Raw genomic sequence first — 54634 nt, 5'->3', positions numbered from 1 at the left:
TCGGCCCCGGCCGCCACGGCGCGCTCGTGATGGGCGTCGGCGTCCTCCACGACGACGTACACCGAAACGGCGCCCAGGGCTTCGGCGATCCGGCTGAACGCGGTGCCCGACCGCTCGCCGCCGAGCATCACCATGCCGTTGCCGTACGCCAGTTCCGCGTGCTCGACGGTGCCGTCCTCGCCCTCGTACACCGAGACCTCGGTGAAGCCGAAGGCGTCCGTGAGGAAGGCGATGGCCGCCTTCGCGTCCTTGTAGCGCAGCGTCGGGTAGATGGTGGGCGCGGTTCCGCTGCCGGCCATGGTGATCACTCTCCCCTTCGGGGATCCGGAGTCCTGTGTGACGTGGATCTCAGTCTGGCAGGGGGGTCTGACAATGGCCCCGCGCACGGACATTCGGCACGTACGTCGCACGCCCGACACGCGCTCAACGCACGCCCGAAGCCCGCCCGACGCACGTCCAAAGCGCGAGCGTCGCACCGGCGCCCAGGCGGCTGCCCGGCCCGGTCAGCGCCGGAAGGTGTCGCAGTCCCCGGGGTCGCCGGTGTCCAGCCCGGTGGTGAACCACTGCTGCCGCTGCGCCGAGGAACCGTGCGTCCAGGCGTCCGGGGCCACGCGGCCCTGGGTCCGGGACTGGATCGCGTCGTCGCCGACCGCCGCTGCCGCGTTCAGGCCCCGGCGGATGTCGTCCCGGTCGAGCACGCTGATCATGGGGCTGCCTGTGTCCTCGTCCAGCGTCTGCGTGGCGTTGCGCGCCCACACGCCCGCGTAGCAGTCGGCCTGCAGCTCCACCCGCACCGAGTTGCTGCCCGGTCCGGTGAGCCGGTCCTGTGCCTGGCCCAGCGTCCCCACCAGGTTCTGCACGTGGTGCCCGTACTCGTGCGCGACGACATAGCTCTCGGCGAACGGCCCGCCCTCCGCCCCGAAGCGGCTGCTCAGGGTGGAGAAGAAGTCCAGGTCCAGGTAGACCTTGCGGTCGACCGGGCAGTAGAACGGCCCCGACGACGGGTCGGCGACGCCGCAGCCGGTGCTGATGGGCCGGTCGAAGAAGACGGTGGGCGCCTGCTCGTAGCTCATGCCCCGCTTGCGGAACTCCGACGCCCAGTACGCCTGTACGTTGTTGATCACCGCGACCATCCGGCACTCCTGGGAGGCGTTGGCGTCCGCACCGGTGCGGCAGCCGGCGGCGAGGTCGGAGCCCGAGGTGGTGCCCGGGGCCTGGCCCGGCGGATCGGAGGAGAGTCCCAGCTGGTCGGGGCTGATGCCGAAGATCAGTCCGATCACCAGGACGATCAGCCCGGCGAGACCGCCCCCCACCACCTTGCCCCGCGGCCTGCCGCCGAACCGTCCGCCGCTTCGCCGGTCCTCCACCTGGGACGTGTCGAGCGATGCGTCGTCGTCGAACTGCATACCTCCGATTATCTGCCGCTTCGTCCCCACCGGCCCGTCGCGCCCGCGAGGGGGCGACCGGCGCGGCCCCGGCTCCGCCCGCCCGCCGAAAACCGCTTGCCGGGGACCTCGGCCGCCCCCGGTAGACTGGAGACATGGCAGTAATCCTCACGCATTAGACGGCGTCCGACCGCGACCCCCGCGACCACCTCGTCCGACTGCCGTCCGACACGCCCTGGAGCCTCTTCCCGTGATTACTGCCACCGGCATCGAGCTGCGCGCCGGAGCCCGCGTCCTCATCGAGTCCGCCTCCTTCCGCATCGCCCGCGGCGACCGTGTCGGCCTGGTCGGCCGCAACGGCGCCGGCAAGACCACCCTCACCAAGGTGCTCGCGGGGGAGGGCCTTCCCGCCGGCGGCACCGTGACGCGTTCCGGTGAGGTCGGTTATCTGCCCCAGGATCCGCGTACCGGCGACCTCGACGTCCTGGCCCGCGACCGCATCCTGTCCGCCCGCGGCCTCGACACCGTCCTGCGCAAGATGCGCGAGAACGAGGACCGGATGGCCAACGGCAAGGGCGCCACCCGCGACAACGCGATGAAGAAGTACGCGCGCCTGGAGACCGAGTTCCTCACCAAGGGCGGCTACGCCGCCGAGGCCGAGGCCGCCACCATCGCCGCCGCCCTGGGTCTGCCGGACCGCGTGCTCGCCCAGCCGCTGCACACCCTCTCCGGCGGTCAGCGCCGCCGCGTGGAGCTGGCCCGCATCCTCTTCTCGGACGCCGACACCCTGCTGCTCGACGAGCCGACCAACCACCTCGACGCCGACTCCATCCTGTGGCTGCGGGACTTCCTCAAGACGTACCGCGGCGGCTTCGTCGTCATCTCCCACGACATCAACCTGGTCGAGACGGTCGTCAACAAGGTCTTCTACCTGGACGCCAACCGCTCCCAGATCGACGTCTACAACATGGGCTGGAAGCAGTACCTGGCCCAGCGCGAGGCCGACGAGAAGCGCCGCAAGCGCGAGCGCGCCAACGCCGAGAAGAAGGCCGCGACCCTCAACGCCCAGGCCGACAAGATGCGCGCCAAGGCCACCAAGACCGTCGCCGCCCAGAACATGGCCCGCCGCGCCGACAAGCTGCTGTCCGGCCTGGAGGCGGTGCGGCAGTCCGACAAGGTCGCCAAGCTGCGCTTCCCCGACCCCGCGCCGTGCGGCAAGACGCCGCTGACGGCCGAGGGCCTGTCGAAGTCGTACGGCTCGCTGGAGATCTTCACCGACGTCGACCTGGCCATCGACAGGGGCTCCCGGGTCGTCATCCTGGGCCTCAACGGCGCCGGCAAGACCACCCTGCTGCGGCTGCTGGCGGGTGTGGAGCAGCCCGACACCGGCGAGGTCGTCCCCGGCCACGGCCTCAAGCTCGGCTACTACGCCCAGGAGCACGAGACCCTCGACCCGGACCGCACCGTGCTGGAGAACATGCGCTCGGCGGCGCCCGACATGGACCTGGTCGCCGTCCGCAAGATCCTCGGTTCGTTCCTCTTCTCCGGCGACGACGTCGACAAGCCCGCCGGGGTCCTGTCCGGCGGTGAGAAGACCCGGCTCGCGCTCGCGACCCTGGTCGTCTCCAGCGCCAATGTGCTGCTGCTCGACGAGCCGACCAACAACCTCGACCCGGCCAGCCGCGAGGAGATCCTCGGCGCGCTGCGCACCTTCACGGGCGCGGTCGTCCTCGTCACACACGACGAGGGCGCGGTGGAGGCGCTCCAGCCGGAGCGGATCATCCTGCTGCCCGACGGTGTCGAGGACCTGTGGGGCAAGGACTACGTCGACCTCGTCGCGCTCGCCTGATCCTTCCGGGGCCCGCGGCCGATCATCCGTGTGGATCACTCCACTGGATCATTCGGCCGACGGGTGATCCTTCATCTGTGTGATACCGGCTCGTACTCCGGCGCGGGAGCGTGCGAAATACCGGACGTGCGAATGGATCAGCCGCGTCACATGGGGAAACTCCTTACCGGCCCGGATGACCTGCCTTTTCTCCGCCGTGTTCGGCGGGCGGCCGGGAAGGGCGAGGCGGAATGCCGGATTCCAGGCGTCCGGTGTCCGGTGTCCGCGTCAACAGCGCCGCAAATGTTGTCGCACGGACCTTGCCGAATGGGTGGCCAGGAAGTCTCCTAGGGGTGATCATGAGAGTCACAGAGCGCACTTCCCTAGAGGAGGCACGGGTGGCCGAGACTCTGAAGAAGGGCAGCCGGGTGACCGGCGCCGCGCGCGAGAAGCTCGCGGCAGACCTCAAGAAGAAGTACGACGGTGGAGCAAGCATCCGGGCACTGGCCGAGGAGACCGGCCGCTCGTACGGCTTCGTCCACCGGATGCTCAGTGAGTCCGGCGTGACCCTGCGCGGTCGCGGCGGAGCGACACGGGGCAAGAAGGTTTCCACGGCCTGAGGGCCGGGCGCCTGGCGCAGCGGATCGGAGTCGTGGCACCGCCACCCGGTCGCAGAAACGGCCGACCGGGTGGTTACTCTTCGGTAATCCAGTCTGCGGATCGCCAGGAGGCCCCGATGTCCGACCCCACTGTGCTGCTGGAACGTGACGGCGTACGGCTTGTGACCGAGGAAGCCGTCGCCACGGTCACGCTGTGCAGTCCGGCCAAGCGCAACGCCCAGTCGCCCGCCATGTGGCGGGCGCTGGCCGAGGCGGGCCGGCTGCTCCCGGGCAGCGTACGGGTCGTCGTGCTCCGCGCGGAGGGCGTGTCCTTCTCCGCCGGGCTCGACCGGCAGGCCTTCACGCCCGAGGGATTCGACGGCGAGCCGTCGTTCATCGATCTCGCCCGCGCTCCGGAGGGCGAGCTCGATGCCACGATCGCCGAGTACCAGTCGGCGTTCACCTGGTGGCGGCGGAACGACATCGTGACCATCGCCGCCGTCCAGGGGCACGCCATCGGCGCGGGCTTCCAGCTGGCTCTCGCCTGCGACCTGCGCGTCGTCGCCGACGACGTGCAGTTCGCCATGCGCGAGACCAGCCTCGGGCTGGTTCCCGACCTCGCGGGCACCAAGCCGCTGACCGAACTGGTCGGCTACGCCCGGGCGCTGGAGATCTGCGCCACGGGCCGCTTCGTCGGCGCCGAGGAGGCCTGCGGTACCGGCCTCGCCAACCTCGCCGTCACGGCCGCGGAGCTCGACGCCACGGTGAAGGACCTCGCCGGTGCCCTGCTGACGGCTCCCCGTGACGCGGTGATCGAGACCAAGGCCCTGCTGCGAGAGGCCGCCGGCCGGACCTACGACGAGCAGCGCACCGCCGAACGCGCCGCGCAGGGCCGCCGTCTGCGCGACCTGGCCGGCGTCGGGGAGTAGCGGCCGCCGTCGCCCGGGGAGCGGCGGCCCGGCCGCCTCAACCCCCGGTGATGTCGGTGACCACGACGGTCGTGACGTCCCGCGTCACGGCCGTCACCGCTGTCGCCACCGCCCGGCCGACGTCCAGGGCGCGATGACCCCCGCCCACCGCGATCTGCACCTGCGAGGGGTGGCGACGCCCGCCGAGTCGTGACGTCAACGCGGCGACTCCGGGCACCGCCGCCGCGGCTCGGGCCGCGGGTGTGGCGCTCGGCGCCCCGGCCGGCACGTCCGCGACCTCCGGAGGGGGCGCGGACGCGCCGCTCGCCAGCAGCCCGGTGACCGTCAGGTCGATCACCTCCGGCTCCAGTCCGACGTCCACGGTCGCCGCCGCCCACAGCGCCGCGCGGAGCCGTCCCGCCGAGTCGGGCAGCGGATGCTCGGGGGTGGCCTCGAAAGCGGCCTCGACCCGCAGCGGCCCTCGCGGCAGCGCGCCGGAGGGCGCCGAGTCCGGCAGCGGACCGTGCCCGGGGACCTCGTCGTCCGGGCCGCCCGCGGAGCCGATCCGCAGCGCGCCCAGGCGGACCCCCGGCACCTCGGCGGCGGCCGACCGCAGCACCGCGGCCGCGGCGCTCTCGGTGACCCACACCGTATCCTCGGGCCCGCCCAGGGGCAGTACCCGGCCGAGTCCGAGTTGCCCGCGCACCGCCCAAGCCAGCCGGTCCGCGGTCATCGGCCGTCGCCTCCCTTCGCCACGCGCGTCCGCGCGTCCCGCCATCCTGGCCCTGATCGCCGCATCCTCACGGCGCGACGGGGCATGCCCACATAGTGTGGTGCACGGAGCAGGCCGTACCGCTCCCGCCGTCGGAGAGCCGAAGGGAAGAGGGGCGATGACCGAGACCGCGGAGCAGCCCGAGGGCAGGGGCAGGACTCTGGAGAAGGGGACCAGCCCGGCCGGCAACGGCACGTCAGGGCAGCGGCGGGCGCCCCTGGGCGATCCGGCGACGCGCGGACGCACCACCATCGCGGACGGCGTGGTGGAGAAGATCGCCGGGCTCGCGGCGCGCGACGTGGAGGGCGTGCACGCCCTCGGATCCGGCATCTCCCGCGGCTTCGGCGCGGTTCGCGACCGGGTGCCCGGCGGCAGGTCCGTGACCCGGGGGGTGCGGGCCGAGGTGGGCGAGGTGCAGGCCGCCCTCGACCTGGACATCGTCGTGGACTACGGGGTCTCGATCGTCGCGGTCGCACACGGGGTGCGCGAGAACGTCATCGCCGCCGTGGAGCGGATGACCGGTCTCGAGGTCATCGAGGTCAACATCGCGGTGGGCGACGTCAAACTCCCCGAGGACACGGACGACGACGACCAGGAGCAGCGGGTCCAGTGAGCGACCCCGGGCGGAGGACAGGGAGCGGGACGATGAGCATGGCCGTGCTCGGCTTGATCGTCGGGATGGCGCTCGGATTCGCCGGATACTTCGGCGGGTTCGCGGCCTTCCTGCTGGTGGCGGCGCTCGGCGCCGTCGGGTTCGTCGTCGGCCGGTTCCTCGACGGCGACCTCGAGCCCGGGGAGTTCTTCCGTACGCGCGACCGGAGGCGGTGAGTCACGCAGATGACGGCCTCGGTGCCGGCGCCTCCCGTCCCGCCCTCCGTCCCCGGCGAGCGCGGCTCGCTCCGCCTCGCCGACCGCGTCCTGGCGAAGATCGCGGCCCAGGCGGCCCGCGAGACGCTGGCCGACGCCCCCGGCGGGGAGTACGTGCCGCGCGGCGTCCGTCCCCAGGCCGCCGTCACCGTCCGCCAGGACCAGGTCCACGTGCGACTCTCCGTCGAACTCGGCTATCCCGTCGACATCGGCGCCGTGTGCCGCTCGGTGCGCCGTCATGTCGCCGCCCGTGTGGAGGAGTTGACCGGGACCACGGTCCTCGGGGTGACGGTCGAGGTCGAACGGCTGCACTCGCGTGCCAGCCACATCCTGGAGGAGGCGAGGGTCCGGTGAGCCATCCCGAACCGCCCGCCGGTCCGCGCCCCGGCCTCCGCCCGCGACGCTTCTGGTCGCCGCGCCGCCTCCCGGCGGCGGTCACCGCGGCCGTCCTGGCCGCCGCGTCCGCGCTGCTGCTCTACGACGTGGCCGCGGTGCGCGCCGGGCGGCCGGGGATGGCCTGGCGCCGGATCCTCGCGGACGAACTGGCCGCCCGCCCGCTGGACGACCCCTGGATCCTCACCGGGGCGTCCCTCGCCGTCGTGCTCGGTCTGTGGCTGCTCGTCCTCGCCGCCACCCCCGGGCTGCGCGACGTGCTCGCCATGCACCCCGGAACGGCCCCCGTACGGGCCGGACTCGACCGCCACGCGGCCGAACTCATGCTGCGCGACCGGGCGGTGGAAGTCTCCGGAGTGCGCTCGGCACGCGTCACGGTCACCCGCCGTACCGCCACCGTCCGCGCCGTGATCGCCTTCCGGGAGACGGAGGAGGTCCGCGCCGATCTGGCCGCCGTCCTCGCCGAGGCCATGGACCAACTGGGACTGGCCCGCCCGCTCGGCCTCGCGCTGCACGTCCGCCGCATGGAAGAGGGGTGAGGCGCGGTGCGCGCCGCCGTCAATCGTGTCGTCCTCGCCCTCGTCGGGCTCGCCCTGGTCCTCGCCGGCGGCGTCGTGCTGTGCTCGGCGACGGGTGTGCTGCACCGGCCGTACACCGGGCGGAACGACGTGCTGCTCGGCGACGCGGACCGGACGCGCTACGAGGGCGCCTCCTGGTGGTGGCCGACGGTCGTCGCCGTGCTGGCCCTGATCGTGCTCTGCGCCCTGTGGTGGCTGCTCGCCCAGGTACGCGACCGCAGGCTGCGCCGGCTGGCGGTGGACGCCGACGACGACGGCGTGACGGTACTGCGCGGCCGGGCCCTGGAACAGATCATCGCGGCCGACGCCGGGCAGCTCCACGGCGTCGACCACGCCACCACCGCGCTCGTCGGCACGCCCACCGCCCCCCGGGCCCGGCTCCAGCTCGCCCTGTCCCCGTACGCCGCCCCCGGTGACGTCCTCGCCGAGCTGGATTCCACCGTTCTGGACCGCGCACGCGTCTCCGCGGGCCTGCCCCTGCTTCCCGCCGAGGCGCGGCTGCGGGCCGTCAGCCACCGGGCGGCCCGCGTCACGTGAGCCCGGGGCGTCCTGTCCGCGCCGTAGAGCCTGTCGTCGCATTCCCGCCCCCAACCTTCGGCCGGGGGCACCTGCCGGCGCCGGCTATGGGAGCCAATGTGGCGACAGGCTCCGGCTAGAAGCCGTTCCGCGCCCCGCCGTCCACGGGGAGCATGACCCCGGTCAGATAGGACGCGGCGGGCGACAGGAGGAAGGCGGCGGTACGGCCGAACTCCTCAGGGGTGCCGTAGCGGCGCAGCGGGATGCGTTCGCTGAGCCGGGCGCGGGCGGCGTCCGCGTCCCCGGTGAGCGCGTCGAGCTCGCGGACGCGGTCGGTGTCGATCCGGGCGGGCAGCAGGCCGACGACCCGGATGCCGCGCGGGCCCAGTTCGTTGGAGAGGCTCTTCGCGTAGCCCGCGAGCCCCGGGCGCAGTCCGTTGGAGACCGTGAGCCCGGGGATCGGTTCGTGCACCGAGCCCGACAGCACGAAGCCGATGACACCGCCCTCGCCGAGTTCCTCGGCGGCCGCCCGCGACAGGCGTACGGCGCCCAGGAAGACCGACTCGAACGCGTGCCGCCACTGGTCGTCCCCGATGACGTCGGCGCCGCCCGGGGGCGGACCCCCGACGCTGATGAGGAAGCCGTCGAGTCGTCCGAACGCGTCCCGGGCCGCCGCGACCAGCCGTTCCGGGGCCTGCGGCTCGGCGTTGTCCGCGACGACGCCCGCCGCCCGCTCGGCTCCGCCCAGCTCCGCGACGGCGGTGGCGACCGACTCCTTGGAGCGGCCGCTGACGACCACCCGTGCGCCGTCGGCCACCAGTTCGCGCGCCGCGGCGAAGCCCAGCCCGCGGGTCGCGCCGGTGACCACGTACACCCTGTCCCTCAGCCCCAGATCCATGCCGTCATCGTGCCCCATCGCGGCCGGAGAGCGTGAGCGCGGTGTTGACCAGGCCGATGTGGCTGAACGCCTGCGGGAAGTTGCCCAGCTGCCGCCGGTCGACCGGATCCCACTCCTCGGCCAGCAGGCCGACGTCGTTGCGCAGGCTCAGCAGCCGTTCGAACAGCTCGCGCGCCTCGTCGGTGCGGCCGGTCCGGTGCAGCGCGTCGGCGAGCCAGAACGAGCAGGCGAGGAAGGCCCCTTCGCCGCCGGGGAGCCCGTCCACGCTGCTGTCCTCCAGGGTGTAGCGGCGGACGAAGCCGCCGTGGTCCAGCTCCCTGCGCACCGCCTCCACCGTGCCGACGACCCGGCTGTCGGTGATGGGCAGGAAGCCCACCTGGGGGATGAGCAGGGTCGCCGCGTCCAACTCCTTGGAGCCGTAGTACTGGGTGAAGGTGTTGCGCTCCCGGTCGAAGCCCTTGCGGCACACCTCCCGGTGGACCTCGCTGCGCATCGCGCGCCAGGCGTCCGCGTCACCGGACAGGTGCCGATGGCTCTCCAGGGTGCGCACCGCCCGGTCGGCGGCCACCCAGGCCATCACCTTGGAGTGCACGAAGTGCTGCCGTTCGCCCCGTACCTCCCACAGGCCCTCGTCCGGCTCCCGCCACGTGGACTCGAGGAAGTCCATCAGCGCGCGCTGCACCGCCCAGGCGTGGGGCTCGTCCCGCAACCCGAAGCTGCGGGCGAGGAAGAGCGAGTCGAGGACCTCGCCGTAGACGTCGAGCTGGAGTTGCTTGGCCGCGGCGTTGCCGGTCCGCACCGGCAGGGACGCCTCGTACCCCGCCAGCCAGTCCAGCTCCTCCTCGGGCAGCCGGCGTTCGCCGGCGAGGCCGTACATGATCTGCAGGTCGGCCGGGTCGCCGGCGACCGCGCGCAGCAGCCAGTCACGCCAGTGGTAGGCCTCCTTGAGATAGCCCGTCTCCACCAGGACGTTCAGGGTGAGTGTCGCGTCGCGCAGCCAGCAGAAGCGGTAGTCCCAGTTCCGGACCCCGCGGATCTCCTCGGGCAGGGAGGAGGTGGCCGCGGCGACGATGCCGCCGCTGGGCGCGTACGTGAGCGCCTTGAGCGTGATCAGCGAACGCAGCACCGCGTCCCGCCAGGGACCGTCGTAGCGGCACTTGGCCGACCAGGACTCCCAGTCCGCGCAGCTCTGCTCCAGCGCCTGGAAGGGGTCGATCAGACGCGGGCGGCTCTCGTGCGAGGGGTGCCACGTCAGGGCGAAGGCGATCTGCTCGCCCTCGGCGACGGTGAAGTCGGCGTGGGTGGCGAAGCCCTTGCCGTACATGGGGATCTGGGGCTCGGTGCGCACCCACACCGAGTCGGGCCCGGCGATCGCGACACGGTGGCCGTCGGTGCGGCGCATCCAGGGGACGACCCGCCCGTAGTCGAAGCGCAGCCGCAGCTCGCTGGTCATGGGCACCCGTCCGCGCACGCCCTCGACGATGCGCATGACGTCCGGCGCGCGGTCGCGCTGCGGCATGAAGTCGATCACCTTGGCGATGCCGTCGCCGGTCTCCCACTCGCTCTCCAGCACCAGGGTGCCGTCCCGGTACGAACGGTGTGGGCACGGCTCCTCGCGCCCTGCGGAGGTGGGGGCGATCCGCCAGTTGCCGTTGTCCTCGTCGCCCAGCAGCGCGGCGAAGCAGGCGGAGGAGTCGAAGCGCGGCAGGCACAGCCAGTCGATGGAGCCGCTCCTGGAGACCAGCGCGACGGTCTGCAGGTCGCCGATGATCGCGTAGTCCTCGATGAGTGCCGGCACGATCGGCCTCCGTCTCTCTCCCTCTACGAGAGTGCCCCCGGGGCTATGGGGACGCGACCGCAGCGGCGGCCGGCCGGGCCGCACCGTCCTCCGCCGCCGCGTCGCGGGCGGCGAGCCGTTCCCGGCGCTCCCGGCGGACGAGGATGACCCAGCCGACCGGGACCATGGCGGTGAACAGCCACCACTGGATCGCATACCCCATGTGCATGCCGATGCTGCTGTGGTCGGGTTCCGGGATCAGCTGGGGCTGCCGGCCCGACGGCTTGGGGGTGGTGGCGGCCAGCTCGATGTAGCCGCCGACCGGCCGCTCGGCGGCGGGCAGGTCCTTCGCCATCAGACCGCTGTTGATGAGCATGATCATGCGGTCGGGGAGGCCGCTCCGGTTTCTGATGCCGGTCGCCGCGGTGGTCTCGTCGGGGCGCAGCCGCCCGGTGACGGTGACCTCGCCGGACGGGGCCGCCGGGATCTTCGGGAACTTCGTCAGATCGGTGCCGGCGGCGATCCAGCCCCGGTTGACCAGCACCGAGCGGCCGTCCGCCAGCACCAGCGGGGTGATCACGTGGTAGCCGATGCTGTCCCCGTCGCCGGCGGTGCGCTGGCGGGCGACGACCTCGTGGGCGGTGTCGTAGCGCCCGGTCGCGGTGACCGTGCGGTAGAGCTGCCGCTTCGGCACCACCGCGCCGGGGCGGGTCAGCGACTCGACCGGCACGGCCTTCGCCCGGAGGTTGTCCGAGATCAGGTGGTTGTTGGCCACCCGGCGCTCGTGCCGGTGCAGCTGCCAGTAGCCCAGCTTGACCATGACGGGCATCAGAAGCAGTGCGATGAGGGTGAGGATCACCCACTGCCGGGACAACAGGAAGCGGTACACCCCACGACCGTACAACTCGGTCGCGGGGCGCTCTCCAGAGGGGTGGTACGCCCCGGTGCGGCCGCCCGGCTCAGCCGGTGCCCGGCAGCGAGCCGACGCGGTCGACGATGCCGCTGCGCCCCTCCGCCTTGGAGCAGTGACCGCCGCAGTACCAGTGGCCGTCGACCTCGACCCCGTGGCCGACGATCCGCACCCGGCAGTGCTCGCAGATGGGAGCCATCCGGTGGATGGCGCATTCGAAGCTGTCGAAGACGTGCACGGCCCCCTGGGCATGCACCTCAAAGCTCATCACGTAGTCGTTTCCGCATACTTCGCATCGGGCCATGAGGCCCAGGGTGCGGGCCGGGCCCGGGCGCGGCAATCGGTGGCCGGGTGCGTCGCCGCCGCACCACTCGAACGGCGGCCTCAGCCGTGTACGTCGGGGGCGGGGGCGACGTCCTTCAGCAGTTCGGCGAAGCGGCGCTCGTCGACGACCGGGGTGCCGAGCTGCCGGGCCCGCACGGTCTTCGTGGTGAGCGAGTCCGGGTCGTTGGTCACCAGGAGACTGGTCAGCCGGCTCACCGAGGACGAGACATGGAGTCCGGCCTCGGTGGCGCGGTCCTCCAGCAGTTCGCGGTCGATGCCCGTGTCGCCCGAAAAGGCGACGCGCATTCCCTGGACCAACGGTCCACCGGGCTCCAGCCGTCCCGGGTTGGGGTAGGGGCAGGCGGGGCGCTTCCGCGAGGGCCGCCAGCTCATCGGCCGGTATGTGCTGCGGTAGCCCCCGGCGACCGACTGCGCGGGGACGGCGGTGTCGATCCACTCCGTCAGCGGGCGGCAGGCGTGCAGCGGCAGCCGCAGCCCGTCCGCGGCGGCCTGCCGCAGGCTGGGGCGGAACACCTCCGCCAGGACGCGCGCGTCGTCCAGGGCGTGGTGGGCGCGCTGCTGGACGACGCCGAAGTGCGCGGCCAGCGACTCCAGCTTGTGGTTGGCCAGCGGCAGTTCCAGGGCCTTGGAGAGCACGATGGTGCACAGCCGCTGCTCCACGGGCGCGACGGTGCCGGTGCGCGCGAACTCCCGGGCGAGCATCGACCAGTCGAAGACCGCGTTGTGGGCGACGAGCACCCGGCCGGAGAGGCGCTGCGCCAGCTCGGCCGCGATCTCGCCGAAGAGCGGGGCGTCGGCGAGCATGTCGGAGGTGAGGCCGTGGATCCACACCGGACCCGGGTCACGCTGCGGGTTGACGGGGGAGTACCAGTGGTCCTGCACCTCGCCGCGCGCGTCCAGCCGGTAGACGGCCGCGGACACTATCCGGTCGTCGCGGCCGAGGCCGGTGGTCTCGACGTCCACGACGGCGTATCCGTCGGGGTAGGCCTCTGGCCACGGAGGCTGCGGGAGCTGGGACGCGTGCATGGTGGAACACAATACGGCCGGCCACCGACACTTCCCGCCGCCACCCGTCCTGTCGCACCGTCGGATCGCGCCGCGAACGGGCCGTGAACGCCCCGCGAACCGGACGGGTCCGGCGCCGGATCGCGGCCGGCCGCGGCGCGGGAGGGGAGGACGCCCCAGCCGGCCGCCGCCCAGGGGCCGCTGACCGGTCCTGCGCGGTGTCCGGGGGTGTCCGGGGCGGCGCGCGACGGTCGCCGCGGACGCGGTCGCGCGGCCCGGCCGGGCCCGGCAGCCCATCGGCCCGGCCCATCGGCCCGGCGTACGGCCCCGATTGGGCCCCGGCCGGGCCATGGGCCGATGCCCCGGCGGCCGCCCGCCGGGTCCGGGCCCGTACCGTGCGGTAGAACCGATCGGTAACGACCTCTAGCCGGGGGCGCCGCGCGCCCTTATGGTGCGCGCATGCCGCAACTGCCCGATCCCGTGATGTGGTCGATACCCGCGTTCGTGCTGCTCACCGTCCTGGAGCTGATCAGCTACCGGATCCATCCGGACGACGACGCCGCCGCGTACGCCGCCAAGGACACCGCGACGAGTCTGTCGATGGGACTCGGCAGCCTGTTCTTCGACTTCCTCTGGAAGATCCCGATCGTCGCGGTCTACACCGTTGTGTACGAGTTCACCCCACTGCGGGTGCCGGTGCTGTGGTGGACGATCCCGCTGATGCTGCTCGCGCAGGACTTCTTCTACTACTGGCAGCACCGCGGCCACCATGTGATCCGCATCCTGTGGGCGTCCCACGTGGTGCACCACTCCAGCCGGAAGTTCAACCTCTCCACCGCGCTCCGCCAGCCCTGGACCGGCATGACGTCCTGGGTCTTCTACCTGCCGATGATCGCCTGCGGGGTGCACCCGGCGGCACTGGCGTTCTGCTCCTCGCTCAACCTCGTCTACCAGTTCTGGATCCACACCGAGCGCATCGACAAGCTGCCCCGCGCGGTCGAGTCCGTCCTCAACACCCCCTCGCACCACCGCGTCCACCACGCCTCGCAAGGCGGCTACCTGGACCGCAACTTCGGCGGCATCCTGATCGTCTGGGACCGGCTGTTCGGATCCTTCGCGGCGGAGGCCGAACGCCCGGTCTTCGGCCTCACCAAGAACATCACCACGTTCAACCCGCTGCGCGTGGCCACCCACGAGTACGCCGCGATCGCCCGCGACGTCGCCGCCGCCCGCACCTGGCGCGACCGCGCGGGCCACCTCCTGCGCGGACCCGGGTGGAGCCCGCGGGGCGAGGAGCCGGCCGCGTGACGGGGCGGGAGCGGGCCGCCCGCGCGGCGCTCGCCGCCTTCGCGGTGGCGGCCGTCGTCCACCTGGCCGCGCAGCTCGCGGGGTCCGCGACGGCCGACCACCTCACCAAGCCCGTGCTGGTGCCGCTCCTCGCCGCCTGCGCGGCGCTGCGCGGCGGCCCCCGGCTGCTGATCGCCGCGCTGCTCTGCGGCTGGGCCGGCGATGTGCTGCTGCAACTCGACGGCGACACGTCCTTCCTCGCCGGGATGGCCGCCTTCGCCGCCGGGCACGTCTGCTACCTCACACTCCTCACCACCCGCGGGGCCTTCGTCGACCGGCGGCGCGCGGCACTGACGGCCGCCGGATACGCGGTCGTCTGGCTCGTCGCACTCGTCGTGGTGTGGCCCGGTCTGCCCTCCGGGCTGCGGATCCCGGTCGCCGCGTACAGCCTGCTGCTGACGGCGATGGCGGCCGCCGCGGCCGGACTCGGCCCGCGGGCGACGGCGGTGGGCGGGGCGCTCTTCCTGCTCTCCGACACCCTTCTCGCGACCCGGCTGGCCGACCTGCCGCAGCTCCCCGCGGCCGACTTCTGGATCATGCTGAGCTATCTCGGCGCGCAGTATCTGCTCGCGACGGGCCGGTACGGTAGTACGAAACCATTCGTACAACCAGCGAGGACGAGTTCCGTATGCGCGCCACCGTGATCCACGCCCCCCACGACATCCGGGTGGAGGAGGTGCCGGACCCGGTCGTCCGGCAGCCCACCGACGCGGTGGTACGCGTGGTGCTGGCCTGCATCTGCGGCAGCGACCTGTGGCCGTACCGCGGTGAGTCGGCCCGGCAGCCGGGGCAGCGCATCGGGCACGAGTTCCTGGGCGTGGTCGAGGAGACCGGCTCCGCGGTCTCCGGGCTGAAGGCGGGCGACCTGGTCGTGGCGCCCTTCGTCTGGTCCGACGGCGACTGCGCGTACTGCGCGGAGGGCCTGACGACCTCGTGCCCGGCCGGCGGCTTCTGGGGCCAGGTCGGCTCCGACGGCGGCCAGGGCGAGGCCGTGCGGGTCCCGTTCGCGGACGCCACCCTGGTCCGGCTGCCCGCCGAGGCACTCTCCGACGACCGTCTGCTGGCCGGTCTGCTGACGCTCTCCGACGTGCTCGGCACCGGCCACCACGCGGCCGTCGGCGCGGGTGTACGGCCCGGCGCCACCGTCGCGGTCGTCGGCGACGGCGCCGTCGGCCTGTGCGGCGTGCTGGCCGCCCGGCGGCTTGGCGCGGAGCGGATCATCGCGCTCGGCCGGCACGAGGTCCGCACCGGCATCGCGCGCACCTTCGGCGCCACCGACGTCGTCGCCGAGCGCGGCGAGGCCGCCGTCGCGGCGGTCCGCGAACTCACCGGCGGTCTCGGCGCCCACGCCGTCATCGAGGCCGTCGGCACCGAGCAGTCCATGCGCACCGCGGTCGCCATCACCCGCGACGGCGGCGCCGTCGGCTATGTCGGCGCCCCTCACGGCAGCGACACCGGCCTGGACCTGAGGGAGATGTTCGACCGCAACATCTCGCTGCGCGGCGGCATCGCCCCGGTCCGCACCTACATCCCCGAGCTGCTGCCCGACGTGCTCGACGGCACGCTCGACCCGTCCCCGGTCTTCGACCTCACCGTCGGACTGGACGGCGTCCCCGGCGGCTACAAGGCGATGGACGAGCGCACCGCGCTGAAGGTCCTCGTCAAGATCTGACCGCGCTGTCCGACCGCGCTGTCCGACCGGGGCGTCCGACCGGGCCCGGACAGCGGACCGCCCGGCGGGGCATCCCCGCCGGGCGGTCCTCGTGTCACACGGGGTGCGTCACTTCCTGACGGCGTCCAGGGCGTCGACGAGGCCGTGGCCGTAGAAGCTGGTCACGTGCCGGCCGGTGATGCAGGTGGCGTCCTGCACACCGTTGCCGTCGGGGTCGTACAGACCCGTCGGGCAGCCCGGGTCGTCGGCCTGCGCCTTGAGCATCCACTGCAGCTGCCCGGGGGACGCGCCCGGGTGCCGGCTCTTGATGAGCGCGGCCACGGCCGCCACGTGCGGGCTGGCCATCGAGGTGCCCTGCAGGTACCCGTAGGTGTTGCCGGGCAGGGTGGACAGGATCCGCCCGTTGGCCGACGGGGTGGCGGGGATCTGGTAGCGGTCGCCGCCGGGGCCCGCGACGTCGACGACGCCGAGACCGTAGCTGGAGTAGTACGACTTCAGGTTCTGCACGCCGGTGGCGGAGACGGTGACGACGCCCGGCAGCTGGGTCGGGATGTCCCAGCAGACGTGCGGGTCGATGGTGCGGGTGACCGGCGTGGTGTCGTCCGGGCTCGTCGCGTCGACGATCGCGTCCGAGTCCAGGTCGTGGTTGGAGTTGCCCGCCGAGGCGACGTTCAGTACGCCCTTCTTGTGGGAGTACTGCGCGGCCCGGTTGACGGCGTCGACGATGGCCCGCTGGTCCGGGTCGCCGAAGCAGTTGTAGAGCCACGGGTCGATGTAATAGCTGTTGTTGGTGATCTCGACGCCGTGGTCGGCGGCGAAGACGAAGGCGCAGACCACGCTCTCCGGGAAGAACAGCTGGGTGTCCGGGTCGGCCACCTTGATGGAGGCGACCTTGACGCCCGGGGCGACTCCGGCCACGCCGATCCCGTTGCGCGCGGCGGCGATCTCGCCCGCCACGTGCGTGCCGTGGTAGGCGTCCGGGCTGTACGGACGCCATGCGCCGGGGCTGGTGTCGGCCTTGCCGCCCACGCAGTTGGCGGACTGCGACGAGGAGAAGTTGGCGGTCAGATCCGGGTGGGTGTCGTCGACGCCGGTGTCGATGACGGCGACGGTGACCTTGCGGCTGCCGGGGTTGATCTTGGCGGCCTTGTCGGCCCGGATGGCCGGCAGGTCCCACTGGTCGGGCTCCATCGGCTCCTGGCCGGCGGTGGCGGCGGCCTTGGCCGCGGCGGCCTGGGAGGCGGTGATCTCCTGCACCGCGCCCAGGTCGGTGGTCGACGCCGTGGAGAGCGCGGCCGTGCGGGTGGCCCCGGCGGTCTGCACGCCGCGGACCTTGCGCATCTCGGAGGCGAACGCGGGGTTCGCCGAGTGGACGACGATCACGCCGATCCGGTCGTACGTCGTGACGACGTCACCGCCGTTGCGGGACACGGCCCGCTCCACGGACTTGAGGGTGCCCCTGTCGGTCTTGGTGTTGACCACGTACGACAGCGTCGGGCCGTCGTAGGTGGTGCTGCCGCCCGAGGCGGTTCCGGCAGTGGCGGCCGAGGCGGCGTTCGGCAGGAAGGCGAGAGCACTCGCCACCGCGACACCGATGGGTATCACGAAGGCGCGGCGCCGTCTTGGCAGAGGAGCCATGGGTTCTCCAATCGTCCAACCCCCCGTCCTGGCGGCAGGGTTGCCCTTGGACGGGTACATGACGCTGGAAGCTATCGCCGCCGTCCGCGCCTGATCAATGGCTCCGGGGAGAAAGCTGCGGTTCCGGTTGCCGACGAAGAATCAGTTTTCAACTACCGCCCCCTGTCGAAGGCCGTGGTTGCGCCTTTACCATGCGCGGGTCCGATCTTTACGTGACGTAGCTCACGTCTGCACGCACGTGCCGGCGTCCGTCCACGTCGCTTGCTCGTGCCCGCTCATAGCTCCGCCCCACAGGAGGCATCGTGGACCCCGCACGACCGTCGGCAACCTCAGGTCCGCCGTCTGCCGACTCGTACGCCGAGGTGCAGGCGAGCGCGGAGTTCGCCCAACTACGCCGCTCGTACCGATCGTTCGCGTTCCCCCTCACGGTCGCGTTCATCACCTGGTACCTGCTCTACGTCCTGCTGTCGAACTACGCCGGCGGCTTCATGGACACCAAGGTCGTGGGCCACATCAACGTCGCCCTCGTCTTCGGGCTCGCGCAGTTCGCCACCACCTTCGGCATCGCCGTCTGGTACTCGCGGCACGCGAACGCCAAGCTCGACGCCCGCGCCGACGCCATCAAGGCGCGCATGGAAGGCCCTGGTTCCCAGGGCACCGACGAACCCGAGAGCACGGAGGCCACCGCATGACCGCGCTGCACACCACGGGAGTCCAGGTGGTCGCGGTCGGCGCGAGCGAACACCGGCCGCTGATCATCACCCTGTTCTCGCTCTTCGTCGTCGCGACGCTCGGCATCACCGTCTGGGCGGGCCGCCAGACCAAGGACGCCACCGACTTCTACGCCGGCGGCCGTTCCTTCAGCGGCTTCCAGAACGGGCTGGCGATCTCCGGCGACTACATGTCGGCCGCGTCCTTCCTCGGCATCGCCGGTTCCATCGCCCTGGTCGGCTACGACGGCTTCCTCTACTCGATCGGCTTCCTCGTCGCCTGGCTGGTGGCGCTGCTGCTGGTCGCCGAACCGCTGCGCAACTCAGGCCGGTTCACCATGGCCGACGCCCTCGCCTTCCGGCTGCGGCAGCGCCCCGTGCGGACGGCCGCGGGCATCTCGACCATCGTTGTCAGCATCTTCTACCTGCTGGCCCAGATGGTCGGCGCGGGCGCCCTGGTGGCCCTGCTGCTGGGCATCACCGGTGAGGGACCGCGCCGTCTGATCGTCATCCTCGTCGGCGTCGTCATGGTGCTGTACGTGACCATCGGCGGCATGAAGGGCACCACCTGGGTGCAGATGGTCAAGGCGGTGCTGCTGATCGGCGGGACGCTGCTGATCACGGTCCTGGTCTTCGCCAAGTTCAACTGGAACCTGTCCTCGCTGCTCGGCGCGGCCGCGGAGAAGAGCGGCAAGGGAGCGGCGTTCCTGGAGCCGGGCCTGAAGTACGGCGTCACCGCGACCTCGAAGATCGACTTCATCTCGCTCGGCCTGGCCCTGGTCCTCGGCACCGCCGGCCTGCCGCACATCCTGATCCGCTTCTACACCGTGCCCACCGCCCGGGCCGCCCGTACGTCGGTGAACTGGGCGATCGGCATCATCGGCTGCTTCTACCTGATGACGATCGCGCTGGGCTTCGGCGCCGCCGCCCTGCTCACCCCGGAGACGATCACCACCTCCAACGCGGCGGGCAACACCGCGGCGCCGCTGCTCGCCCAGGAGATCGGCGGCGGCGCGGACTCCACGGGCGGCGCGATCCTGCTCGCGGTGATCTCCGCGGTCGCCTTCGCCACCATCCTGGCCGTGGTCGCGGGTCTCACCCTCGCCTCCTCGTCGTCCTTCGCGCACGACCTGTACGCCAACGTCATCCGCAAGGGCGCGGCGAGCGAGAAGGAGGAGGTCGCGGCGGCGAAGATCGCGGCGATCGCCATCGGGGCCGTGGCGATCCTGCTCGGCATCTTCGCGGGCAAGCTCAACATCGCCTTCCTGGTCGCCCTGGCGTTCGCCGTCGCGGCCTCCGCGAACCTGCCGACCCTCCTGTACAGCCTGTTCTGGAAGCGCTTCAACACCACCGGCGCGCTGTGGAGCATCTACGGCGGCCTGATCACCTCCGTGGTCCTGGTGATCTTCTCGCCCGTGGTGTCGGGCAAGGCGACCGCGATGTTCCCCGGCGTGGACTTCCACTGGTTCCCGCTGGAGAACCCCGGAATCGTCTCCATCCCGGTCGGTTTCCTGCTCGGTGTGGTGGGCACGCTCCTGTCCAAGCCGGAGGAGGACGCCGACCGCAAGTACGCGGAGCTGGAGGTTCGCTCCCTCACCGGAGCCGGAGCGCATTAAACACACTGTTGAAGGTCAGTGCCGTCCCGTAGGCTGCGAAGTAACGGGACGGCACTGCCGTCCCACGGACCCGATGCCCAAGGGAGGCGCGCCGTGCTGATGGACACCTACGGCCGGATCGCCACCGACCTGAGGGTCTCGCTGACCGACCGCTGCAATCTGCGCTGCACCTACTGCATGCCCGAAGAGGGGCTGCAGTGGCTCGGCAAGCCCGATCTCCTCACCGACGACGAGATCGTCCGGCTGGTGCGGATCGCCGTCACGACGCTCGGCGTCAAGGACGTCCGCTTCACCGGCGGGGAGCCGCTGCTGCGTCCCGGTCTCGTCGGCATCGTGGAGCGCTGCGCGGAGCTGGAGCCCCGCCCCAAACTCTCCCTCACCACCAACGGCATCGGCCTGGCCCGCACCGCCGCCGCGCTGCGCGGAGCCGGCCTGAACCGGGTGAACGTCTCGCTCGACACCCTGCGCCCCGACGTCTTCCAGACGCTCACCCGCCGCAAGCGGCACGAGGACGTCGTCCGCGGCCTGGAGGCCGCCCACGCCGCCGGTCTGACCCCGGTCAAGGTCAACAGCGTGCTGATGCGCGGCGTCAACGACGACGAGGCCCCCGAGCTGCTGGCCTGGGCCCTGGAGCGCGACTACGAGCTGCGGTTCATCGAGCAGATGCCGCTCGACGCCCAGCACGGCTGGCAGCGCAGCGACATGATCACCGCCCAGGAGATCCTGGAGAGCCTGCGGACCCGCTTCACGCTCACCCCCGAAGCCGACGAGGCCCGTGGACACGCCCCCGCCGAACGCTGGCTGGTGGACGGCGGCCCCGCCCGGGTCGGCGTGATCGCCTCCGTGACGCGGCCCTTCTGCCGGGCCTGCGACCGCACCCGGCTCACCGCCGACGGTCAGGTGCGCAACTGCCTGTTCGCGCGCGAGGAGACCGATCTGCGCGGGGCGCTGCGCTCCGGTGGCTCCGACGAGGAGATCGCGGAGTTGTGGAAGGCGGCGATGTGGGGCAAGAAGGCCGGCTCCGGCCTGGACGACCCCACGTTCCTGCAGCCCGAGCGGCCCATGTCAGCCATCGGCGGCTGAGCTGGCCTCCCATTCCTCGAAGGGCACGACGTCCTTCAGGAAACCCCGAACTCCCAGGAACTTCGACAGGTGTTCGCGATGCTCCTCGCACGCCAGCCAGGTTTTGCGGCGCTCCGGAGTGTGGATCTTGGGGTTGTTCCAGGCGAGCACCCATACGGCGGGGGCGCGGCAGCCCTTGGCGGAGCAGATCGGCGATTCGTCGTTCACGAACCCCATCCAAACATGGCGACGCCGGGCAGCCACGGGGGGAGCCGCCCGGCGTCGGTCCGTCGCTCCGACGGGGGATGCGGAGCGCGTACGCAGTATGTCACGCGGAAAGCCCCGCAGTGCAGTGGATCCTCATGATTGATCTGAGCTTTTCTTGAGCTTCGGAGCGGCGGAACAGCTCAGTCCTGACCGGAATGACGCCGTCCGTCCTCTTCCGCGATCCGCTCCGCCGGCAGCAGCGGCTCGCCGGGGCCGAGTGCCGGCCGCACCGGCGGCGGGATCCGGGAAGAGGGCAGGCCAGGCGCGTTCTCCCGCCCGGCGTTGGCGATGACGACCGCGACGTACGGCATGACCAGACCCAGGACCAGCGCGATCCAGGCCAGCGGCGTCGAGACGTGCCACAGGACGACCGCCAGGATGAACGACAGGGTGCGGACCGACATCGAGATGATGTATCGCCGCTGCCTGCCCCGGACGTCCTCCGTGAGCCCTGCCGCGGTCCCGGTGATCCGGAAGACCTCGGCACCGCTGCGCTTCCGCACCACGTTCCACCGCCTGCTCGAATTGCCGGAAGCCACCCGGTTCCGGCACTGCCCACGGTACGCCGTGGGTCCGCCGCATTGGAGACCGGGGAGCCCACCGTCGTGTGACAGCACCCGCCGTACGGCGTATGGCCGCCTTCGGCATGCGGCGTACCGGGACCACGCCGAGACTGACCGCATGAACTGGTTCTGGGCGATCATCGTCGGCATCGTGCTCGGCTTCCTGGCGAAGCTGCTCCTGCCGGGGAGGCAGGACATCCCCTGGTGGCTCACCATCATCTGCGGCATCCTCGGCGCCTTCCTGGGCAACGCGGTCGCCGGATGGGCCGGCGTCCGTCACACCGGTGGCATCGACTGGATCCGGCACCTGCTGCAGATCCTGGGCGCGATCCTCGTGGTCGCCGTGATCACGCCGCTGTGGGCCTCGATCCGCGGCAGGCGGCGGACGGCCACCTGAGCGACCGGACCGGGGGAGCCCGCGGTCAGAGGACCTGCTGCCGCAGATGCGTCGGCGGCACCCGGTCGGTGAGCCACACGCCGTTGGCGCTGACCCGGAACTCATGGCCCGACGCGGCCAGCCCCGCCGCGTCCACCGCCAGCACCACCGGACGGCCGTGCCGCGCACCGACGCGCACGGCCGTCTCCACGTCCGCGGACAGATGCACATCCTGCCGGGACATCGGTTTGAGCCCCTCGCGCAGCACGATCGGCAGGGTCGTGCTCGCCGTGCCGTGGAAGAGCACGGCCGGCGGATCCGCCGGGGACAGCCCGAGGTCGACCTCCACCGAGTGCCCCTGACTCGCCCTGATCCGCAGGCCGTCGTCCGAGAACGCGTACCGCTTCTTGTTGTTGTTGGCCACGACATGGTCCAGGTCGGCGCGGGAGAAGCGCCGGCCCGCCCGGCCGGACGCGGCGATCAGCTCGTCCACGTCCACCCAGCCGCCCTCGTCGAGGGTGATCCCGATCGAGGCCGGGTCGTGCCGCAGCACCCGCGCCAGGAACTTGGAGACCTTGACCGTCTGCTTCTCGTCCATCGCCCCGCCCATCGTCGCGGTCAGACCCCCTGGCTGACCGAGCTCATGTTGAAGTCCGGAATCCGCATCGCCGGGAACGCGGCCCGGGTGAACCAGTCGCTCCACTCGCGCGGCAGCGTCCGCTCGGTGCGGCCCACCTCGGTGGCCCGGCCCAGCAGGTCCACCGGCGACTCGTTGAACCGGAAGTTGTTGACCACGCCGGTCACCTCGCCGCCCTCCACCAGGTACACCCCGTCGCGGGTCAGCCCGGTCAGCAGCAGCGTCGCCGGATCCACCTCGCGGATGTACCACAGGCAGGTCAGCAGCAGGCCGCGCCCGGTGTCCGCGACCATCTCCTCCAGTGACCGCTTGCCGCCGCCGTCCAGGATCAGATTGCCGCCGCCCGGCGTGAACGGCAGGCCGGTCAGCCCGGCGCTGTGCCGGGTGGTGGACAGCCGGTTGAGCACCCCCTCGCGCAGCCAGTCGGTCGGCTCGACGGGCAGTCCGTTGTCGAAGACGGACGCCGTGTCACTCGAGGCGTGCGCGATGACGAACGGCGCCGACTCCAGCCCCGGCTCGTCCGGGTCGCTGCGCAGCGTCAGCGGCAGCTCCGAGAGCTTCTCGCCGACCCGTGTGCCCCCGCCCGGCCTGCTGAAGACGGTACGGCCCTCCGCGGCGTCCCGCGCGGCCGCGCTCCACTGCTGGTAGATCATCAGGTCCGCCACCGCGGAGGGCGGCAGCAGCGTCTCGTACCGCCCGGCCGGCAGGTCGATCCGGCGCTCGGCCCAGGCCAGGCGCTGTGCCAGATCGGCGTCGAGGGCCGCCGGGTCGACGTCGGTGAAGTCGCGGGTGGCGGCCCCGGCCCACGCCGAGCGCGACATGTCCGCTGACTTGGCGTTGAGTTCCAGGGTGCCGCTGGGCTGGTCGTGCCGGAGCCGCAGCCCGGTGGACGTGCCCAGGTAGGTGGAGGTGACGGAGTGGTAGGCGAAGCCGTACAGCCGCCGCCCGCCGGCCCGTGCCGCGGCGAAGGACTCGCCGAGGGCGGGCGCGAAGGCCGCGAACACCTCCGAGGAGGTCGCGGCCGGCGGCTCGGTGAAGGAGGCGCTCAGGGGCACCCCCTCGACGAGCGGCTGGGCGTCCTCGGCCGGACCGGCGTCCCGCGCGGCCGCCTCCGCGGCCCGCACCAGCGGCTCCAGCTCGTCCGCGGTCACCGCGGCGCGGGACACCACGCCGGAGGCGGTGCCCTGGGCGCCGTTGACGGTCGCGATCACCGTGAGGGTGCGGCCGCGGGTCACGCCGTTGGTGGTCAGCGCGTTGCCCGCCCAGCGCAGGTTGGCCGAGGACTCCTCGTCGGCGAGGACGACGCAGCCGTCCGCCCGGGACAGCTCCAGGGCGCGCTCGACGATCTCGTGCGGCTTCGAAACGGAGCTCATCGACCGGCCTCCTGCGTGGTGTTGAGGATGTTGACGCCGCGGAAGAGCGCGGAGGGACACCCGTGCGAAACGGCCGCGACCTGACCCGGCTGGGCCTTGCCGCAGTTGAAGGCGCCGCCCAGGACGTAGGTCTGCGGCCCGCCGACGGCCTCCATGGAGCCCCAGAAGTCGGTGGTGGTGGCCTGGTAGGCGACGTCGCGCAGCTGCCCGGCCAGCCGGCCGTTCTCGATCCGGAAGAAGCGCTGGCCCGTGAACTGGAAGTTGTAGCGCTGCATGTCGATCGACCACGAGCGGTCGCCCACGACGTAGATGCCGCGCTCCACACCGCCGATCAGCTCCTGCGTCGACGGCCCGTCCGGCGCGGGCTGCAGCGACACGTTCGCCATCCGCTGCACCGGCACATGGCCGGGGGAGTCCGCGTACGCGCAGCCGTTGGAGCGCTCGAAGCCGGTGAGCCGGGCGATCCTGCGGTCGAGCTGGTAGCCGACCAGGACGCCGTCCCTCACCAGGTCCCAGGACTGCCCGGCGACGCCCTCGTCGTCGTAGCCGACGGTCGCCAGGCCGTGCTCGGCGGTGCGGTCGCCGGTGACGTTCATGTGTGCGGAGCCGTACTGCAGCTTGCCCAGCTGGTCGAAGGTGGCGAACGAGGTGCCGGCGTAGGCCGCCTCGTAGCCCAGCGCGCGGTCCAGCTCGGTGGCGTGGCCGATCGACTCGTGGATGGTCAGCCACAGGTTGGACGGGTCGACGACGAGGTCGTACGAGCCCGCCTCCACCGACGGCGCCGCCATCTTCTCGGCGAGCAGCCCGGGGATCTCCGCGAGCTCCGCGTCCCAGTCCCAGCCGGTGCCGGTCAGATACTCCCAGCCGCGGCCGGCCGGCGGCGCCAGGGTGCGCATCGAGTCGAACTCGCCGGACTCCGGGTCCACCGCGATCGCGGTCAACTCCGGGTGGACGCGGATCCGCTGCTGGGTCGTGGTGGTGCCCGCCGTGTCCGCGTAGAACTTGTTCTCGTGGACGGTCATCAAGGACGCGTCGACGTGCGACACGCCGTCGGCGGCCAGCAGCCGCCCGCTCCACTCGGACAGCAGACCCGTCTTGTCGGCATCGGGCACCTGGAAGGGATCGATCTCGTACGAGGAGACCCACACCCGATCGGAGTGGACCGGCTCGGCCGCCAGCTCCACCCGCTCGTCCGAACCCGCCGCCGCGAGCACCTTGGCCGACAGCTTCGCCATCGCCACGGCCTGCCCGGCGACCCGGGCCGCGGCGTCCATCGTCAGATCCACCCCGGAGGCGAAACCCCAGGCCCCGCCGTGTACCACGCGCACCGCGTAGCCGACGTCGGTGGTGTCCGACGACCCCGAGGCCCTGCCGTCGCGCAGTCGCCACGCGGCGCTGCGGACCCGCTCGAAGCGGAAGTCGGCGTGCTCGGCCCCGAGGGCACGGGCGCGCGCCAGGGCCGCGTCGGCGAGTGCCCTCAGGGGCAGCGCCAGGAATGACTGATCGACCTCGTGGGGCACGACGGCCTCCCCTTCTGTCCAATCGTCAGTGTCTCCGCAGTGAATCATGCCGCTCCGACACTTCCGCCGCCTGCGGTTTTCTGTAGGGACTCGACAGCGACGCGCACCCGCCCCTGTCGGGGGTCGATTCTCCGTACCGTGGCGTAGGCAGATAGTTTTTCGGAGTACAAACCACTAGGGAAAGGGTGATCCGTTGAGCCGCTCGGTTCTCGTCACCGGAGGAAACCGGGGCATCGGCCTCGCCATCGCCCAGGCCTTCGCCGACGCGGGCGACAAGGTCGCCATCACCTACCGCTCGGGCGAGCCCCCGCAGGGGTTCTTCGCCGTCAAGTGCGACATCACCGACGGTGAGCAGGTCGAGCAGGCGTTCAAGGACATCGAGGCCCAGCAGGGCGCGGTCGAGGTGCTGGTGGCCAACGCCGGCGTCACCCGCGACCAGCTGCTGCTGCGCATGTCGGACGAGGACTTCACGAGCGTCCTGGACACCAACCTCACCGGTACCTTCCGCGTGGTCAAGGCCGCGTCGCGGAAGATGCTGCGCGCCCGCAAGGGCCGCGTCGTGCTGATCTCCTCCGTGGTGGGCCTGACGGGCCAGGCCGGCCAGGCCAACTACGCCGCGTCCAAGGCCGGCCTCGTCGGCTTCGCGCGCTCCCTCGCTCGTGAGCTGGGTTCGCGCAACATCACCGTCAACGTGGTCGCGCCCGGCTTCGTCGACACCGACATGACCCGGGTGCTCACCGACGAGCAGCAGAAGAACATCGTCAGCCAGGTCCCGCTGGCCCGTTACGCGCAGCCGGAGGAGATCGCCTCCGTGGTCCGCTTCCTCACCTCCGAGGGAGCCGCATACATCACCGGAGCCGTCATTCCCGTGGACGGCGGATTGGGCATGGGTCACTGAGCATCATGAGCGGAATCCTCGCTGGAAAGCGCATCCTCATCACCGGTGTGCTGATGGAGTCCTCCATCGCATTCCACACCGCCAAGCTCGCCCAGGAGCAGGGCGCCGAGATCATCCTCACGGCGTTCCCGCGGCCCACGCTGACCGAGCGCATCGCCAAGAAGCTCCCCAAGCCGGTCAAGGTCATCGAGCTCGACGTCACCAACGAGGAGCACCTGGCCTCGCTTGCGGACGTCGTCCGCGAGGAGCTGGGCGGCCTCGACGGAGTGGTGCACTCCATCGGCTTCGCGCCCCAGGACGCCCTCGGCGGCAACTTCCTGAACACGCCGTTCGAGTCCGTCTCCACCGCGATGCACGTCTCCGCGTACTCGCTGAAGGCGCTCACCATGGCCTGCCTGCCGCTGATGCAGGAGGGCGGCTCGGTCGTCGGCCTCACCTTCGACGCGCAGTACGCCTGGCCCCAGTACGACTGGATGGGCCCGGCCAAGGCGGCGCTGGAGGCCACCTCCCGCTACATCGCCCGTGACCTGGGCAAGCAGAACATCCGCTGCAACCTGATCTCGGCGGGACCGATCGGTTCCATGGCCGCCAAGTCCATCCCGGGCTTCGGCGAGCTGGCCGACGTCTGGAACCACCGCTCCCCGCTCGAGTGGGACGTCTCCGACCCCGAGCCGGCCGGCCGCGGTGTCGTCGCGCTGCTCAGCGACTGGTTCCCCAAGACGACGGGCGAGATCGTCCACGTCGACGGCGGTCTGCACGCGGTCGGCGCGTAACCGCTCGCGCCGCGTACGCGCACGGCCCCGGTACCGCCTTCGGGCGGCGCCGGGGCCGTATGCGCGTTCGGGACGGTGTCCCCCGTTCGGCCCAGCAGACCGGGTGGCCGGGCGTCCCCGGCCGCCAGGATGGCTGTGCGGGGGTGTGCCGGGGGTGAGCGGAGGGAGGGCGTGCATCGTGCGTGCCTACCTGTGCGCCGCGGCGGCGGCCGTGGCGCTTGCCGCGGGCGCGGGACCGGCGGCCGCGGCCACGGGGGCCGCGACACGGCTCCCGGACGTCGCCGAGTGCCGGACCTCGGTGCAGGGCAGTGAGGGCGTCGCCGTCTGCTTCAACCCGGACCCGGACCTGGACCTCGTCCAGCTGCACATCGAGTGCCTCCAGTGGTGGGACCCGGACGTCGACGGCCCCTCCGTCCCGGTCGGCCCCGCGGAGACGGTGACGCTCGGCGACCGCTGCTGGAAGGAGATCCAGGAGATCTGGATCACCCGGACGCCGGGCTGAAGCGGCAGCTGAAGGCGTGCCCCGAGGCCTCGGCGGAGGCCGTCTCCGGATCGCCGGCCCGGATCGCCTCGACGAGCCGGGCGTGGTCCACGTACTGCTCCGGGCGGAGTTCCTCGCCGACGTCCGCGCGCAGGAAGGCGCGCAGCACCTCTCCGAGGTCGGCGTAGAGCTCGGCGACGACGTCGTTGTGCGAGGCCGCCACGACGGACAGGTGCAGCGCCGTGTCGGCGTCCACGAAGGCGTCGGCCCGGCCGGACTCCCAGGCGCGTTCGCGCCGCTCCAGGGCCGCGTCCAGCTGCCTCAGATCGCGGTCCGTGCGCCGCCGTGCGGCCAGCGCGGCCGCGGACGCCTCCAGGGCGCTGCGCAGCTCGGCCACGTGCCGCGGGTCGGCGTCGGCGAAGCGGCGGTGCATCACCCCGGCGAGTTCGCTGGTGGCCAGCACATAGGTGCCGGACCCCTGCCGGATGTCGAGCAGGCCGTTGTGCGCGAGCGCCCGGACCGCCTCACGGACGGTGTTGCGGGCCACCCCGAGCTGCTCGACCAACTGGGTCTCGGTGGGGATCCGCGACCCCACCGGCCACTCACCGGAGGTGATCTGCGCGCGCAGCTGCGCGATCACCTGGTCGGCCAGGGCGGAGCGCCGGGGCGAGGTCAGTGGCATGGACTCTCCTCAATATTCATCCCATCATTCTATGATGGTCGGCATGCGTGACGACGAAGCGACGCTCGACCCTGCCACGGAACGGGCCACCGTGCCCGCACACATTCCCGACTCCCCGCACGGCATGCGGCGCACCCGGATCCTGGTGGCCGTCGCGCTCGTACTCGCCGCGCTCAACCTGCGCCCCGCCATCACCAGCCTGGGCGCGCTGCTGGAAGAGGTGCGCGACGGCCTGGGCATGAGCGGCACCGTCGCGGGCCTGCTCACGTCCGTCCCCGCCCTGTGCTTCGCCGTGTTCGGGGTGACCGCGCCCCGGCTGGCCCGCCGCCGTGGCCCGGGCGCCGTGGTCTGCGCGGGCCTGGTCGCGATCACCCTCGGGCTCTTCCTGCGTCCGTTCGCCGGCGGTACGGCCCTGTTCCTCGTTGGGAGCGCCCTGGCCCTGGGCGGCATAGCCGTCGGCAACGTCCTGATGCCCGTCGTCGTCAAGCGCTGGTTCCCGGACCGCGTCGGCACCATGACCGGGCTCTACTCGATGGCCCTCTCCTTCGGCACCGCCCTCGCCGCCGCCGCGACCGTCCCCGCGACGCGCGCCCTGGGCGGCGACTGGCGGCTCGGCCTCGGCGCCTGGGGCGTGATCGCCGCCGTCGCCGTACTGCCGTGGCTGGCCCTCGTGCGCGACCGGAGCCAGGCGGTCACCGCCGCGACCGACCCCGCGACCCCCGCCGCCGGGCAGGCGCCGGGCAGGCGCATCACCCGCAGCCGTACCGCCTGGGCGCTCGCCGTCTACTTCGGACTCCAGGCCACGGGCGCGTACATCACCATGGGGTGGCTGCCGCAGATCTTCCGTGACGCCGGGGTCTCCGCCTCCACCGCGGGCGTGCTGCTCGCCGTCACCATGGTGATGGGCGTACCGCTGTCCTTCGTACTGCCCGCGCTCGCCGGCCGTATGCGGCACCAGGGCGGGCTCGCCGTCGGGCTCGGCCTGTTCGGGATCGCCGGCTACGGCGGTCTGTGGGCGGCCCCGGCCGCCGCGCCGTGGGTGTGGGCCCTGCTGCTGGGCATCTCCAACTGCTCGTTCCCGCTCGCCCTCACGATGATCGGGATGCGCTCGCGCACCGGCGCCGGGGTGGTGCGGCTGTCGGCCTTCGCGCAGTGCACCGGTTATCTGCTCTCGATCCCCGGGCCGATCCTCGTCGGGACCCTCTACCAGCACACCGGCGGCTGGGACCTGCCGGTGGCCTTCATGCTCGCCCTGCTGGTGCCGCAGATCGCCGCGGGCGTGGTCGCCGGCCGGGACCGGTCGGTGGAGGACGAACTCTGACCACCCGCGTGCGCGGGCGCCGGTGCCGGATGCGAGACTGGGCGGCATGCCCGTGCTCGAGCCCAACCCCCCGCAGCCGCAGAAGAAGCTCCTGATCGTCTTCGGTCTGATGATGGCCGTGCCCGCCCTCGTCGCCGTGATCGCCGTGATCGGCTCCAAGCTCGGCTGAACCGCCACCCCGAGGCCCGGGGTAGGGACATCCCCACCTCCCCTAGGGGGCCAGGGTCAGGGTCGAGTGGGTGGCCCACCGGATGGGACCGCGAGCCGTGCTTCCGTAGCGTCGTGGTGCAAGGTCGAAGACCGCTCCGGCACCCCGGCTGATCCACGGAGGCGTCCCGTGTCCACGCAGGCTGTTCCTTCGCGCACCCCGCGATCCCGCATCGCCCGCCCGGCGGTCGGGCGCGGCGCGCAGACGCGCCTGCCGTGGTGGGCGCTCGCCCTGCCCGCACTCGCCTTCGCCGCGCTGCTCGCGCTGGTCGCGGGCCCGGCGGCCGCGGACGCCTCGGCGGCGGAACCCGTGGGACGGATCCTGCACGCCATCGGCGAAGGGCTCCCCGGACTCCTCCAGCACCTGCTGTGACCTTCCCGCGGCGAACCGTGATCCGTCCCGCAGCACGCGCCTGGCGGCCGGATTTCTGGAAAGCTGAGTGGCATGAGCGCAGTTGCATCGCCCCGCCGGATCGTCCTGCTCCGGCACGCCAAAGCCGACTGGCCTGACGTCCCCGACCACGAGCGCCCGCTGGCGGAACGCGGACGCAAGGAGGCCCCCGTCGCCGGTCGCAGGCTCGCCGAGCTGGGGATCACGTTCGATCTGACCCTCTGCTCCTCGGCCGCCCGCACCCGCGAGACGTGGAAGCTCGCCGCCCACGAACTCCCGCACCGCCCCCGCACCGTCTACGAGGAGCGGCTCTACGACGCCACCCTCGGCGACCTGCTCGCCCTGCTCAACGAGACCCCCGACGACATCGACGACCTGCTGCTCGTCGGCCACAACCCGGTCATCCACGCCCTCGCCGACGCCCTCGCCGGGGAGAGCGACGGGGACGCCCTGGCGCGCATGAACCGCACGGGCTTCCCGACGGCGGCCATCGCCGTGATCACCTTCTCCGGCCCGTGGAAGACGGTGGAGCACGGCGTCGGCCGCCTGGTCGACTTCTGGTCGCCGCACGACTGAGCCGCGGCCCGGCCGGCCCCGCCGATGCGGCGAGGACGGCGGCGACGGCGCGGACCGCACGGACGGCGGCGGACAGCGCGAGGGCCCCGGAGCGGATGCTCCGGGGCCCTCGCCTTCCGTCCCGGCCGGGACCGTCAGGCCCCGGCGCCGCCGTCCCCGGCGTCGGCCGCCTCGACCTCCTCGCGCGTGATGCCCAGCAGGTAGAGCACCGTGTCGAGGAACGGCACGTTGACCGCCGCGTCCGCCGCCCGCCGGACCACCGGCTTGGCGTTGAAGGCGACCCCGAGGCCCGCCGCGTTCAGCATGTCCAGGTCGTTGGCACCGTCCCCGATGGCGACGGTCTGGCTCAGCGGCACCCCGGCCTCCGCCGCGAAGCGGCGCAGCAGCCGCGCCTTGCCGGCCCGGTCCACGATCTCGCCGGTCACCCGGCCGGTGAGCTTGCCGTCCACGATCTCCAGGGTGTTGGCGGCGGCGAAGTCCAGCCCCAGCCGCTCCTTGAGATCGTCGGTGACCTGTGTGAAGCCCCCGGAGACCACACCCACCTGGTAGCCCAGCCGCTTGAGCGTGCGGATCAGCGTGCGGGCGCCGGCCGTCAGCCGCACCTCCTGGCGGACCTTGTCCACCACGGACTCGTCCAGCCCCTTCAGCAGCGCGACCCGGGCGTGCAGCGACTGCTCGAAGTCCAGCTCGCCGCGCATCGCCGCGGCCGTCACCTCGGCGACCTGGTCCTCGCAGCCCGCGTGCGCCGCGAAGAGCTCGATCACCTCGTCCTGGATCACGGTGGAGTCCACGTCCATGACCACCAGGCGCTGCGCCCGGCGGTGCAGGCCCGCCGACACCACGGCCACGTCCACCCCCCGCTCGTGCGCCTCCAGGGCGAGTGCCGGGCGCAGTGTGTCGGTGGCGACACCGGACACGGCGAACTCCACGGCCGTCACCGGGTACTTCGCGAGCCGGAAGATACGGTCGATGTTGCCGCCGGCACCGGTGATCCTGGCCGCTATGGCCGCCGTCGACTCCGCGGTCAGCGGATGCCCCAGCACCGTCACATGGGAGCGGCCCTCGCCGCGCGGCCGGTTGTCGCCCGTACCGGAGATGATCTCGGCCTGCAGGCGTACCGACTCGGCCCAGGTGTGCACCGTCGCGCGCAGCTCGCCCTCCACGGTGCGGCCCGCGGGGGCGGTCACCAGGGCGCAGAGCACGATGCGTCCCCGGGTGACGACCTGCTCGATGTCGATGACGTTCACCTGGAAGCCGGCCAGCGTCTCGAAGAGCCCGGCGGTGATCCCCGGCCGGTCCTTTCCGAAGATCTTGACCAGCAGCGTCGGCACATTGGCGGCGGTGGCAGCGGTCGCCTGCGATGCGTCGTTCATGGTGTCTCCACCGTATCGGGCACCGGCCCCGGCACGGACATGTGTTCCGCCTGGCGGACAGCGCCCGTGGTCAGCGGCGCCCGCCGGGCGCGCCGGGCGGTGGCGGGCCCTCCCACGGCGGGCCTGGCGGACCCGGCGGGCCCGACGGAGGCCCGGGCGGCGGGGGCAGTGGCGCCCCGGCCACCGTGCGCGCGGAATGCGGCGCCTGGCCGGGCGAAGGCTCCCGGTAGGGATTGGGCCCCGTGTCCGGCGGTCCGTAGCCGGGGCTGGGGATGTACGGGCCCGGCTGGTAGGCGATGCCCGGATACGTACGGGAGGCGCTCTCCCCGGCCGCCGCCTCGGCCGCACGTCCCAGCGCGTACGGCGACACCCGGCGCCCGGCCGTGCCCGTCGCCAGCGCCAGCAGCGCCCCCGCGCCGCCCGCGACCGCGCCCCAGGCCCCGCCCAGCAGCAGCGCCAGGGGAAGGCTGCCGTGCAGATCGACGCCGGCGCCCACCGCGTCGAAGCCGAAGACCGAGATGCCCGCGTTCACCGAGACCCCGGTCAGCCACACCAGCAGCGGGAAGGCGATCGCCGTCACCATGCCGAGCCGAACCGCGCAGCGCCTCGCGTAACCGGTCCGGGTCGATCCCCACAGCGGGGTGCGGGCCGCCGCCAGGGTGCCCGCCGCCAGCATCATCAGCGCCGCGGCGACGGTCAGCAGCCACACCCGCTGGTCGTACTCGGCCAGCCGGGCGGGCGTCACCGGCTCCTCGACGCTCGTCGACAGCAGCCGGTCCAGCGGATCCGGCAGCACCTTCGCGAGCTCCCCGGTGGCGGTGCCCCGCCAGGACACGAACAGCCCGAGCGGCACCGCCAGCCACACCCCGTTGGGCGCTCCCAGCAGGGCCGCCCCGGCGATCCGGCCCGGCTCGTCGCCCGTCACGGCCGCGTACCCGGCCGCGGCGCACCCCGCGGCCACGGCCAGCAGCAGTACCCAGCGCAGCGCCGAGGCGGCCGGCCGGACGACCCGGTGCAGCCCCTCCAGGGCCGGCGGCAGCGGAGTGCGGCGCGAGGTGAGCAGCGCCAGCAGCAGGACCACCACCACCCACAGCAGCCCGCCCAGCAGGGAGCGGCCGACGGCCACGTGGAAGCTCACCGAGGCCTTGGCGTCGATCAGATCCCGCAGCCCATCGCCGAGCCCGCCGCCGAGGTCGCCGAGGCCCGGCAACCCGTCCGTCAGGCCCCCGCCGCCGTCCGCGCCCAGACCGGCGCCGTCGATGGCGATGGTGTCCTCCCCGGACCACGCCAGCGCGCCGAGCAGCGCCACGAAGAGCACCACCACCGCCCCCGCCCGGGCCGCGAGTTCACCCCCCGGCACGGTCAACCCCGCCCCGCGCAGGGACCGCAGGAACACCCAGGCCAGCAGCAGCGCCCCCACCAGGCCCACACCCAGCGGCATGACGTCCAGCCGGCCCTCACCGCCCGCCCCGCCCAGCCCGAACACGGCGACGTCACCGGAGGGGACGACCTTGCCGCCCACCGCCATCGCCACCACCGCCGCCGTCATCGGCCCCAGCGAGCCCGCGGTGTCCGCGCCGAGCAGATGCAGGCCGAGCGCGGCGGCGCCGACCATCCCCAGGTACGCCCAGCTCACCGCGGCGACGGCGGAGAGCAGCGCACCGCCCCAGGGGATCCGGCGCCCGGGGCGCGCGGGCGCGGTCGATGGTGTGGAGGTGTACGCGGTCATGCCCGCCCCCGAGGTCTCGCGTCCGAACCGCCTGCGATGCATGGTGCCCCGATCCGTCATGATCCGCACGGTTCATGGGCGGTTACCACTCTCCGGTGGTGTTTCGGCTCCGTCAACGGCTTCCGGGAAGAGGGTTCATATCACTCTTACGTGGAGACTTCCTGACGGGCGGGCGTGCCTGGAATAGTTCCTCCCGATGTTCGCAATCCCTGGACTCCCCCATGGGGGACAAGTCGGGGTACGACTTTGTGGGGCTTGGGGTGCCTGAACTCGTACTCGAAATGAACGGACAGACCTGGGCGCTCGATCCGGCCAGGTCCTACAGCCTCGGCAGGGATCCGCAGTCGGACGTCGTCCTCGACGACGCGCGGGTCTCCTGGCGGCATGCCACCATCCGCCGCGCCGAACGCGGTTGGGTCATCGAGGACCTCGGCAGCACCAACGGAACCTATGTGCAGGGCCAGCGGGTCCACGCCTACGACGTCGCCGCCGGGGCCACCGTCAACCTCGGCAACGCCACCGACGGCCCCCGCCTGAGCTTCAGCGGCGGCGCCGCGGGCGGCGGCGACCTCTACAGCGCCGAGACCGCGCTGGCGCAGCCGCAGCAGGGCCGCCAGTCCGGGCCCGCGGCCCAGGGGTCGCCGAACCCCGTCGCCCCGCCACGCCAGGGCGGCTGGGGGAACGGGTCGACCGGACCATATGTGCCGCAGCCCTCGCAGGCGCCGGAGCCGGACCACCGGCAGCCGCAGGCGCACATCCCTTCTCCGCACGGGCCGTCGGGCGCCTCCGGCGCGCCCCCGGTCTACGGCGACCGCAGCCCGACCACCTTCCACCACCTGGTCCTCGGCCGCGTGATGAAGATCGGTCGCGCCCTGGAGAACGACCTCGTCGTCTCCGACCTCCAGGTCTCCCGCTTCCACGCGGAGTTCCGGGCGCACCCCGACGGCCGCTACGAGATCGTCGACCTCGGCAGCCACAACGGCACCTACGTCAACGGCCAGCCGATACAGCGTCATCTGCTGGGCCCCAACGACATCGTGGGCGTCGGCCACTCCACCTTCCGGCTCGTCGGCGACCAGCTTGAGGAGTTCGTCGACACCGGCGAGATCTCCTTCTCGGCCCGCCGGCTCACCGTCCGCGTGCCGCAGGGCAGCGGCACCAAGACCATCCTCAACGACGTGTCCTTCGGCGTCCCCGAGAAGTCGCTGATCGCCGTCATCGGCCCCTCCGGCTCCGGCAAGTCGACGCTGCTGCGCGCCCTGACCGGCTACCGCCCGGCCGAAGAGGGCGAGGTGCTGTACGACAGCCGCAACCTCTACAAGCAGTTCGCCGAGCTGCGGCAGCGCATCGGCCTCGTCCCGCAGGACGACATCCTGCACAAGGAGCTGACGATCCGCAGAGCCCTGCGCTACGCGGCCAAGCTCCGCTTCCCCGGCGACACCAAGGCCGCCGAGCGCGAGGCCCGGATCGACGAGGTGCTGCGCGAGCTCAAGCTCGACGTCCACGCCGACAAGCGCGTCACCTCGCTCTCCGGAGGCCAGCGCAAGCGTGTCTCCGTCGCCCTGGAGCTGCTGACCAAGCCCTCGCTGATCTTCCTGGACGAGCCCACCTCCGGCCTCGACCCGGGCATGGACCGCGACGTCATGAAGCTGCTGCGCGGCCTCGCCGACGACGGCCGCACCGTGCTCGTCGTGACCCACTCGGTGGCCGAACTCGCCCTGTGCGACAAGCTGCTGGTGATGGCGCCGGGCGGCGCGGTCGCCTACTTCGGCCCGCCCGAGGAGGCACTGAACTTCTTCGGCTACGAAACCTGGGCCGACGTCTTCTCCGCCTTCGAGAGCTACCGCGACTACGACTGGTCCGGTCGCTGGCGCGGCTCCCAGCACTACCAGATCTACGCCGCGGACCTGGACGCGGTCGCCCCGCAGTCCGTAGGCGCGGCCCCGCAGCGGGCCAAGCCGCCCAAGCCGCAGAGCTGGCCGGCGCAGTTCGCCACCCTCGTCCGCCGCTATCTGTCGGTGATCGCCTCCGACCGGGGCTTCATGGCGCTGATGGTGATCCTCCCGGCCGTCCTCGGCCTGGTGAGCGTGGTCATCCCGGCGAAGTTCGGGCTGGCGCCGCCCGACGAGGCGGGCAAGTTCAACACCGACGCCGGCACCATCATGCTGATCATCGCGGTCGGCGCCTGCTTCTCGGGCGCCGCCAACTCGGTGCGCGAGCTGATCAAGGAGCGGGTGATCTACGAACGGGAACGCGCCACCGGCCTGTCCCGCTCCGCGTACCTGTTCTCCAAGGTCTTCGTCCTCGGCCTGATCAGCGCCCTGCAGGGCGTGATCATCTGCGCCATCGGGCTGTCGGTGCGCAAGCTGCCCGAGGAGGGCCTGATCGTCAAGGGCTTCCCGGCCGCGGAGATCACCCTGGTGGTCATCGCGCTGGGCTTCACCTCGATGATGTTCGGCCTGGTCATCTCCTCGCTGGTGAAGACGGCCGAGAAGACCATGCCCCTGCTGGTGATGTTCGCGATCGTCCAGGTCGTCTTCACCGGCGTCCTGTTCCAGATCTTCGGCACCGTCGGCCTGGAGCAGGTGGCCTGGCTGATGCCCTCCCGCTGGGCCGTCGGCGCCGCCGGCGCCACCCTGGACCTCGGACACATCATGCCGCCGTGGGACCCGGCCAAGCCCGACAACCTCGACCCGCTGTGGGAGCACTCGGCGAGCCAGTGGGGCTTCGACATGGCGATCCTGCTCGGCATCGCCCTCGTCTGCGGCATCCTCGTCCTGAGGCTGCTGCGCCGCCACGAGCCGGAGGTCATGCGCAAGTAGCGGCCCCGCGTACGACGACGGAAGGCGGCGGAACCCCGGGCCGGGGAACCGCCGCCTTCCGCATGTCCGTGCCGCTCGCCGCGGCCGCCGGCTCAGTACCAGTGGTTGGCCTGCCAGAACGCCCAGGCGCCGCAAGGGCTGCCGTAGCGCTCGTTCATGTAGCCCAGACCCCACTTGATCTGCGTGGCCGGGTTGGTGCGCCAGTCGGCGCCCGCGGAGGCCATCTTGGAGCCCGGCAGCGCCTGGACCAGGCCGTACGCGCCGGAGGAGGGGTTGACCGCGTACGGGTTCCAGGTGCTCTCGTGCATCACGATGTTGGCGAAGCACTGGAACTGGGCCGCGTCGCCGATGATCTGCTGCGCCATCTGCTGCGGGGTGCCGGAGGGGGCCGCCGGAGCCGCCGGGGCCTTGGGGGCGGCCGCGCGCGGAGCCGGACGCGAGGTCTCGTGCCGCTGCTGCGGGACCAGGGCCTTGCGCTCGCGGCTGCGGTTCGCCGCCTGCTGCTCCTCATGCCGCACACGGGCCTGCTGCGCGACGTGGGCGGCGCGGCGCTTGCGCGCCGCGGCCCGCTGCTCGCGCTCCTCCGCCTGCCGGCCGCGCTCCGCCGCCTCGCGCTTGCGCTCCACGGCCTGCTGGGCGGCATGGGCGGCGTGCTGCTTCGCCGCGGCGGACCGCGCCTGCCCGGCGGCGGCCTCCTGCGCGTTGCCGGACGCCTGCGCCGTCCCGCTGGTCCCGGCCACACCGGTGATGGCCAGGACGCCCACACCGGCCGCGGCGATGCCGGCGGCGGAGTACCTGTGGGTCTTGGCCAGACGGTCGAGCTTCGGGATCGTCGGGAGCTGCATGGGGGAGTGACCTCTTCCATTCGGCTGCGCCCCACTCCGCCCTCGGGCAAGGAGAAGCGCCGCGTGTCGAACGCGGCGCGGAGCGACCCGAGCATTCTTAGCCGCGGGAAATTCCCCGACCAAACCCACCCATTACTACCCGAAGTCGTAGTGGCCGGACCGGCCGGGCACGGCACACGCCGTACATCCGGCCACTCCGGCCGTCCCACCGCCTACTAGGCGCCTTCGTACGTGATGTACGCCCTGTGCCCCGCCTCACAGGCCCGTGGCGCACCGCGGCCACGCGACCACACGCCGTGCGCCGGGGAGGCCCTCAGGGCAGGAGCAGGTTCACGTCGCCGAACTCGTGCCAGAGGTAACCCGCCCCCACGGCACCGTCGTAGACCCGCTCCAGCAGCGCCCGGCCCGCCACCGCCTCCAGCATCAGCACGTGCGACGCCGCCGGGTCGTGCAGCCCGGTGAGGAGGCCGTCCACGACCCGCACGCCCCGCTCCGGCGTGACCACCAGGTCGGTCCAGCCGCCCGCCGCCGCGACCCGGCCCCGCGGATCCGCCGCCGACTCCAGGGCGCGCACCGCCGTCGTCCCCACCGCCACCACCCGCCCGCCGCCCGCCCGGGCGGCGTTCACCAGCCAGGCGGTGCTCTCCGGCACCGAGAAGCGCTCCGGGTACGGAGGCTCGTGCGCCTCGCCCGAGGACACCCCGGTGTGCAGCACCACCGGCGCGACCTGCACCCCCCGGCTCACCAGAGCCGCGACCATCCCGGCCGTGAAGGGGCGCGCCGCGCTCGGCATCTCCGCCGAGCCGAGCCCGTCCGCCGACGGCACGGAGAACACCGTCCGATAGGCCGCGAGCGGCTGGTCCCGCTCGGTGTACGCGTACCGGATCGGCCGCCCGTACCGGTGGAGGAAGGCCATCGCGTCCGCCGCCGACGCCCGCGCCACCCACAGCCGCTCCCCGCAGGGGCTCAGCGGCTCCTGCAGCAGCAGCCGCTCACCCCCCGGCAGCGCCACCGCCACCCCGGCCGGGCCCCCGGCCCGGGGCCGGGTGGTGCCCCGCCCGTCCGGCGTCCGCAGCTCCACCACCCAGCGCCCGTCGTCCAGCAGCCCCGAGAAGTGCACCACCACCGCGGACTCCCCGAGCGCGCCGTCCACCGCCGCCGGCAGCGTCCGCGAGGTGTTCACCACGAGCACGTCCCCGGCCCGCAGCAGCCCCGGCAGCTCCCCGAAGGCGTGGTGCGCGACCTCCCCCGCGGCCCGCCTCCCCACCAGCAGGCGCACCCCGTCCCGGCCCGCCGTCAGGCCGCCGCGCTGCTCCACCGGGACCCGCGCCGCCAGCTCCTCCGGGACGCTCAGCGCACCCAGCGCGGTCACCGCCGGGCCTCCAGCAGCGCGGGCGCCGCGTAGCGGCCACTGGCCGCACCCTCGTCGAGCAGCCCCAGCACGGCCGGCACCACGGACTCGGGGGAGGGGCGCGCGTCCCCGTCCGGGTCGTCGGGCACGGCCGCGTCGTACATCGCCGTCCGCATGTCGCCCGGGTCCAGCCACCACACCCGCAGCTCCGGCTCCTCCACCGCCAGGACCGCCGACAGCCGCTCGAGCGCCGCCTTGCTCGCGCCGTACCCTCCCCACGCGGGGTACGCCTCGACGGCCGCGTCCGAGCTGATGTTGAGCACCGTGCCGCGCCGCTTGCGCAGCAGCGGCAGCCCCTCCTGTACCAGTCCCAGCGCGGCCACCACATTGGTCTCCAGCGCCGCCCGCAGCCCCTCCAGCGGTTGCCCGGACAGCGGCCGCAGCGGCTCGGCGCCCAGCGCGCCGGCATTGTTCACCAGCAGGTCGAGACCGCCGAACTCCCACGCCGCCGACACCAGCTCCACCCGGTGCCGCGGGTCGGCGACGTCCCCCGGCAGCGCGGCCACCCGCGTCCGGACCGCCAGTTCCGCCCCCGCCCGCTCCAGCGCCTCGGCCGACCGGGCGTCGATCACCAGGTCCCAGCCCCGCTCCGCGAGCGCCCCGGCGAGGGCCCGGCCCAGACCCCGCGACGCCCCCGTGATGATTGCCACCGGCATGACATGTCCTCCCACCGGCCGCCCGGCCCGCTGCCCGGCGGATGCCCCCACCGTAGGAACGGTCCCCGCGCCGGCACGTCGGCCGCCCGCAGCACCGGCACCGGGGATTTCGGCCTAGGTCCACGGACCCGGGGCGCTCGGCCACGCGGCCGATCCCGTCCGCCGCACCCCGCCGGTACGGTGATCCCATGTCCAGCCGATCGTCCCGACGCGGCATCGAGGCGGTGAGCGCGGCCGTCCTCGCGATGAGCCGGCACCAGGAGGTGCGCGAGGTCCTGCAGACCATCGTCACGTCCGCCCGCGAACTGCTCGACGCCGAGTACGCGGCGCTGGGTGTGCCCGACGACCATGGCGGCTTCGCCCAGTTCGTCGTCGACGGCGTCAGCGACGACCAGTGGAAGGCGATCGGCCCGCTGCCGCGGCAGCACGGCGTCCTCGCGGCGATGCTGCACGAGGCCACCCCGCAGCGCCTGGCCGATGTGAAGGAGGACCCCCGCTTCGGCGGGTGGCCCTCCGCCCACCCGGACATGGCCGACTTCCTCGGCATGCCGGTGGTCGACGGCGACGAGATCCTCGGCGCCCTCTTCCTCGCCAACAAGCGCTGCGCCCCCCGCCCGCCGGACGGCGGATGCGCCTTCACCGAGGAGGACGAGGAGCTGCTGCGCACCCTGGCCGCGCACGCCGCGATCGCCCTCACCAACGCCCGCCTGTACGAGCGCAGCCGCGAGCTGACGCTCGCCGGGGAACGGGCGCGGATCGCCCACGAGTTGCACGACGCCGTCTCGCAGAAGCTCTTCTCGCTCCGGCTGACCGCCCAGGCCGCCTCCGCCCTGGTGGACCGCGATCCGGCCCGCGCCCGCGAGGAGTTGAAGCAGGTCGCGGCGCTCGCCGCAGAGGCCGCCGACGAACTGCGCGCCGTCGTCGTGGAGTTGCGTCCGGCCGCGCTGGACGAGGACGGCCTGCTGGCCACCCTGCGTACCCAGGTCGACGTCCTGGACCGGGCGCATTCGGCACGGGTCTCCTTCGGCCACCGCCATGTCCGTGCGCTGCCCGCAGCCCAGGAGGAGGCGGTGCTCCGGGTCGCCCAGGAGGCGCTCCACAACGCGCTGCGCCACGCGGACGCCGCGTCGGTGGCGGTGCTCCTGGAGGGCCGGGGCCGGGGAGCCGTGCTCACGGTGACCGACGACGGACGGGGCTTCGACCCGTCCGCGGTGCGCCGTGCCGGCCGCCACCTGGGCCTGGTCTCCATGCGGGACCGGGCCGACGGCGTGGGCGGCTGTCTGACGGTGGACTCGGCGCCCGGCAGGGGCACCGTGATCGAGATGGAGGTGCCCGGTGGCTGACGGCCCCATTCGCGTCCTGCTGGTCGACGACCACCAGGTGGTCCGCCGCGGCCTGCGGACCTTCCTCGAAGTGCAGCCCGACATCGAGGTGGTGGGCGAGGCCGGCGACGGCGAGGAGGGCGTGCTGCGCGCCGGGGAACTCGAACCCGACGTCATCCTGATGGACGTCCGCATGCCCGGCGTCGACGGCATCGAGGCGCTGCGCCGGCTGCGCGACAACGGCAGCAAGGCCCGGGTCCTGGTCGTCACCAGCTTCACCGAACGGCGCACCGTCGTGCCGGCGCTGCGCGCGGGCGCGGCCGGCTACGTCTACAAGGACGTGGACCCGGACGCGCTGGCCGGCGCCATCCGCTCGGTGCACGCGGGGCACGTGCTGCTGCAGGCGGAGGTCGCCGACGCGCTGCTCTCCCAGGAGGACAGCGCACCCGGGCAGGGCCGCGGCGGCACCCTCACCGACCGCGAGCGCGAGGTGCTCTCGCTGATTGCCGAGGGCCGCTCCAACCGGGAGATCGCCCGCGCCCTGGTGCTGTCGGAGAAGACCGTCAAGACCCATGTGTCGAACATCCTGATGAAGCTGGACCTCTCCGACCGCACCCAGGCCGCCCTGTGGGCGGTGCGCCACGGCATCGGCGGCTGATCCGACGCACGTGAGGGTCGTCCGACGCCATGAAAGCCGGGGCGTGTAGCGGTAGGACAAGCGGATCGTCTCCGTCCAGGCTGAGATTCATACCGTCGGGTGTATGTCGCCCGGATGGCGCAACCTGGCCGTGCGTGGACCGTTCTCCATGGCGTGCTGCGGCGCCTGCCGCGGTACCCATGCAAGGAGGGTCAAGAACGTGAAGAACCTGCACAAGGCCGCCGCCGTCGCCATGGTCGCCGGAAGCCTCGCCATGGTCGGCGCGGGTGCCGCCTCCGCCCACACCGGTGGTGCCCAGGCCCACGGTGGCGCGAAGAACAGCCCCGGTGTGGTCTCCGGCAACGTGATCCAGGTGCCGGTGCACGTTCCGGTGAACGTCTGCGGCAACACCATCAGCGTCATCGGTCTGCTCAACCCGGCCATCGGGAACGTCTGCGTCAACCGCTGACCCAGGACGTCACCCCCACGGCCCGGCCGTGACCACCGGCCCCGGAGCGTTCCGCCGCCCCGGGGCCGGTCCTTTTGCGCGGTACGCGGCACCCGCCGCCACGACACGCGGATTCCGCCGTACGGAGGTTTCCGGTGGTCTCCCCGTGTCACCGCCCCGGGGTTCGCGTTCCTCACAGTGCGGTCCTCGAACCGGGCCGTGTCATCACAGTGAGGAACAGCTTCATGAACAGCGCCAAGAAGGCCGCCCTGATCATCGCCGCCGCCGGTGCGGCCGCCGCCGGTTCGGCCGGTACCGCGCTCGCCGAGTCCCACGCGGGTGCCGTGGCCGCCGGCTCGCCCGGTGTGCTCTCCGGCAACGTGATCCAGGTTCCGGTGAACATCCCGGTCAACCTCTGCGGCAACACCATCAACGGTCTTGCCCTGCTGAACCCCGCGATCGGCAACGTCTGCTTCAACCGCTGACGCGCCCGGAAGGCCCCGCGGACGGTCTCGTCCACGGGGCCTTCCTCCGTCCGGGCGCCGGGCTCAGCCGCGGCGCCGCTCCGACTCCTCGACGTACGCGTTGTACGCCGCCACCTGCGCCCGCCGCGCCGTGCGTTCCACCGGCCGCAGCAGCTCCGCCCGCGCCGCGATCTCCGAGGCGCTGACCGCCGCCCCGTGCTCGGCCCGGGCGCCGGTCGCGATCCCTACCAGCGCGCCCACCCGCTGCGCCAGTTCGAGCACCCGCACCGCGCGCGGCGGATACCCCGGCGCCAGCACCTCACGGCCCCGCGCCGCACGCGCCCGGTACGCCTCGAGCGCCGCCTGGGTCGCGGGTCCCGCGCCGGCGACGTCCAGCCGGGCCAGGGCCTCCGTGGCGTCCCGCAGCGCCTCCGCGAGCTCCCGTTCCGCCTCGCCCAGCGAGGGCACGTCCGCCGGCGGGGCGTCCCGCACCTCCAGGCACTGCCACTCCACCGTCACGTGCACATCGCCCTGCGGCCCGGCCTCCGTCACCTCCGGCACCAGACCGAGCGCGGGGCCGCCGACCGCGATCACCGCCTCGCCCGCCGCCAGCGCCCGCGCGTTGAACTCGGGCGGACCGCTCAGCCCGAGCGGGTGCCCGGGTACGGGGAGCGCGATCCGCAGACCGGTGACCCCGAGCGCGCGCAGCCGCCCCAGGCCCAGGGTCAGGCCCACCGGGCCGTCCTCCCCGGGCAGCCCGGAGATCCGGTGGACCGAATCGTCGGCGAGTACTTCCTGGGCGGCGTCATCCGGTGCGGCAAGTCCGGCAATCAGGGCATTCCCCCAAGCCGCCAGCCGTCCTGAGCGAGGTTCGTCGAGCATCCCCCCAGCCTAAGGACTGGGGCAGGTCGGGCGTGGCGTAGATTTCCTGGGGGCGGCGCCTACAGGTGCTCGCGACAGCAGACGTGCGATCGGGAAGTGGGAGACAACACGCTCATGAGCGATGTTCTGGAGCTGGTGGACGTATCCGTGGTCCGAGACGGCCGGGCTCTGGTGGACCAGGTCTCCTGGTCGGTCGCCGAGGGCGAGCGCTGGGTGATCCTCGGTCCCAACGGCGCCGGCAAGACGACCTTGCTGAACATCGCCTCGAGCTACCTCTTCCCGACCTCAGGAACCGTCCAGATTCTCGGCGAGAAGATGGGCGGCGTCGACGTCTTCGAACTGCGCCCCCGCATCGGCATCGCGGGCGTCGCCCTGGCCGAGAAGCTGCCGCGCAGCCAGACCGTCCTGGAGACCGTCCTCACCGCCGCCTACGGCATGACGGCGCACTGGCAGGAGAGCTACGAGCAGGTCGACGAGGACCGCGCCCGCGCCTTCCTCGACCGGCTCGGCATGAGCGACTACCTCGACCGCAAGTTCGGCACCCTCTCCGAGGGCGAGCGCAAGCGCACCCTCATCGCGCGCGCCATGATGACCGACCCCGAGCTGCTGCTGCTCGACGAGCCCGCCGCGGGCCTCGACCTGGGCGGCCGCGAGGACCTCGTCCGCCGCCTCGGCCGCCTCGCCCGCGACCCGATCGCCCCCTCCATGGTCATGGTCACCCACCACGTCGAGGAGATCGCCCCCGGCTTCACCCACGTCCTGATGATCCGTCAGGGCAAGGTCGTCGCCGCCGGCCCCATGGAGACCGAACTGAGCTCCCGCAATCTGTCCCTGTGCTTCGGCCTCCCGCTCGTCGTCGAGCGCCGCGGCGACCGCTGGACCGCCAACGGGCTGCCCCTGAAGTAAGGGGCCGCGCCAACTCGCGCCGCAAAGCCTCGGGCAGAGCCGTCGCACCCTGTCACAGATCCACTCCGGAGCCCTACGATGGACGCGTGGACGACTGGTTGTGGTGGCTGATCGCCGCCGTGGGGCTGGGTATTCCGCTTGTGGTGACCGCGATGCCCGAGTTCGGGATGTTCGCGGTCGGAGCCGTCGCGGCCGCCATCGCGGCCGGCCTCGGCCTGGGCATCACGCCGCAGGTGCTGATCTTCGTCATCGTCTCGGTCGCGGGCATCGCCGTCGTACGCCCGCTGGCCAACCGGAGCCGCTCGCAGCGCCCGGAACTGCGCAGTGGCATCGACGCGCTCAAGGGCCGCCAGGCCGTCGTCCTCGAGAGAGTCGACGGGCACGGCGGCCGGATCAAGCTCAACGGCGAGGTCTGGTCGGCCCGCGCCCTCGACGCCGGACGGGCCTTCGAACCCGGCGAGAGCGTGGACGTCGTCGAGATCGAGGGCGCGACGGCCGTCGTGATGTGATCCCGTGCACCCCGCATCCGGAGACGGCACGGGAATTCGCCGAACCCGGCCCGCCTCCGTGCGGGGTCTGCCAGACTTGATCATGTCGTAGTACAGATAGCCACTGGCAATCGGCGTGGGAGTGGACGTGCAGCCGATCATCATCGTCCTGATCATCCTGGTGGTGCTCGTCTTCATCGCGCTCATCAAGACGGTCCAGGTCATTCCGCAGGCAAGCGCCGCGATCGTCGAGCGCTTCGGCCGCTACACCAGGACACTGAGCGCGGGCCTCAACATCGTGGTGCCGTTCATCGACACCATCCGGAACCGCATCGACCTCCGCGAGCAGGTCGTGCCCTTCCCGCCGCAGCCGGTGATCACCCAGGACAACCTGGTCGTCAACATCGACACCGTCATCTACTACCAGGTCACCGACGCGCGGGCCGCCACCTACGAGGTCGCCAGCTACATCCAGGCGATCGAGCAGCTCACCGTCACCACGCTGCGCAACATCATCGGCGGCATGGACCTGGAGCGGACCCTGACCTCCCGCGAGGAGATCAACGCGGCCCTGCGCGGCGTCCTCGACGAGGCCACCGGCAAGTGGGGCATCCGCGTCAACCGCGTCGAGCTCAAGGCCATCGAGCCGCCCACCTCCATCCAGGACTCGATGGAGAAGCAGATGCGCGCCGACCGCGACAAGCGCGCCGCCATCCTCACCGCCGAGGGCATCCGGCAGTCCCAGATCCTCACCGCCGAGGGCGAGAAGCAGTCCGCGATCCTGCGCGCCGAGGGCGAGGCCAAGGCCGCCGCCCTCAAGGCCGAGGGCGAGGCCCAGGCCATCCGCACGGTCTTCGAGTCCATCCACGCCGGCGACCCCGACCAGAAGCTGCTCGCCTACCAGTACCTGCAGATGCTCCCCAAGATCGCCGAGGGCGACTCCAACAAGCTCTGGATCATCCCCAGCGAGCTCAACGACGCCCTCAAGGGCCTCGGCGGCATCGTCAACCTCCCCGGCGCGCCCGGCGGCGGCAACGGCGAGGGCGGCACCCGCAGGGAGACCCCGCGGCTCGACAAGGACTGAGTCGCGCGGCGGCCGCCGCAAACGCGTATGACATGATCCGTGCGCTCCGGCTCCCCCCGGCCCCGACGGCGGGGAGGAGCCGCACCGATCATGGAGACGCCTATGACCCTCTGGGAAGCCCTGGCCGTGTTCGCGGCCGGAATCGGGGCCGGCACGATCAACACCGTCGTCGGCTCCGGCACGCTCATCACCTTCCCCGTCCTGCTCGCCGTCGGCCTGCCGCCCGTCACCGCGAACGTGTCCAACACCCTCGGCCTCGTCCCCGGCTCCCTCAGCGGCGCCATCGGCTACCGGCGCGAACTCGCCGGACAACGCGACCGCCTGCTGCGGCTCGGCGCCGCCGCCCTCGTCGGCGGACTCACCGGGGCCGTCCTGCTGCTGGCGCTGCCCTCGCAGGCCTTCGACACGATCGTGCCGGTCCTCATCGCGGTCGCCCTCGTCCTCGTCGTCGTCCAGCCCCGGCTCTCCCGCGCACTCCAGACCCGCCGGGCCGGCAACGGCACGCACGCCCCCGAGCACGGCGGCCCGCTCCTCCTCGGCGGCCTCCTCCTCGCCAGCATGTACGGCGGCTACTTCGGCGCCGCCCAGGGAGTCATCTACCTCTCCCTGATGGGCGTCCTCCTCGAGGAGTCCTGGCAGCGGATCAACGCCGTGAAGAACGTCCTCGCGCTGGTCGTCAACGCGGTCGCCGCGGTCTTCTTCCTCTTCGTCGCCGACTTCGACTGGGCCGCCGTGGGCCTCATCGCCGCGGGAGCCGCGCTCGGCGGCGTGCTCGGCGCCCGCATCGGCCGCCGCCTGCCGCCCACCGCCCTGCGCGGCGTCATCGTCGTCGTGGGCCTCGTGGCGATCGCCCAGCTACTCCTGAAGTAGCCGGGCGACCGCCTCGGGGCTCAGGACTCAGGCCGGCAGCGCGAGCCACCCCGGAACGCCCTCACGGTCCTTCAGACCCAGGGCCAGCAGCAGCGAGTCCGCCGGGGTCGGCTCGAACGGCTGTGTCAGCAACCGCATCCCCGCCTGCTCCGGCGTACGGTCCGCCTTGTGGTGGTTGTCCTCGGCGCACGACGCCACGGTGTTCAGCCAGGTGTCCCCGCCACCACGCGACCGCGGCACCACGTGGTCCACGGTCGTCGCCCTCCGGCCGCAGTACGCGCACCGGTGCCGGTCCCGGACCAGCACACCCCGCCGCGACCACGGGGCCCGTTGTCGGAAGGGCACCCTCACGTACCGGCAGAGCCTGATCACCTGCGGCACCGGCACCTCCACCGCCGCCGCGCGGATCCGCAGCCCGGGATGAGCCTGCTCGACCACTGCCTTGTCCTGCATGACCAGCACCACCGCACGCCGCAGCGACACAGTCGACAGCGGCTCGAAGGTCGCGTTCAGCACCAGCGTCTCACGCACGTCGCCCACCCCTCGGGTCCATCCCCGCCCCGCGGCGAGGTGGCTCCACTGTGACCGGGCGATACCCGCGCGGACAACGCAATTTCCGCACGTCAAAGCGAACAGGGGGAAAAGCGGGAGGAAACGCCGGACCCGGGCCGCCGGCCACCCCGGGCGCCCGCCCCGCAGGGCTCGAGGCGCCCGGAGGGCGGCGATCGGCGTGGACGCCCGGGCGCATGACCGGGCTCCGGCGGACGGCAGGCAGGTCGCGCGGCGAGAGCCGCACAGCGCAACGCCCCGCCGCCCCCGCCACTGCGGTGCCGACCCCCGGTGACGGTCAGGCCACCAGGCAGACACCACAGTGCGATGCGGGAGCGCCGGGGCGCAACGGAATTTGGGACCCCGGCCCACGGCCGGGGCGGTACGGCTACGCCGGGTTCTCGTACTCGCCGATCAGGTTCGCCCGCGCGATCGCGTGGAACCGCAGGTTGAAGCCGACGACGGCGGGGGACACGTCCCCGTCCGGCCCCAGCTTCTCCTGGTCCACCGCGTAGACGGTGAACACATACCGGTGCGGGCCGTCCCCGGGCGGCGGCGCGGCACCGCCGAAGTCCTTGCTCCCGTAGTCGTTGCGCACGTGCACCGCGCCCTCGGGCAGCCCCTTGAAGCCGTCACTGCCGGCCCCCGCGGGCAACTCCGTCACCGACACCGGGATGTCGAAGAGCACCCAGTGCCAGAAACCGCTGCCCGTGGGCGCGTCCGGGTCGTAGCACGTGACGGCGAAGCTCCCGGTCCCCTCGGGGAAGCCCTCCCACCGCAGGTGCGGCGAGACGTTCCCCTCCGCGTAGACCTGGGCGCCCTTCAGCGTGCCGCCGGGCTCGATGTCGTCGCTCACCACCGTGAACGACGGCACCTCGGGATGGAAATCGTGGGGGAGCGGCCGCCGCTTCTGCTCGGTCACCTCGGTACCTCCTGCTGATCGCGAAACGCCCTTCCGCCCGCCGATCCTAGAACCAGTTGCGCTTGCCGCCGACCTCGGCCAGCCACTGGTTGAGGTAACCCGCCCAGTCGGTCGCGTGGAAGTTGTTCAGGTCCACGGTGAAGGAGCGGAAGGCGTCGCTGCCCTCGCTGAACAGGCCCGGCTTCTTGTCCATCTCCAGGATGACGTCCATCTCGTGGCCGTCGGCGACGAAGCTCAGCTCCACCTGGTTCAGCCCGCGGTACTGCTGCGGCGCGAAGAACTCGATCTCCTGGTAGAACGGCAGCCGCTGCCGCGTGCCGCGGATGTGGCCGCGCTCCAGGTCGGCGTTCTTGAAGCCGAAGCCCAGCTGGCCGAACGCGTCGAGGATCGCCTGCTGCGCCGGCACCGGGTGCACGTTGATCGGGTCGAGGTCACCGGAGTCCACCGCGCGGGCGATCGCCAGCTCCGTGGTCACCCCGATGTTCATGCCCGTCAGATGACGGCCCAGGAAGGTCGTGATCGGGGTCTCCCACGGGATCTCCAGCCCGAACGGCACCACGTGCACCGCACCCGGCTGCACCTCGAAGGCCCCGCCCAGCTGCTGCCGGTGGAACTCGACGTCCTGCTTGTACTCGGCGTCCTGCCCCTCGACCTCGACGCGGGCCTGCAGGCCCACCGACAGCCCCTCGATCTGCTGCGGCACCGACCCGCCCTGGATCCGCACCTCGCCCTGGACGACACCGCCCGGGACCACATTCGGCTCGTTGAGCACCGTCTCGACCGACGCGCCACCGGCGCCCAAGCTCGCAAGCAGCTTCTTGAAGCCCACGATGTCCCTCTCCCTTTGCTGGCGGTTGCCTCGGTCAGTACGAACGCGGCCCCACCACGAACGGTTCCATTACTCTCGTACCGCATGATCCCCCCTCCCGAAAGCACCCCGCTCCCCAGGTCCTTCTTCGACCGGCCGGTGCTGGAGGTGGCTCCCGACCTCCTGGGGCGAACCCTCGTACGCAGGACGGAGGACGGCCCCGTCGCGCTCCGCCTGACCGAGGTCGAGGCCTACGCCGGTCCCCTCGACCCCGCCTCCCACGCCTACCGGGGACGCACCGACCGCAACGCCGTGATGTTCGGCCCGCCCGGCCACGCCTACGTGTACTTCACATATGGCATGTCAAGGCGGTCAGCATGAACGTGGTGGATCTTGCTCACCCCGCTGAAGAAGTCGCGCCCAAGCTGCTCGGTGCCGTCCTCACTCATGAGACGCCTGAGGGAACCGTGAGCATCGCCATCACGGAGACCGAGGCGTATTCCGGTTCGGCTGACCCCGCCTCGCACGCCTACCGGGGCAGGACACCGCGGAACGCCGTCATGTTCGGACCCGCGGGGCACCTGTACGTCTACCGGTCTCACGGTCTCCACTGGTGCGCCAACATCGTCACCGGGGCAGACGGCATCGCTACGGCTGTCCTCATCCGGGCAGGCAGGGTCATCGAAGGGGAAGACCTGGCCCGCGAGCGGCGAGGGGGCAAGGTCGAGAGTCCACGTCTCGCGCGGGGTCCGGGGAACTTCTGCCAAGCGCTCGGCATCACGGCAGAGCACAACGGCACAGACCTACTGACAGGAGCCTCGGTCGCGCTGTCCGAGGGCGAGCCAGTACCCGCCGCACTCATCCGGGTCGGTCCTCGGGTAGGTGTGAGCAAAGCCCACGACTGGCAGCACCGCTTCTATCTCGCCGGTGATCCAACGGTCTCGGCGTACCGACTGAGCCCGAGAGCCAAGCCGTCCGCCGGAGCCTGAGCCGCTGTGCGCCTTGCTGACGGTCCGCCGGTGAGTAGGTGTGGAGTTTGGCCAGGCGATGCGTGATCGTTCGCGAGCGCGGCCCGTGACGCGTCCCTGGCCGGTCGAGCGACTGTTGGCGTGCGCCGATTCGCAGGCTCCGCCGGTAGTGATGTCGTACTCCGCTTCTATGCTCCTGCGATGACGTCTTACGAAGGAATGCATCCCACCGTTCTCGTCCGGGTCGGCAACCTCCAGGCCCAGATCGACGAGCAGCTCGCACCAGCTATCCAGGCGATCTGGGAGTGTGGCATCGACACGTTCACCTGCTGCCAGGACCTGGCCGAGAGCAACGCGGACTGGCCGGTGAAGTTGCCGCACATGGCGGAGTGGGTGGAGTCCCGCCGCGGTTGGATGCTCATCGACTTCCCGGTGGACAGCGGACTCACCTTCCTTTCAGCCGTCGCAAATGCCGGACCGAGAGACGCCTTCTACGTGCGGATGACCCACTGGGCCGCCCCCGACGCCTGGGACGTGAAGATCAAGCCGATGGACGCGGCGATGTTTCAGGGGGACCAGCCGTCGGACTTCGGCCTGCGCCTCTTGCAGGTCAGCTTCCCTGCCTACGATCTGCCGGAACTGACCCGGCGACTCCGCGAACACGCCGCAGGCCGTACGGTGCCGCCTGCCCCCGCTGACTGGAGCACTGTGGGTCGCTAGCCACTGGCCGGGTCGCTCTGGAAGCGGGCCTTGGCTGAACAGAGTCGCACCACAGGGAGGGCTCCCGGGGCTCTGAGTGGTGTCCGTGCTTTTCTCGCCGGGTGTGACGACGGGCCCCGCCCGACTCTTGTCAGACAGGGCCCGTGCTCACTTCGCGCGGATAGCCTGCTCGGCCCTCCGCGATCGGAACTCAGGGGTTCCGGAATGTGATCCGGCAGTGCTCGCCCTTGAAGGACCGGACCCCTCGGCCGCGCGGCATCAGTTCGACTCGCTCGCAGACCTGCATGACGACGGTCCGCACGTAGTCGATGCGGTCAGGGTCCTCGTAGTCCAGCTCCTCCCACAGGTACTCGACGTCGCCCAGGTCGACGCGCACCCGATTCGATGCCAGGTCTGCCAGCTCTGTGCGGATCCTGGTCAGGTCGGCGTCACACCTGCTGATGCCCGTCCGCAGGGTCGACGCGTCGATGTCCCCCACGGCGAACATCTCCGCCAGGGCGGTGCGCCTCTCGGAGGCGGCCATCTCCTCGGCCAGCAGCTCGGCCTCTCGCTCCTCGTCCGCGGCATCCGTGGCCGGTGCCGCGTTCCACTCCTCGGCCCTGTCGATGACCTTCCTGACCACGAAGGAGTCGAGCGGGTCCGCGGGGCAGGTGATGCACCGGCCACCCGAGCAGGTGTAGATGCGGTACCGCTCTCCTGCCGCGTTCTTCTTACTCCACCCTTGAGTGACGACGGCCTGACACTGCGAGCAGCGGACCACGCCGGACAGCAGGGCCTTGCGCTTGCCGCCGCCTCCCGTGTTGCGCTCGGGGTCGCTCAGGTAGCGGACCAGCGCACGGAATATGCCCTCGGAGACGATCGCCTCCCAGTTGCCCGCGCCGGTCTCCTCGGTCCGCCGCACGCGCGTCCCGTCCGGCTTCTCGACCCACTGCGAGTACGTCTGGATTCCCGCGTTCCTCGGCTTCAAGAGGACCATCCGCAGGTTCGAGCTGCGCCACTCCTTGCCGTGCGGCGAGAGCAGTCCCCGCGTGTTCCAGTCCTTCGCGATGGACCAGAGGGTGACGCCGGTCAGGACATCCCGGTACGCCTGCCGCAGGGCTTCCGCCTCTGCTTCCCGGTGCCTGCCGTCCCGCTCGAAGCCGAAGGGGCGCGTACTCCAGAAGGGCCTCCCCGACTCCCTGCGCCGTTGGTGTCCGAGTACCTGACGCTCTACTCGCATCTCGGTCTCGTTGCGAGCCACCACAGCGCCGATACGAGCAGCGAGACGCCCGGACGGGGTGGACAAGTCGAGCACTCCGTGCGCCTGTGCGGCGGCCAGCGTGACGCCGGTCGCCTCGGCCAGGTCCACCAGATCCTCAAGGCCCCAGGGGGTGCGGTACATACGGTCGTAGTGGCGGGACACGATGGCGTCCGCCTTGCCATCCTCCACCAGAGCCTTGACGCGCTCCCACTCCGCGCTCCGCTTGGTTCCCCGCTTTGTCGAAGCCGACGTGTCCTTCTCGACGATCGTGGCTACGACCGACCAGCCCTTCCGGTCGCACAGCGCCTGACTCAGCTCGACCTGTTGTGTCAGGTTCCCACCCTTGGAATCCTCGCCCCTCGGGGTGGGGCTGAGCCTGGCGTAGATGATCGCTCGCACTGCCTGTCTCCTGCTTGTCGTCGCTTTGCCGATGCTGCCGAACGACGTACATGCCTAGTGAGTTACCTACGGCATGTGGCACTGCATGAACATCGTGCGGCCCCGAGGGCAACCCCAGCGGGATCCTGCTGCGCGGCGGCGACATCATCGAGGGCGCCGACCTCGCCCGGCAGCGGCGCGTCACCTCAAGGCGACCCCACGACCTCGCCCAGGGACCCGCCCGCCTGGCCACCGCCCTCGACATCGACCGCGATCTCGACGGCGCCGACGTCTGCCCCGACGACCCGGCCGCCTCCCCCTTCCGGGTCCTCACCGGCACCCCGCCGGACCCCGGCGCCGTCCGCACCGGCCCACGTACCGGCGTCGGCGGCGACGGCGCCGCGCACCCCTGGCGCTTCTGGATCGACGGAGACCCCACCGTCAGCCCCTACCGCGCCCACACACCGCGCCGCCGGGGCCCCGGGCGCGCAAAAGGAGTCGAGCGGAACGCGTAGTCTCGGGAAGACTCCGTACGAACGGGTACGAGGCACCGACCGACACTAGGAGACACGAGAACCGTGACGGACATCGTCGACGAGCTGCGGTGGCGAGGGCTGATCGCCGTTTCCACCGACGAGGACGCACTGCGCAAGGCGTTCGCGGACGGCCCGGTCACGGTCTATTGCGGCTTCGACCCGACCGCGCCCAGCCTCCACCTCGGCAACCTGGTGCAGATCCTCACCATCCGCCGGCTCCAGCTCGCCGGCAACCGGCCGCTCGCCCTCGTCGGCGGCGCCACCGGTCTGATCGGTGACCCCAAGCCCACCGCCGAGCGGACACTGAACGACGCCGACGTCGTCGCCGGCTGGGTCGAGCGGATCCGCGCCCAGATCGAGCCCTTCCTCTCCTTCGAGGGCCCGAACGCCGCCGTGATGGTCAACAACCTCGACTGGACCTCCGGCCTGTCGGCCATCGAGTTCCTGCGCGACGTGGGCAAGTACTTCCGGGTCAACAAGATGATCGCCAAGGAGGCCGTCGCCCGCCGGCTCAACTCCGAGGCGGGCATCAGCTACACCGAGTTCAGCTACCAGATCCTCCAGGGCATGGACTTCCTGGAGCTCCACCGCCGGTACGGCTGCACCATGCAGACCGGCGGCAGCGACCAGTGGGGCAACCTGACGGCCGGCATCGACCTGATCGGGCGCGTCGAGGGCACCTCCGTGCACGCCCTCGCCACCCCGCTCATCACCAAGGCCGACGGCACGAAGTTCGGCAAGACGGAGTCCGGCACGGTCTGGCTCGACCCCGAGATGACCACGCCTTACGCCTTCTACCAGTTCTGGCTGAACGCAGACGACCGCGACGTGTCCAAGTTCCTGCGCATCTTCAGCTTCAGGTCGCAGGCGGAGATCGAGGAGCTGGAGCGGCTCACCGAGGAGCGCCCCCAGGCCCGCGCGGCCCAGCGCGCCCTCGCCGAGGAGCTCACCACCCTCGTCCACGGCGCCGATCAGTGCGCCGCGGTGATCGCCGCTTCCAAGGCGCTTTTCGGCCAGGGCGAACTCGCCGACCTCGACGAGCGGACCCTCGCCGCGGCGCTCGGCGAGCTGCCGCACGCGAAGGTGGCCGAACTGGCCTCGGTCGCCGACCTCTTCGCCGAGGTCGGCCTCGTGGCCAGCAAGTCCGCGGCCCGCCGCACCATCAAGGAGGGCGGCGCGTACGTGAACAACGTCAAGATCGGCGACGAGGACGCGGCCCCCGCGCCCGCCGATCTGCTGCACGGCCGCTGGCTGGTGCTGCGCCGCGGCAAGAAGAGCCTGGCGGCGGTCGAGGTCGCCGGCGGCTGACGTCGGCTGGATTTCCACGTTTGAGCGGCGGCGGAGCTTGACTCCGCCGCCGCACGTGCGTAACGTAGCCCGAGCCGCTTGAGACGGTGCGCCCGGTTCGTCCGGATCCTCCGATCGGCGGTCACTCACCACGACGACTCCACCCCGAAGATTCGGGTGTACTTCCGTGCGCCTCGAATTCTCTCGGCGTGGAATCGCACGGAGAGTGGGGGATGAATTCGCGAGACGCGAAGGAATCCGCTAACGTAGTGAATGTCGCCGAGGCGGAAACGCCGAAAGTGAAACCCCCTCCAGAGGGTGGCAGAGAAGGAAATCGGATCTGCTAAGCTGGAGACAACGAAGGGAAAGCCCGGAGGGGCCGGTGAAACGGTCTCGAA

59 protein-coding genes and 2 pseudogenes (1 of these 61 cut by a window edge) are annotated in these 54634 nt (G+C 72.1%); 36 read left to right on the top strand and 25 right to left on the bottom strand.

All coding sequences use genetic code 11. From position 1 onward, the window contains the following. Positions 1 to 299, bottom strand: the 5' portion of a protein-coding gene (locus tag AB0F62_RS12085; protein ID WP_361795896.1) for a VOC family protein. It extends 112 nt beyond the left edge of the window; 299 of the gene's 411 nt are visible here — the first part of the coding sequence; its start codon is at positions 297 to 299; the stop codon falls past the left edge of the window. Positions 300 to 503: 204 nt separating this feature from the next. Continuing rightward, the gene (locus AB0F62_RS12080) at positions 504 to 1406 is read right to left on the bottom strand and encodes a neutral zinc metallopeptidase (RefSeq protein ID WP_361795893.1); all 903 of its coding nucleotides are present in this window, start codon (positions 1404 to 1406) and stop codon (positions 504 to 506) included. 229 nt (positions 1407 to 1635) lie between these two features. On the opposite strand from AB0F62_RS12080, the gene AB0F62_RS12075 reads away from it, so the two are divergent. From AB0F62_RS12075 to AB0F62_RS12065, 3 genes are all read left to right on the top strand, one after another. Further along, positions 1636 to 3234 (top strand): ABC-F family ATP-binding cassette domain-containing protein, encoded by a 1599-nt coding sequence (locus AB0F62_RS12075; RefSeq protein WP_361795890.1) that lies wholly within the window; start codon positions 1636 to 1638, stop codon positions 3232 to 3234. 377 nt (positions 3235 to 3611) lie between these two features. Then, positions 3612 to 3833, top strand: a complete 222-nt coding sequence (locus AB0F62_RS12070) for a helix-turn-helix domain-containing protein (RefSeq protein ID WP_018560612.1) — start codon at positions 3612 to 3614, stop codon at positions 3831 to 3833. A 116-nt stretch (positions 3834 to 3949) separates the two neighbouring features. Beyond that, positions 3950 to 4741 (top strand): enoyl-CoA hydratase/isomerase family protein, encoded by a 792-nt coding sequence (locus tag AB0F62_RS12065; RefSeq protein WP_361795887.1) that lies wholly within the window; start codon positions 3950 to 3952, stop codon positions 4739 to 4741. Between the two features lie 37 nt (positions 4742 to 4778). Here AB0F62_RS12065 and AB0F62_RS12060 read toward each other — a convergent pair whose 3' ends face one another. Further along, complete coding sequence (locus AB0F62_RS12060) at positions 4779 to 5453, bottom strand: hypothetical protein (protein ID WP_361795884.1); 675 nt, start codon at positions 5451 to 5453, stop codon at positions 4779 to 4781. Between the two features lie 157 nt (positions 5454 to 5610). Here AB0F62_RS12060 and AB0F62_RS12055 point away from each other — a divergent pair, with 157 nt between their 5' ends. The 5 genes from AB0F62_RS12055 to amaP are packed head-to-tail and all read left to right on the top strand — an operon-like array spanning position 5611 to position 7867. Continuing rightward, positions 5611 to 6105 carry an Asp23/Gls24 family envelope stress response protein gene (locus tag AB0F62_RS12055; protein ID WP_361795881.1) on the top strand — a complete coding sequence of 165 codons (495 nt, stop codon included), beginning with the start codon at positions 5611 to 5613 and terminating at the stop codon, positions 6103 to 6105. Positions 6106 to 6137: 32 nt separating this feature from the next. Beyond that, positions 6138 to 6320 (top strand): hypothetical protein, encoded by a 183-nt coding sequence (locus AB0F62_RS12050; protein WP_361795878.1) that lies wholly within the window; start codon positions 6138 to 6140, stop codon positions 6318 to 6320. A gap of 9 nt (positions 6321 to 6329) precedes the next feature. Beyond that, positions 6330 to 6713 (top strand): Asp23/Gls24 family envelope stress response protein, encoded by a 384-nt coding sequence (locus AB0F62_RS12045; RefSeq protein WP_361795875.1) that lies wholly within the window; start codon positions 6330 to 6332, stop codon positions 6711 to 6713. Next, the gene (locus AB0F62_RS12040; RefSeq protein WP_361795872.1) at positions 6710 to 7291 is read left to right on the top strand and encodes a DUF6286 domain-containing protein; all 582 of its coding nucleotides are present in this window, start codon (positions 6710 to 6712) and stop codon (positions 7289 to 7291) included. Before AB0F62_RS12045 ends, AB0F62_RS12040 begins: the two co-directional genes overlap by 4 nt. Positions 7292 to 7297: 6 nt before the next feature. Continuing rightward, complete coding sequence (gene amaP, locus AB0F62_RS12035; RefSeq protein ID WP_361795869.1) at positions 7298 to 7867, top strand: alkaline shock response membrane anchor protein AmaP; 570 nt, start codon at positions 7298 to 7300, stop codon at positions 7865 to 7867. Positions 7868 to 7982: 115 nt separating this feature from the next. Here amaP and AB0F62_RS12030 read toward each other — a convergent pair whose 3' ends face one another. The 5 genes from AB0F62_RS12030 to AB0F62_RS12010 all read right to left on the bottom strand — a co-directional run bounded on the left by AB0F62_RS12030 (position 7983) and on the right by AB0F62_RS12010 (position 12802). Further along, positions 7983 to 8744, bottom strand: a complete 762-nt coding sequence (locus AB0F62_RS12030) for an SDR family oxidoreductase (RefSeq protein WP_361795868.1) — start codon at positions 8742 to 8744, stop codon at positions 7983 to 7985. Between the two features lie 4 nt (positions 8745 to 8748). Next, positions 8749 to 10542: a glycoside hydrolase family 15 protein gene (locus tag AB0F62_RS12025; RefSeq protein WP_361795866.1), complete on the bottom strand. Its 1794-nt coding sequence runs from the start codon at positions 10540 to 10542 to the stop codon at positions 8749 to 8751. Between the two features lie 43 nt (positions 10543 to 10585). Next, positions 10586 to 11410, bottom strand: coding sequence for an SURF1 family protein (locus tag AB0F62_RS12020; RefSeq protein WP_361795864.1), 825 nt, complete (start codon positions 11408 to 11410; stop codon positions 10586 to 10588). A gap of 70 nt (positions 11411 to 11480) precedes the next feature. Further along, positions 11481 to 11735, bottom strand: a complete 255-nt coding sequence (locus tag AB0F62_RS12015; protein ID WP_361795862.1) for a hypothetical protein — start codon at positions 11733 to 11735, stop codon at positions 11481 to 11483. A gap of 80 nt (positions 11736 to 11815) precedes the next feature. Next, positions 11816 to 12802, bottom strand: coding sequence for a DEDDh family exonuclease (locus tag AB0F62_RS12010; protein ID WP_361795859.1), 987 nt, complete (start codon positions 12800 to 12802; stop codon positions 11816 to 11818). A 438-nt stretch (positions 12803 to 13240) separates the two neighbouring features. On the opposite strand from AB0F62_RS12010, the gene AB0F62_RS12005 reads away from it, so the two are divergent. Genes AB0F62_RS12005 through AB0F62_RS11995 form a run of 3 tightly spaced genes read left to right on the top strand, consistent with a single transcriptional unit; the run spans position 13241 to position 15800 of the window. Continuing rightward, entirely contained in the window at positions 13241 to 14089 is an 849-nt protein-coding gene (locus tag AB0F62_RS12005; protein ID WP_361795856.1) for a sterol desaturase family protein, read from the top strand. Further along, entirely contained in the window at positions 14086 to 14772 is a 687-nt protein-coding gene (locus tag AB0F62_RS12000; protein WP_361795853.1) for a lysoplasmalogenase, read from the top strand. Before AB0F62_RS12005 ends, AB0F62_RS12000 begins: the two co-directional genes overlap by 4 nt. Beyond that, positions 14757 to 15800, top strand: coding sequence for a zinc-dependent alcohol dehydrogenase family protein (locus tag AB0F62_RS11995; RefSeq protein WP_361795850.1), 1044 nt, complete (start codon positions 14757 to 14759; stop codon positions 15798 to 15800). The genes AB0F62_RS12000 and AB0F62_RS11995 overlap by 16 nt, the downstream gene beginning before the upstream one ends. A gap of 108 nt (positions 15801 to 15908) precedes the next feature. Here AB0F62_RS11995 and AB0F62_RS11990 read toward each other — a convergent pair whose 3' ends face one another. Further along, positions 15909 to 17438, bottom strand: a complete 1530-nt coding sequence (locus tag AB0F62_RS11990; protein WP_361795847.1) for a S8 family serine peptidase — start codon at positions 17436 to 17438, stop codon at positions 15909 to 15911. A gap of 302 nt (positions 17439 to 17740) precedes the next feature. Here AB0F62_RS11990 and AB0F62_RS11985 point away from each other — a divergent pair, with 302 nt between their 5' ends. From AB0F62_RS11985 to moaA, 3 genes are all read left to right on the top strand, one after another. Further along, positions 17741 to 18130 carry a DUF485 domain-containing protein gene (locus AB0F62_RS11985; RefSeq protein ID WP_361795844.1) on the top strand — a complete coding sequence of 130 codons (390 nt, stop codon included), beginning with the start codon at positions 17741 to 17743 and terminating at the stop codon, positions 18128 to 18130. Further along, positions 18127 to 19764 carry a cation acetate symporter gene (locus tag AB0F62_RS11980; RefSeq protein WP_361795842.1) on the top strand — a complete coding sequence of 546 codons (1638 nt, stop codon included), beginning with the start codon at positions 18127 to 18129 and terminating at the stop codon, positions 19762 to 19764. The genes AB0F62_RS11985 and AB0F62_RS11980 overlap by 4 nt, the downstream gene beginning before the upstream one ends. A 93-nt stretch (positions 19765 to 19857) precedes the next feature. Then, positions 19858 to 20847, top strand: coding sequence for a GTP 3',8-cyclase MoaA (gene moaA, locus AB0F62_RS11975; protein WP_361795839.1), 990 nt, complete (start codon positions 19858 to 19860; stop codon positions 20845 to 20847). On the opposite strand, the gene AB0F62_RS11970 is transcribed toward moaA, so the two are convergent. Both AB0F62_RS11970 and AB0F62_RS11965 read right to left on the bottom strand, forming a co-directional pair. Continuing rightward, on the bottom strand, positions 20830 to 21054 hold the full coding sequence (locus AB0F62_RS11970; protein ID WP_361795836.1) for a hypothetical protein: 225 nt from the start codon (positions 21052 to 21054) through the stop codon (positions 20830 to 20832). The genes moaA and AB0F62_RS11970 overlap by 18 nt on opposite strands. A 179-nt stretch (positions 21055 to 21233) precedes the next feature. Further along, positions 21234 to 21596, bottom strand: a complete 363-nt coding sequence (locus AB0F62_RS11965) for a DUF3099 domain-containing protein (RefSeq protein ID WP_361795833.1) — start codon at positions 21594 to 21596, stop codon at positions 21234 to 21236. Between the two features lie 178 nt (positions 21597 to 21774). Here AB0F62_RS11965 and AB0F62_RS11960 point away from each other — a divergent pair, with 178 nt between their 5' ends. After that, on the top strand, positions 21775 to 22053 hold the full coding sequence (locus AB0F62_RS11960) for a GlsB/YeaQ/YmgE family stress response membrane protein (RefSeq protein ID WP_361795830.1): 279 nt from the start codon (positions 21775 to 21777) through the stop codon (positions 22051 to 22053). A gap of 25 nt (positions 22054 to 22078) precedes the next feature. Here the strand turns inward: AB0F62_RS11960 and AB0F62_RS11955 are convergent, their stop codons facing one another. From AB0F62_RS11955 to AB0F62_RS11945, 3 genes are read right to left on the bottom strand one after another with little or no spacing between them, the layout of a single operon-like run. After that, positions 22079 to 22630 (bottom strand): RNA 2'-phosphotransferase, encoded by a 552-nt coding sequence (locus AB0F62_RS11955; RefSeq protein ID WP_361795827.1) that lies wholly within the window; start codon positions 22628 to 22630, stop codon positions 22079 to 22081. Between the two features lie 20 nt (positions 22631 to 22650). Continuing rightward, the gene (locus AB0F62_RS11950; protein WP_361795824.1) at positions 22651 to 24042 is read right to left on the bottom strand and encodes a metallopeptidase TldD-related protein; all 1392 of its coding nucleotides are present in this window, start codon (positions 24040 to 24042) and stop codon (positions 22651 to 22653) included. Continuing rightward, entirely contained in the window at positions 24039 to 25562 is a 1524-nt protein-coding gene (locus AB0F62_RS11945) for a TldD/PmbA family protein (protein WP_361795821.1), read from the bottom strand. Before AB0F62_RS11945 ends, AB0F62_RS11950 begins: the two co-directional genes overlap by 4 nt. A gap of 193 nt (positions 25563 to 25755) precedes the next feature. On the opposite strand from AB0F62_RS11945, the gene fabG reads away from it, so the two are divergent. From fabG to AB0F62_RS11930, 3 genes are all read left to right on the top strand, one after another. Further along, positions 25756 to 26460, top strand: a complete 705-nt coding sequence (fabG, locus tag AB0F62_RS11940) for a 3-oxoacyl-[acyl-carrier-protein] reductase (protein ID WP_361795818.1) — start codon at positions 25756 to 25758, stop codon at positions 26458 to 26460. 5 nt (positions 26461 to 26465) lie between these two features. Then, complete coding sequence (gene fabI, locus AB0F62_RS11935) at positions 26466 to 27233, top strand: enoyl-ACP reductase FabI (RefSeq protein WP_361795816.1); 768 nt, start codon at positions 26466 to 26468, stop codon at positions 27231 to 27233. A 178-nt stretch (positions 27234 to 27411) separates the two neighbouring features. Further along, positions 27412 to 27735 (top strand): hypothetical protein, encoded by a 324-nt coding sequence (locus AB0F62_RS11930; protein ID WP_361795814.1) that lies wholly within the window; start codon positions 27412 to 27414, stop codon positions 27733 to 27735. Here the strand turns inward: AB0F62_RS11930 and AB0F62_RS11925 are convergent. Further along, the gene (locus AB0F62_RS11925) at positions 27716 to 28396 is read right to left on the bottom strand and encodes an FCD domain-containing protein (RefSeq protein ID WP_361795811.1); all 681 of its coding nucleotides are present in this window, start codon (positions 28394 to 28396) and stop codon (positions 27716 to 27718) included. The genes AB0F62_RS11930 and AB0F62_RS11925 overlap by 20 nt on opposite strands. Positions 28397 to 28439: 43 nt before the next feature. Between AB0F62_RS11925 and AB0F62_RS11920 the strand changes: the two genes are divergently transcribed. The 4 genes from AB0F62_RS11920 to AB0F62_RS11905 all read left to right on the top strand — a co-directional run bounded on the left by AB0F62_RS11920 (position 28440) and on the right by AB0F62_RS11905 (position 30891). After that, entirely contained in the window at positions 28440 to 29717 is a 1278-nt protein-coding gene (locus AB0F62_RS11920; RefSeq protein ID WP_361795808.1) for an MFS transporter, read from the top strand. Positions 29718 to 29763: 46 nt separating this feature from the next. Continuing rightward, the gene (locus AB0F62_RS11915) at positions 29764 to 29886 is read left to right on the top strand and encodes an SGM_5486 family transporter-associated protein (RefSeq protein ID WP_361795805.1); all 123 of its coding nucleotides are present in this window, start codon (positions 29764 to 29766) and stop codon (positions 29884 to 29886) included. Positions 29887 to 30096: 210 nt separating this feature from the next. After that, positions 30097 to 30297 carry a hypothetical protein gene (locus AB0F62_RS11910; RefSeq protein ID WP_361796101.1) on the top strand — a complete coding sequence of 67 codons (201 nt, stop codon included), beginning with the start codon at positions 30097 to 30099 and terminating at the stop codon, positions 30295 to 30297. Between the two features lie 72 nt (positions 30298 to 30369). Beyond that, positions 30370 to 30891 carry a histidine phosphatase family protein gene (locus AB0F62_RS11905; protein ID WP_361795802.1) on the top strand — a complete coding sequence of 174 codons (522 nt, stop codon included), beginning with the start codon at positions 30370 to 30372 and terminating at the stop codon, positions 30889 to 30891. Positions 30892 to 31025: 134 nt separating this feature from the next. Here the strand turns inward: AB0F62_RS11905 and serB are convergent, their stop codons facing one another. Then, a complete protein-coding gene (gene serB / locus AB0F62_RS11900) occupies positions 31026 to 32264 on the bottom strand; it encodes a phosphoserine phosphatase SerB (protein ID WP_361795799.1) in 1239 nt (412 codons plus the stop codon). A gap of 70 nt (positions 32265 to 32334) precedes the next feature. Continuing rightward, entirely contained in the window at positions 32335 to 33993 is a 1659-nt protein-coding gene (locus AB0F62_RS11895) for a streptophobe family protein (RefSeq protein ID WP_361796098.1), read from the bottom strand. A 281-nt stretch (positions 33994 to 34274) separates the two neighbouring features. Here AB0F62_RS11895 and AB0F62_RS11890 point away from each other — a divergent pair, with 281 nt between their 5' ends. Continuing rightward, positions 34275 to 36815, top strand: a complete 2541-nt coding sequence (locus AB0F62_RS11890) for an FHA domain-containing protein (RefSeq protein ID WP_361795796.1) — start codon at positions 34275 to 34277, stop codon at positions 36813 to 36815. Between the two features lie 92 nt (positions 36816 to 36907). Here AB0F62_RS11890 and AB0F62_RS11885 read toward each other — a convergent pair whose 3' ends face one another. The 3 genes from AB0F62_RS11885 to AB0F62_RS11875 form a co-directional block, all read right to left on the bottom strand. After that, on the bottom strand, positions 36908 to 37660 hold the full coding sequence (locus AB0F62_RS11885) for a transglycosylase SLT domain-containing protein (RefSeq protein ID WP_361795793.1): 753 nt from the start codon (positions 37658 to 37660) through the stop codon (positions 36908 to 36910). A gap of 313 nt (positions 37661 to 37973) precedes the next feature. Beyond that, entirely contained in the window at positions 37974 to 39032 is a 1059-nt protein-coding gene (locus tag AB0F62_RS11880) for an S-adenosylmethionine:tRNA ribosyltransferase-isomerase (RefSeq protein ID WP_361795790.1), read from the bottom strand. Next, positions 39029 to 39727 carry an SDR family oxidoreductase gene (locus AB0F62_RS11875; RefSeq protein ID WP_361795787.1) on the bottom strand — a complete coding sequence of 233 codons (699 nt, stop codon included), beginning with the start codon at positions 39725 to 39727 and terminating at the stop codon, positions 39029 to 39031. The genes AB0F62_RS11880 and AB0F62_RS11875 overlap by 4 nt, the downstream gene beginning before the upstream one ends. Before the next feature lie 188 nt (positions 39728 to 39915). Between AB0F62_RS11875 and AB0F62_RS11870 the strand changes: the two genes are divergently transcribed. The 4 genes from AB0F62_RS11870 to AB0F62_RS11855 all read left to right on the top strand — a co-directional run bounded on the left by AB0F62_RS11870 (position 39916) and on the right by AB0F62_RS11855 (position 42619). Beyond that, positions 39916 to 41070 carry a GAF domain-containing sensor histidine kinase gene (locus AB0F62_RS11870; RefSeq protein ID WP_361795784.1) on the top strand — a complete coding sequence of 385 codons (1155 nt, stop codon included), beginning with the start codon at positions 39916 to 39918 and terminating at the stop codon, positions 41068 to 41070. Beyond that, on the top strand, positions 41063 to 41707 hold the full coding sequence (locus AB0F62_RS11865; RefSeq protein ID WP_361795781.1) for a response regulator transcription factor: 645 nt from the start codon (positions 41063 to 41065) through the stop codon (positions 41705 to 41707). Before AB0F62_RS11870 ends, AB0F62_RS11865 begins: the two co-directional genes overlap by 8 nt. A gap of 199 nt (positions 41708 to 41906) precedes the next feature. Further along, positions 41907 to 42155 carry a chaplin gene (locus tag AB0F62_RS11860; protein ID WP_361795778.1) on the top strand — a complete coding sequence of 83 codons (249 nt, stop codon included), beginning with the start codon at positions 41907 to 41909 and terminating at the stop codon, positions 42153 to 42155. Positions 42156 to 42379: 224 nt separating this feature from the next. Beyond that, positions 42380 to 42619 carry a chaplin gene (locus AB0F62_RS11855; protein ID WP_361795775.1) on the top strand — a complete coding sequence of 80 codons (240 nt, stop codon included), beginning with the start codon at positions 42380 to 42382 and terminating at the stop codon, positions 42617 to 42619. A gap of 63 nt (positions 42620 to 42682) precedes the next feature. Here AB0F62_RS11855 and AB0F62_RS11850 read toward each other — a convergent pair whose 3' ends face one another. Further along, a complete protein-coding gene (locus tag AB0F62_RS11850; RefSeq protein ID WP_361795772.1) occupies positions 42683 to 43480 on the bottom strand; it encodes a hypothetical protein in 798 nt (265 codons plus the stop codon). A 114-nt stretch (positions 43481 to 43594) separates the two neighbouring features. Between AB0F62_RS11850 and AB0F62_RS11845 the strand changes: the two genes are divergently transcribed. The 4 genes from AB0F62_RS11845 to AB0F62_RS11830 all read left to right on the top strand — a co-directional run bounded on the left by AB0F62_RS11845 (position 43595) and on the right by AB0F62_RS11830 (position 46828). Further along, positions 43595 to 44386: an ABC transporter ATP-binding protein gene (locus AB0F62_RS11845; RefSeq protein ID WP_326577174.1), complete on the top strand. Its 792-nt coding sequence runs from the start codon at positions 43595 to 43597 to the stop codon at positions 44384 to 44386. Positions 44387 to 44484: 98 nt separating this feature from the next. Next, positions 44485 to 44895, top strand: a complete 411-nt coding sequence (locus AB0F62_RS11840) for an NfeD family protein (RefSeq protein WP_361796095.1) — start codon at positions 44485 to 44487, stop codon at positions 44893 to 44895. 127 nt (positions 44896 to 45022) lie between these two features. Next, the gene (locus tag AB0F62_RS11835) at positions 45023 to 45958 is read left to right on the top strand and encodes an SPFH domain-containing protein (RefSeq protein ID WP_361795769.1); all 936 of its coding nucleotides are present in this window, start codon (positions 45023 to 45025) and stop codon (positions 45956 to 45958) included. A gap of 102 nt (positions 45959 to 46060) precedes the next feature. Next, positions 46061 to 46828 carry a sulfite exporter TauE/SafE family protein gene (locus AB0F62_RS11830; protein ID WP_361795766.1) on the top strand — a complete coding sequence of 256 codons (768 nt, stop codon included), beginning with the start codon at positions 46061 to 46063 and terminating at the stop codon, positions 46826 to 46828. 27 nt (positions 46829 to 46855) lie between these two features. Here the strand turns inward: AB0F62_RS11830 and AB0F62_RS11825 are convergent, their stop codons facing one another. From AB0F62_RS11825 to AB0F62_RS11815, 3 genes are all read right to left on the bottom strand, one after another. Further along, the gene (locus AB0F62_RS11825) at positions 46856 to 47359 is read right to left on the bottom strand and encodes an HNH endonuclease (protein WP_361795763.1); all 504 of its coding nucleotides are present in this window, start codon (positions 47357 to 47359) and stop codon (positions 46856 to 46858) included. A gap of 406 nt (positions 47360 to 47765) precedes the next feature. Further along, on the bottom strand, positions 47766 to 48299 hold the full coding sequence (locus AB0F62_RS11820) for a YbhB/YbcL family Raf kinase inhibitor-like protein (RefSeq protein ID WP_361795760.1): 534 nt from the start codon (positions 48297 to 48299) through the stop codon (positions 47766 to 47768). A 46-nt stretch (positions 48300 to 48345) separates the two neighbouring features. Beyond that, a complete protein-coding gene (locus AB0F62_RS11815; protein ID WP_361795757.1) occupies positions 48346 to 49128 on the bottom strand; it encodes a sporulation protein in 783 nt (260 codons plus the stop codon). Positions 49129 to 49212: 84 nt separating this feature from the next. Between AB0F62_RS11815 and AB0F62_RS11810 the strand changes: the two are divergent. The 3 genes and pseudogenes from AB0F62_RS11810 to AB0F62_RS11800 all read left to right on the top strand — a co-directional run. Further along, positions 49213 to 49470 (top strand): annotated as a pseudogene (locus tag AB0F62_RS11810) (DNA-3-methyladenine glycosylase); the annotation flags it as partial. Positions 49471 to 49484: 14 nt separating this feature from the next. After that, complete coding sequence (locus tag AB0F62_RS11805) at positions 49485 to 50096, top strand: DNA-3-methyladenine glycosylase (RefSeq protein ID WP_361795754.1); 612 nt, start codon at positions 49485 to 49487, stop codon at positions 50094 to 50096. Between the two features lie 180 nt (positions 50097 to 50276). Then, a complete protein-coding gene (locus AB0F62_RS11800; RefSeq protein ID WP_361795751.1) occupies positions 50277 to 50795 on the top strand; it encodes a hypothetical protein in 519 nt (172 codons plus the stop codon). A 190-nt stretch (positions 50796 to 50985) separates the two neighbouring features. On the opposite strand, the gene AB0F62_RS11795 is transcribed toward AB0F62_RS11800, so the two are convergent. Continuing rightward, positions 50986 to 52434: a recombinase family protein gene (locus AB0F62_RS11795; protein WP_361795748.1), complete on the bottom strand. Its 1449-nt coding sequence runs from the start codon at positions 52432 to 52434 to the stop codon at positions 50986 to 50988. Positions 52435 to 52498: 64 nt separating this feature from the next. On the opposite strand from AB0F62_RS11795, the pseudogene AB0F62_RS11790 reads away from it, so the two are divergent. Then, positions 52499 to 52928: pseudogene (locus AB0F62_RS11790) on the top strand (DNA-3-methyladenine glycosylase); the annotation flags it as partial. A gap of 63 nt (positions 52929 to 52991) precedes the next feature. After that, complete coding sequence (gene tyrS / locus AB0F62_RS11785) at positions 52992 to 54257, top strand: tyrosine--tRNA ligase (protein ID WP_361795745.1); 1266 nt, start codon at positions 52992 to 52994, stop codon at positions 54255 to 54257. Positions 54258 to 54634: the final 377 nt, after the last annotated feature.

The sequence above is a fragment of the Streptomyces sp. NPDC026673 genome (assembly GCF_040638135.1).
Taxonomy (GTDB): domain Bacteria; phylum Actinomycetota; class Actinomycetes; order Streptomycetales; family Streptomycetaceae; genus Actinacidiphila.
Note: the sequence above shows the minus strand (reverse complement) of the source record. Positions and strands in the feature narration are given on the sequence as shown.

What these genes read in the sequence shown, in the direction of transcription:
- AB0F62_RS12005 (WP_361795856.1), top strand. Translation starts at nt 13,241, where the DNA reads ATGCCGCAACTGCCCGATCCCGTGATGTGGTCGATACCCGCGTTCGTG.
- AB0F62_RS12060 (WP_361795884.1), bottom strand. Translation starts at nt 5,453, where the DNA reads ATGACCGCGGACCGGCTGGCTTGGGCGGTGCGCGGGCAACTCGGACTC.
- AB0F62_RS11855 (WP_361795775.1), top strand. Translation starts at nt 42,380, where the DNA reads ATGAACAGCGCCAAGAAGGCCGCCCTGATCATCGCCGCCGCCGGTGCG.
- AB0F62_RS11950 (WP_361795824.1), bottom strand. Translation starts at nt 24,042, where the DNA reads ATGAGCTCCGTTTCGAAGCCGCACGAGATCGTCGAGCGCGCCCTGGAG.
- AB0F62_RS12055 (WP_361795881.1), top strand. Translation starts at nt 5,611, where the DNA reads ATGACCGAGACCGCGGAGCAGCCCGAGGGCAGGGGCAGGACTCTGGAG.
- serB (WP_361795799.1), bottom strand. Translation starts at nt 32,264, where the DNA reads ATGAACGACGCATCGCAGGCGACCGCTGCCACCGCCGCCAATGTGCCG.
- AB0F62_RS11875 (WP_361795787.1), bottom strand. Translation starts at nt 39,727, where the DNA reads ATGCCGGTGGCAATCATCACGGGGGCGTCGCGGGGTCTGGGCCGGGCC.
- AB0F62_RS11870 (WP_361795784.1), top strand. Translation starts at nt 39,916, where the DNA reads ATGTCCAGCCGATCGTCCCGACGCGGCATCGAGGCGGTGAGCGCGGCC.
- AB0F62_RS11955 (WP_361795827.1), bottom strand. Translation starts at nt 22,630, where the DNA reads ATGGACGAGAAGCAGACGGTCAAGGTCTCCAAGTTCCTGGCGCGGGTG.
- AB0F62_RS12050 (WP_361795878.1), top strand. Translation starts at nt 6,138, where the DNA reads ATGAGCATGGCCGTGCTCGGCTTGATCGTCGGGATGGCGCTCGGATTC.
- AB0F62_RS11845 (WP_326577174.1), top strand. Translation starts at nt 43,595, where the DNA reads ATGAGCGATGTTCTGGAGCTGGTGGACGTATCCGTGGTCCGAGACGGC.
- AB0F62_RS11895 (WP_361796098.1), bottom strand. Translation starts at nt 33,993, where the DNA reads ATGACCGCGTACACCTCCACACCATCGACCGCGCCCGCGCGCCCCGGG.
- AB0F62_RS11890 (WP_361795796.1), top strand. Translation starts at nt 34,275, where the DNA reads ATGAACGGACAGACCTGGGCGCTCGATCCGGCCAGGTCCTACAGCCTC.
- AB0F62_RS12015 (WP_361795862.1), bottom strand. Translation starts at nt 11,735, where the DNA reads ATGGCCCGATGCGAAGTATGCGGAAACGACTACGTGATGAGCTTTGAG.
- AB0F62_RS11920 (WP_361795808.1), top strand. Translation starts at nt 28,440, where the DNA reads ATGCGTGACGACGAAGCGACGCTCGACCCTGCCACGGAACGGGCCACC.
- AB0F62_RS12080 (WP_361795893.1), bottom strand. Translation starts at nt 1,406, where the DNA reads ATGCAGTTCGACGACGACGCATCGCTCGACACGTCCCAGGTGGAGGAC.
- AB0F62_RS11980 (WP_361795842.1), top strand. Translation starts at nt 18,127, where the DNA reads ATGACCGCGCTGCACACCACGGGAGTCCAGGTGGTCGCGGTCGGCGCG.
- AB0F62_RS11995 (WP_361795850.1), top strand. Translation starts at nt 14,757, where the DNA reads ATGCGCGCCACCGTGATCCACGCCCCCCACGACATCCGGGTGGAGGAG.
- AB0F62_RS11925 (WP_361795811.1), bottom strand. Translation starts at nt 28,396, where the DNA reads ATGCCACTGACCTCGCCCCGGCGCTCCGCCCTGGCCGACCAGGTGATC.
- AB0F62_RS12065 (WP_361795887.1), top strand. Translation starts at nt 3,950, where the DNA reads ATGTCCGACCCCACTGTGCTGCTGGAACGTGACGGCGTACGGCTTGTG.
- AB0F62_RS11830 (WP_361795766.1), top strand. Translation starts at nt 46,061, where the DNA reads ATGACCCTCTGGGAAGCCCTGGCCGTGTTCGCGGCCGGAATCGGGGCC.
- AB0F62_RS12030 (WP_361795868.1), bottom strand. Translation starts at nt 8,744, where the DNA reads ATGGATCTGGGGCTGAGGGACAGGGTGTACGTGGTCACCGGCGCGACC.
- AB0F62_RS12045 (WP_361795875.1), top strand. Translation starts at nt 6,330, where the DNA reads ATGACGGCCTCGGTGCCGGCGCCTCCCGTCCCGCCCTCCGTCCCCGGC.
- AB0F62_RS12010 (WP_361795859.1), bottom strand. Translation starts at nt 12,802, where the DNA reads ATGCACGCGTCCCAGCTCCCGCAGCCTCCGTGGCCAGAGGCCTACCCC.
- AB0F62_RS11915 (WP_361795805.1), top strand. Translation starts at nt 29,764, where the DNA reads ATGCCCGTGCTCGAGCCCAACCCCCCGCAGCCGCAGAAGAAGCTCCTG.
- AB0F62_RS11990 (WP_361795847.1), bottom strand. Translation starts at nt 17,438, where the DNA reads ATGGCTCCTCTGCCAAGACGGCGCCGCGCCTTCGTGATACCCATCGGT.
- fabI (WP_361795816.1), top strand. Translation starts at nt 26,466, where the DNA reads ATGAGCGGAATCCTCGCTGGAAAGCGCATCCTCATCACCGGTGTGCTG.
- AB0F62_RS11805 (WP_361795754.1), top strand. Translation starts at nt 49,485, where the DNA reads ATGAACGTGGTGGATCTTGCTCACCCCGCTGAAGAAGTCGCGCCCAAG.
- AB0F62_RS11800 (WP_361795751.1), top strand. Translation starts at nt 50,277, where the DNA reads ATGACGTCTTACGAAGGAATGCATCCCACCGTTCTCGTCCGGGTCGGC.
- AB0F62_RS11885 (WP_361795793.1), bottom strand. Translation starts at nt 37,660, where the DNA reads ATGCAGCTCCCGACGATCCCGAAGCTCGACCGTCTGGCCAAGACCCAC.
- AB0F62_RS11850 (WP_361795772.1), bottom strand. Translation starts at nt 43,480, where the DNA reads ATGCTCGACGAACCTCGCTCAGGACGGCTGGCGGCTTGGGGGAATGCC.
- AB0F62_RS11960 (WP_361795830.1), top strand. Translation starts at nt 21,775, where the DNA reads ATGAACTGGTTCTGGGCGATCATCGTCGGCATCGTGCTCGGCTTCCTG.
- AB0F62_RS11905 (WP_361795802.1), top strand. Translation starts at nt 30,370, where the DNA reads ATGAGCGCAGTTGCATCGCCCCGCCGGATCGTCCTGCTCCGGCACGCC.